The 57,671-nt window shown below is 41.1% G+C and carries 48 protein-coding genes and 2 pseudogenes (2 of these 50 only partly in view); 15 read left to right on the forward strand and 35 right to left on the reverse strand.

Going from position 1 to position 57,671, the window contains the following annotated elements; translation table 11 throughout:
- Positions 1–900: the 3' end of a TonB-dependent receptor gene (locus AC3KVK_RS20010; RefSeq protein ID WP_490310617.1), read on the forward strand. 1,623 nt of this gene lie to the left of the window's left edge; the window shows 900 of its 2,523 coding nt (coding positions 1,624–2,523); the start codon falls outside the window, past its left edge; its stop codon occupies positions 898–900.
- Between the two features lie 96 nt (positions 901–996).
- The gene (locus AC3KVK_RS20015) at positions 997–3,297 is read left to right on the forward strand and encodes a beta-N-acetylhexosaminidase (protein ID WP_490310616.1); all 2,301 of its coding nucleotides are present in this window, start codon (positions 997–999) and stop codon (positions 3,295–3,297) included.
- Positions 3,298–3,681: 384 nt separating this feature from the next.
- On the opposite strand, the gene AC3KVK_RS20020 is transcribed toward AC3KVK_RS20015, so the two are convergent.
- The 13 genes and pseudogenes from AC3KVK_RS20020 to AC3KVK_RS20080 all read right to left on the reverse strand — a co-directional run bounded on the left by AC3KVK_RS20020 (position 3,682) and on the right by AC3KVK_RS20080 (position 12,273).
- Complete coding sequence (locus AC3KVK_RS20020; protein WP_490310615.1) at positions 3,682–4,320, reverse strand: glutathione S-transferase family protein; 639 nt, start codon at positions 4,318–4,320, stop codon at positions 3,682–3,684.
- 60 nt (positions 4,321–4,380) lie between these two features.
- A complete protein-coding gene (locus AC3KVK_RS20025) occupies positions 4,381–4,953 on the reverse strand; it encodes an AAA family ATPase (RefSeq protein ID WP_490310614.1) in 573 nt (190 codons plus the stop codon).
- Positions 4,954–5,367: 414 nt separating this feature from the next.
- Positions 5,368–5,535, reverse strand: coding sequence for a hypothetical protein (locus tag AC3KVK_RS20030; protein ID WP_490310613.1), 168 nt, complete (start codon positions 5,533–5,535; stop codon positions 5,368–5,370).
- 236 nt (positions 5,536–5,771) lie between these two features.
- The gene (locus AC3KVK_RS20035) at positions 5,772–6,038 is read right to left on the reverse strand and encodes a hypothetical protein (RefSeq protein WP_490310612.1); all 267 of its coding nucleotides are present in this window, start codon (positions 6,036–6,038) and stop codon (positions 5,772–5,774) included.
- Between the two features lie 97 nt (positions 6,039–6,135).
- Positions 6,136–6,480, reverse strand: coding sequence for a hypothetical protein (locus tag AC3KVK_RS20040; RefSeq protein ID WP_490310611.1), 345 nt, complete (start codon positions 6,478–6,480; stop codon positions 6,136–6,138).
- 1 nt (position 6,481) lies between these two features.
- Complete coding sequence (locus tag AC3KVK_RS20045; RefSeq protein ID WP_490310610.1) at positions 6,482–7,258, reverse strand: hypothetical protein; 777 nt, start codon at positions 7,256–7,258, stop codon at positions 6,482–6,484.
- A 16-nt stretch (positions 7,259–7,274) separates the two neighbouring features.
- Entirely contained in the window at positions 7,275–7,541 is a 267-nt protein-coding gene (locus AC3KVK_RS20050; protein ID WP_490310609.1) for a hypothetical protein, read from the reverse strand.
- A 141-nt stretch (positions 7,542–7,682) separates the two neighbouring features.
- Entirely contained in the window at positions 7,683–8,027 is a 345-nt protein-coding gene (locus tag AC3KVK_RS20055) for a hypothetical protein (RefSeq protein WP_490310608.1), read from the reverse strand.
- 115 nt (positions 8,028–8,142) lie between these two features.
- Positions 8,143–8,496, reverse strand: coding sequence for a hypothetical protein (locus AC3KVK_RS20060; RefSeq protein ID WP_490310607.1), 354 nt, complete (start codon positions 8,494–8,496; stop codon positions 8,143–8,145).
- 2 nt (positions 8,497–8,498) lie between these two features.
- Positions 8,499–9,566, reverse strand: coding sequence for a hypothetical protein (locus tag AC3KVK_RS20065; protein WP_490310606.1), 1,068 nt, complete (start codon positions 9,564–9,566; stop codon positions 8,499–8,501).
- 252 nt (positions 9,567–9,818) lie between these two features.
- Positions 9,819–9,965, reverse strand: a complete 147-nt coding sequence (locus tag AC3KVK_RS20070; protein WP_490310605.1) for a hypothetical protein — start codon at positions 9,963–9,965, stop codon at positions 9,819–9,821.
- Positions 9,966–10,072: 107 nt separating this feature from the next.
- Positions 10,073–10,435, reverse strand: coding sequence for a hypothetical protein (locus AC3KVK_RS20075; protein ID WP_490310604.1), 363 nt, complete (start codon positions 10,433–10,435; stop codon positions 10,073–10,075).
- Positions 10,436–11,234: 799 nt separating this feature from the next.
- Positions 11,235–12,273, reverse strand: a pseudogene (locus AC3KVK_RS20080) (alpha-amylase family glycosyl hydrolase).
- A 228-nt stretch (positions 12,274–12,501) separates the two neighbouring features.
- Here AC3KVK_RS20080 and AC3KVK_RS20085 point away from each other — a divergent pair.
- From AC3KVK_RS20085 to AC3KVK_RS20095, 3 genes and pseudogenes are all read left to right on the forward strand, one after another.
- A pseudogene (locus AC3KVK_RS20085) lies at positions 12,502–13,378 on the forward strand (IS110 family RNA-guided transposase); the annotation flags it as partial.
- Positions 13,379–14,021: 643 nt separating this feature from the next.
- Entirely contained in the window at positions 14,022–16,931 is a 2,910-nt protein-coding gene (locus AC3KVK_RS20090; RefSeq protein WP_490310603.1) for a choice-of-anchor Q domain-containing protein, read from the forward strand.
- A gap of 543 nt (positions 16,932–17,474) precedes the next feature.
- Positions 17,475–17,675 carry a hypothetical protein gene (locus AC3KVK_RS20095; RefSeq protein ID WP_490310602.1) on the forward strand — a complete coding sequence of 67 codons (201 nt, stop codon included), beginning with the start codon at positions 17,475–17,477 and terminating at the stop codon, positions 17,673–17,675.
- A 157-nt stretch (positions 17,676–17,832) separates the two neighbouring features.
- Here the strand turns inward: AC3KVK_RS20095 and AC3KVK_RS20100 are convergent, their stop codons facing one another.
- The 4 genes from AC3KVK_RS20100 to AC3KVK_RS20115 all read right to left on the reverse strand — a co-directional run bounded on the left by AC3KVK_RS20100 (position 17,833) and on the right by AC3KVK_RS20115 (position 25,437).
- A complete protein-coding gene (locus AC3KVK_RS20100; protein ID WP_490310601.1) occupies positions 17,833–19,905 on the reverse strand; it encodes a TonB-dependent receptor in 2,073 nt (690 codons plus the stop codon).
- A 161-nt stretch (positions 19,906–20,066) separates the two neighbouring features.
- Entirely contained in the window at positions 20,067–22,109 is a 2,043-nt protein-coding gene (locus AC3KVK_RS20105; protein ID WP_490310600.1) for a glycoside hydrolase family 97 protein, read from the reverse strand.
- Between the two features lie 93 nt (positions 22,110–22,202).
- Positions 22,203–22,934, reverse strand: coding sequence for a substrate-binding periplasmic protein (locus AC3KVK_RS20110; RefSeq protein WP_490310599.1), 732 nt, complete (start codon positions 22,932–22,934; stop codon positions 22,203–22,205).
- 196 nt (positions 22,935–23,130) lie between these two features.
- A complete protein-coding gene (locus tag AC3KVK_RS20115; protein WP_490310598.1) occupies positions 23,131–25,437 on the reverse strand; it encodes a S8 family serine peptidase in 2,307 nt (768 codons plus the stop codon).
- Between the two features lie 454 nt (positions 25,438–25,891).
- On the opposite strand from AC3KVK_RS20115, the gene AC3KVK_RS20120 reads away from it, so the two are divergent.
- Positions 25,892–28,018, forward strand: coding sequence for a TonB-dependent receptor (locus AC3KVK_RS20120; protein WP_490310597.1), 2,127 nt, complete (start codon positions 25,892–25,894; stop codon positions 28,016–28,018).
- Between the two features lie 37 nt (positions 28,019–28,055).
- Here AC3KVK_RS20120 and AC3KVK_RS20125 read toward each other — a convergent pair whose 3' ends face one another.
- The 3 genes from AC3KVK_RS20125 to AC3KVK_RS20135 form a co-directional block, all read right to left on the reverse strand.
- The gene (locus AC3KVK_RS20125) at positions 28,056–28,289 is read right to left on the reverse strand and encodes a hypothetical protein (protein WP_490310596.1); all 234 of its coding nucleotides are present in this window, start codon (positions 28,287–28,289) and stop codon (positions 28,056–28,058) included.
- A 257-nt stretch (positions 28,290–28,546) separates the two neighbouring features.
- Complete coding sequence (locus AC3KVK_RS20130) at positions 28,547–28,777, reverse strand: hypothetical protein (RefSeq protein ID WP_490310595.1); 231 nt, start codon at positions 28,775–28,777, stop codon at positions 28,547–28,549.
- A gap of 126 nt (positions 28,778–28,903) precedes the next feature.
- Positions 28,904–29,551 (reverse strand): glutathione S-transferase family protein, encoded by a 648-nt coding sequence (locus AC3KVK_RS20135; RefSeq protein ID WP_490310594.1) that lies wholly within the window; start codon positions 29,549–29,551, stop codon positions 28,904–28,906.
- A 187-nt stretch (positions 29,552–29,738) separates the two neighbouring features.
- On the opposite strand from AC3KVK_RS20135, the gene AC3KVK_RS20140 reads away from it, so the two are divergent.
- From AC3KVK_RS20140 to AC3KVK_RS20165, 6 genes are all read left to right on the forward strand, one after another.
- Positions 29,739–32,207, forward strand: coding sequence for a M1 family metallopeptidase (locus AC3KVK_RS20140; RefSeq protein WP_490310593.1), 2,469 nt, complete (start codon positions 29,739–29,741; stop codon positions 32,205–32,207).
- Complete coding sequence (locus AC3KVK_RS20145; protein WP_490310678.1) at positions 32,207–32,692, forward strand: DUF6702 family protein; 486 nt, start codon at positions 32,207–32,209, stop codon at positions 32,690–32,692. The genes AC3KVK_RS20140 and AC3KVK_RS20145 overlap by 1 nt, the downstream gene beginning before the upstream one ends.
- Positions 32,693–32,887: 195 nt before the next feature.
- On the forward strand, positions 32,888–33,475 hold the full coding sequence (locus tag AC3KVK_RS20150) for an HAD family hydrolase (protein ID WP_490310592.1): 588 nt from the start codon (positions 32,888–32,890) through the stop codon (positions 33,473–33,475).
- A 78-nt stretch (positions 33,476–33,553) separates the two neighbouring features.
- Entirely contained in the window at positions 33,554–34,603 is a 1,050-nt protein-coding gene (ltaE, locus tag AC3KVK_RS20155) for a low-specificity L-threonine aldolase (RefSeq protein WP_490310591.1), read from the forward strand.
- Between the two features lie 266 nt (positions 34,604–34,869).
- On the forward strand, positions 34,870–35,307 hold the full coding sequence (locus AC3KVK_RS20160) for a hypothetical protein (RefSeq protein WP_490310590.1): 438 nt from the start codon (positions 34,870–34,872) through the stop codon (positions 35,305–35,307).
- A 384-nt stretch (positions 35,308–35,691) separates the two neighbouring features.
- Positions 35,692–36,414: a YebC/PmpR family DNA-binding transcriptional regulator gene (locus AC3KVK_RS20165; RefSeq protein WP_490310589.1), complete on the forward strand. Its 723-nt coding sequence runs from the start codon at positions 35,692–35,694 to the stop codon at positions 36,412–36,414.
- Between the two features lie 429 nt (positions 36,415–36,843).
- Here AC3KVK_RS20165 and AC3KVK_RS20170 read toward each other — a convergent pair whose 3' ends face one another.
- On the reverse strand, positions 36,844–39,051 hold the full coding sequence (locus AC3KVK_RS20170) for a malate synthase G (protein ID WP_490310588.1): 2,208 nt from the start codon (positions 39,049–39,051) through the stop codon (positions 36,844–36,846).
- A 267-nt stretch (positions 39,052–39,318) separates the two neighbouring features.
- On the opposite strand from AC3KVK_RS20170, the gene AC3KVK_RS20175 reads away from it, so the two are divergent.
- Positions 39,319–40,923, forward strand: coding sequence for an isocitrate lyase (locus AC3KVK_RS20175; protein ID WP_490310587.1), 1,605 nt, complete (start codon positions 39,319–39,321; stop codon positions 40,921–40,923).
- A 1,123-nt stretch (positions 40,924–42,046) separates the two neighbouring features.
- Here the strand turns inward: AC3KVK_RS20175 and AC3KVK_RS20180 are convergent.
- From AC3KVK_RS20180 to AC3KVK_RS20195, 4 genes are all read right to left on the reverse strand, one after another.
- Positions 42,047–45,088, reverse strand: coding sequence for a methyl-accepting chemotaxis protein (locus tag AC3KVK_RS20180; protein WP_490310586.1), 3,042 nt, complete (start codon positions 45,086–45,088; stop codon positions 42,047–42,049).
- Positions 45,089–45,228: 140 nt separating this feature from the next.
- Positions 45,229–45,975 (reverse strand): hypothetical protein, encoded by a 747-nt coding sequence (locus AC3KVK_RS20185; RefSeq protein ID WP_490310585.1) that lies wholly within the window; start codon positions 45,973–45,975, stop codon positions 45,229–45,231.
- 112 nt (positions 45,976–46,087) lie between these two features.
- Positions 46,088–47,827, reverse strand: coding sequence for a phosphate ABC transporter substrate-binding/OmpA family protein (locus tag AC3KVK_RS20190; RefSeq protein ID WP_490310584.1), 1,740 nt, complete (start codon positions 47,825–47,827; stop codon positions 46,088–46,090).
- 104 nt (positions 47,828–47,931) lie between these two features.
- The gene (locus AC3KVK_RS20195) at positions 47,932–49,143 is read right to left on the reverse strand and encodes an EAL and HDOD domain-containing protein (protein WP_490310583.1); all 1,212 of its coding nucleotides are present in this window, start codon (positions 49,141–49,143) and stop codon (positions 47,932–47,934) included.
- Between the two features lie 203 nt (positions 49,144–49,346).
- Between AC3KVK_RS20195 and AC3KVK_RS20200 the strand changes: the two genes are divergently transcribed.
- The gene (locus AC3KVK_RS20200; RefSeq protein WP_490310582.1) at positions 49,347–49,733 is read left to right on the forward strand and encodes a DUF2750 domain-containing protein; all 387 of its coding nucleotides are present in this window, start codon (positions 49,347–49,349) and stop codon (positions 49,731–49,733) included.
- 121 nt (positions 49,734–49,854) lie between these two features.
- Here AC3KVK_RS20200 and AC3KVK_RS20205 read toward each other — a convergent pair whose 3' ends face one another.
- From AC3KVK_RS20205 to AC3KVK_RS20245, 9 genes are all read right to left on the reverse strand, one after another.
- On the reverse strand, positions 49,855–50,193 hold the full coding sequence (locus AC3KVK_RS20205; protein ID WP_490310581.1) for a DUF3718 domain-containing protein: 339 nt from the start codon (positions 50,191–50,193) through the stop codon (positions 49,855–49,857).
- A 381-nt stretch (positions 50,194–50,574) separates the two neighbouring features.
- A complete protein-coding gene (locus AC3KVK_RS20210; protein ID WP_518526953.1) occupies positions 50,575–50,898 on the reverse strand; it encodes a DUF3325 family protein in 324 nt (107 codons plus the stop codon).
- Positions 50,888–52,492 (reverse strand): PepSY-associated TM helix domain-containing protein, encoded by a 1,605-nt coding sequence (locus tag AC3KVK_RS20215; RefSeq protein WP_490310580.1) that lies wholly within the window; start codon positions 52,490–52,492, stop codon positions 50,888–50,890. The genes AC3KVK_RS20210 and AC3KVK_RS20215 overlap by 11 nt, the downstream gene beginning before the upstream one ends.
- Positions 52,489–52,863, reverse strand: a complete 375-nt coding sequence (locus AC3KVK_RS20220; protein ID WP_490310579.1) for a hypothetical protein — start codon at positions 52,861–52,863, stop codon at positions 52,489–52,491. Before AC3KVK_RS20220 ends, AC3KVK_RS20215 begins: the two co-directional genes overlap by 4 nt.
- Before the next feature lie 106 nt (positions 52,864–52,969).
- Complete coding sequence (locus AC3KVK_RS20225; protein WP_490310578.1) at positions 52,970–53,179, reverse strand: hypothetical protein; 210 nt, start codon at positions 53,177–53,179, stop codon at positions 52,970–52,972.
- 10 nt (positions 53,180–53,189) lie between these two features.
- Entirely contained in the window at positions 53,190–53,450 is a 261-nt protein-coding gene (locus AC3KVK_RS20230) for a DUF5062 family protein (RefSeq protein WP_490310577.1), read from the reverse strand.
- Between the two features lie 14 nt (positions 53,451–53,464).
- Complete coding sequence (locus tag AC3KVK_RS20235; RefSeq protein WP_490310576.1) at positions 53,465–54,580, reverse strand: DNA alkylation repair protein; 1,116 nt, start codon at positions 54,578–54,580, stop codon at positions 53,465–53,467.
- Between the two features lie 121 nt (positions 54,581–54,701).
- On the reverse strand, positions 54,702–54,926 hold the full coding sequence (locus AC3KVK_RS20240) for an HIT family protein (protein ID WP_490310575.1): 225 nt from the start codon (positions 54,924–54,926) through the stop codon (positions 54,702–54,704).
- On the reverse strand, positions 54,898–56,397 hold the full coding sequence (locus AC3KVK_RS20245) for a DNA recombination protein RmuC (RefSeq protein WP_490310574.1): 1,500 nt from the start codon (positions 56,395–56,397) through the stop codon (positions 54,898–54,900). Before AC3KVK_RS20245 ends, AC3KVK_RS20240 begins: the two co-directional genes overlap by 29 nt.
- A 250-nt stretch (positions 56,398–56,647) precedes the next feature.
- Here AC3KVK_RS20245 and AC3KVK_RS20250 point away from each other — a divergent pair, with 250 nt between their 5' ends.
- The gene (locus AC3KVK_RS20250; RefSeq protein ID WP_490310573.1) at positions 56,648–56,875 is read left to right on the forward strand and encodes a hypothetical protein; all 228 of its coding nucleotides are present in this window, start codon (positions 56,648–56,650) and stop codon (positions 56,873–56,875) included.
- On the opposite strand, the gene AC3KVK_RS20255 is transcribed toward AC3KVK_RS20250, so the two are convergent.
- Positions 56,876–57,671: the 3' portion of a BrxR family helix-turn-helix transcriptional regulator gene (locus AC3KVK_RS20255; RefSeq protein WP_490310572.1), read on the reverse strand. Its footprint extends 32 nt past the window's final position; only the last 796 of its 828 coding nucleotides appear in the window; its start codon lies beyond the right edge, outside the window; it ends in the stop codon at positions 56,876–56,878.

The raw sequence follows: 57,671 nt of genomic DNA on the forward strand, positions 1-57,671 counted from the left end.
GCATCAGGTACGCAATTTGCTGTGCCAATTTTGGGCGCGTTTAATCCCAATGGTGATGACAGCGATAACATCATGGCCAATAACTATGCCGATATGCCATCGAGTAAATTTTATAATCAAACCCGCAACGAAACCGAAGCCGCATGGACAGTCGGGTTTAACTACACCTTTAATAAAGACATGGCGATGTTTGGCCGTTATGCCGACGCCTTTGAAATGCCGCGCTTATTAAGCCATGGCCAAGGGATCCACAGCGGTAAAACGGCCGACTTTAGCGATGTGGTGAATTTGACCTTTAGCGAACTTGGCCTGCGTTATTCTGGTGATACCATTGGGACCTCTGCTACTTTATTTCGTACCAAGTTTAATGATTTAACCGAGCGTAACTTTACATCAAGTAACGGTGCAGTCGCCAATCAAACCATCGATACCATTACCGATGGCATCGAATTTGAAGCCGCATGGCACGCAACCGATGATTTAAAAATTGAGCTAACCGGTGTGGTACAAGATCCCAAAATGTCGGGCTTTGAAGGCGATTTTAAGCATTGGGAAAACAACCAAGTTAAACGCACCCCAAAAATGCAATTGCGCATCACCCCAACCTATTATTTTGATAACGGCGATGTGTATTTAACCATGCATCATTTAGGCGATCGTTTTTCTGATGGCGAAAATAAATTTGAATTGCCCGCCTATACCACATGGGATGCAGGGGTAAATTACCAATTTACCTCAGCCTTGCGCCTACATGTTAAAGCAGCAAACCTAACCGATGAAATTGGTTTAACAGAAGGCAATCCTCGTGCCATTAATGACCAACAAGCAGGTTATGAGTATTACTATGCTCGCCCCATTTTAGGGCGCACCATCAGTGCATCACTCACCTTTGATTTTTAACCTGTATCTTTAAAATTTGTTCAACTTCCCCTTGAACCTAACCAAAAACCCAACGTCTGCCAACGCTTGGGTTTTCTTTTTCTATTGGAGTTCTCGATGTACTGTAAAATTTTGACTGGCATTAGCCTATTAGCCTGTTCTTTTTGGCTGTTTGCCGCTCCTTTAATTACCATAGTGCCACAGCCGCAACACATCACGGTTTCAAGTGGTGTCTTTGCCTTCAATAACCAAACCACAATCAGTTATGACAGTGCAACAAGTCACGCCACTGCCACCCTGTTTTACCAAACCGTTGCCCCCATCACCGGTTACCAACAATCTCTAGTAAAGCGCTCAAAGGTGAGCAACAACCATATTCATTTTCAACTTGATAACAAACTTGATAACAAACTTGATGGTAGCCAAACCACACCAGAAAGCTATCAGTTAACTGTCACGCCACAACAGGTCGTGATCAGCGCCCCTGATAGCGCCGGACTGTTTTATGGCATGCAATCGTTATTACAATTACTTCCACCCGATATTTATGCCACACACCCCATTAATCAACGCAGTTGGGATATTCCTGCAATAGTGATTAACGACAGCCCACGCTTTAGCTATCGCGGAATGCACCTGGATGTTAGCCGTCATTTTTTTGATATTGCCTTCATTAAAAACTACATTGATTGGCTCGCCTTTCATAAACTCAACGTATTTCAGTGGCATTTAACCGATGACCAAGGCTGGCGCATCGAAATTAAGGCTTACCCTAAGCTCACTGAAGTTGGGTCAATCCGCAATCAAACAGTATTGGGCCACACCTATGACTACCAACCCATGTTTGATACCACAGCTGTAAAGGGGCTTTACACGCAAGCACAAATTAAAGAAGTCGTAGCTTATGCGGCAGCAAGGCATGTAATGGTCATTCCTGAAATCGACATTCCAGGCCACAGTACCGCCATTTTAGCTGCCTACCCAGAACTTGGTTGTAGCGGTGAGCGCCCTGAAGTTGAAGATAACTTTGGCATTTTTGAAGCCGTTTTATGCCCAACCGAGCAAACGTTTGCTTTTTTAGAGCAAGTTTATCAAGAAGTCGCAGCGCTTTTTCCTGCCCCTTATATTCATGTTGGGGGCGATGAAGTCATCAAAAAACAATGGCTCGAAAGCCCCTTTGTACAGCAACTAATGCAAGAGCAACAACTTACTAGCGCAGAGCAAGTACAAAGTTATTTTATTGGTCGAGTCAGCAAGATAGTGACTGCATTTGGCAAAAAAATGATCGGTTGGGATGAAATACTAGAAGGTGGCTTGGCCTCAAATGCCTTAGTCACCAGCTGGCGCGGTGAAGACGGTGGCATTGTGGCAGCAAACCTAGGCCATCAAGTGATTATGAGCCCTTACCAATTTGTTTATTTTGATGCTTACCAATCCCTGTCGCAATCTGAGCCAAAAGCAATTCATGGTTTAACCACCCTCAAAAACGTGTATTTATATGAGCCCATTCCTGCGGCACTGCCCGCATCACAGCATCATTTAGTATTAGGTGCACAAGGCGCACTGTGGACTGAGTACATCAAAACACCACAACAAGCCCAATACATGCTTTTTCCTCGTATTGCCGCTTTTGCAGAAGGGGTTTGGAGCCAACCTAAACAACGCAATTGGTCTATGTTCCTGCAAAAATTACCGCAATTATTTGCTCGCTATCAAGCGCAAAACATTCATTTATCACTCAGTCATTTAGTGCCAGACATTACCATTAAGCAAGTCAAGCCGGGGCAATCGCACTTAACAATTACTAGCCAAATTGATGGCCAAATTCTAGTTAAACTCGCCCATGAGACATTGGAGCATTTTTATAGTGAACCTGTGTTAGTTGACAGTTCAAAGCAGATTGTCAGTGTCAGTGCGCGACTATTTGAGCCTAGCTTGTCGCGCTATTCTTTGCCTGTACAAATCAGTTTTGCCCACCATAAAGCGGTTGGTAAATCCATCACCTTAACGCACCCAGCGCAAGAAAATGGGCAACAAAAACTCAACGATGGTCTTTTTGGTTTTGACCAGTTTTACCGAGCAGATAACTTCGCCATTTTTTATGATACCGACCTAGAGGCTATAATCGACCTTGACAATAAAACATCATTTCATCAAATAGTCATGGGCATTGATGCCGGCCGACATCGCCAATTACACCCCCCCATTGCAGTATCTGTGTGGGTATCGAATGACAAGCAACATTGGCAACAAGTAATACAATTAAAGGCAAGTGAAATAAATGGGCCCCTTCTTAGCTTAGAGGTAGGTAAACAGAGCGCACGTTATGTAAAAGTGCATGCTGTTAATGCCAAAAATAGTACCGATCCACAAATCCCAAAACTGCCACTTTATATTGACGAAATTGCGATTTTTTAGATGCTAATGATTGCAATAAACAAAGTCGGTTACACCTTAAATGAGCATGAAACTAACTGTGCACAAAGCACTACGACTTGGATAGTGCCATCTTAAGGTTAACCGATAAATGTCTCGGCTTTGGCTTCCTGCGTCGCTCTACCGCCTAAATCCATTTAGTCGTAGTACCCTGGTATTTCAAAGGAATGAAAAGCATTAGGCTTCGATAAGATAGCACTCAGTGAGCCTCTCTATGTGCTTGCATACTTTTATTAACGGCACGACGACTTGACAGCTAACCGACTGGCGAAGTAGATGAATTGATTTGGATTTGACCGCTTGCGCGGTCAAAAAGATTAATAATGCCTATTGACGAGAGCTCGGCTCATATGTGTTATAAGCAACTTACTGATAATCTGTAAGGTTCAAGTTTTCTTTTTTGCAAACATTAATTATTGCGTCACGTTGAGCCAATTTACGAAGATACCTAGATAAGTTATTAAACGATAAAGGTGGTTTTTTAAATTCATCAGCCCAAACAGCCAGCATAAATAAAAAATAATCACAGGCACTGATAGAGTTACCAATAAGAAAGTCTTTATTTTCAAGCTCACGATCTAGCAGTTCAAACATATCAGTTATTCTGTTTTCTTGTGCTTCTCTAATGCACTCAGCATTATTAGTATCTGTTGTATGTTTCTGAGGATAAAAGTAGACCATAAGTTCCGCCTGGACTGTATTTGTTAAGTACATCAGCCATTGAAAGAATAATGCTCGATTTTTATCTCCAATTTTGGGGATTAAATTTGAAGATGGATGTGATTCAGCTAAATGTACACATATAGCGGGACTCTCGAAAATAGCAAAACCATTATCGACTAAAGTTGGAATCCGACCAGCTGGGTTTAAAGCTAAATAGTCGGCTGATTTTTGTGCATTACTTTTTCGATCTACAGTAATTAATTCGAAATCTACTTTTAGCTCTTCGAGCATTAAGTGGGGAGCCATACTGGCATTTAATGGGAAATAATATAATTGGTACAACGAGCTCTCCTATCGATATTGCAACGCCAGCATAAAGGGCGCATAAATACTTGGCTAAAATTAAGAAAGCCAAGTGTTTTGCGTCCATTCCTTAATGCTCTTGTATGTGACGATTTTACTCTCAATTTCTTTAGCTGATGCCTCAATAGACATTCCTGAGTTATCTATCTGAAGTGTTTTCACATTTGGTATATCAACGGAGAAATTAAACCTTTTTAAATAATCATCAAGGTGTTCTTTTGATTGGATTTTATTTGTATTTTGGCGGCTGGTATTAATAACTCTTTGAACATGCTCATTGTAGTTGCATGTTAAGCGAATAAAGTTTGCATCAATATCAGACTTTTCCAGAAAGTCTATTAGACCTTCAATAAAATAATTACTGAAAGGATTAACATAGCAAAAGGTAAAAACAACACCTTTAGAGTTGTTTTCAAAAAGTGTTCGAAAAGCATCGAGGCAAATTTTTCGCTGATATGCCTCAAAGCCATCATTACCAAAACCGATAACAGCACATGCAACATCAAAAGCTAAATGCTGTGGAAAAATTTGCCAACCATTTCTTTTAGCAAGTTCACGCCCAACACTCTCTTTTCCGATCCCTGATGGGCCATATATCATTGTGAATTTCAATGAACTCTCCCTGAGTCACATAACATTTTAGTATTTATGCGACACGCTGTTTGTGTTGCATAATCGCTTGCTGGACTGAGGCGCTACCCAAAAGACCTGACACTTATAAATATTTCATTGATTTTAAATAATTTGTATTAAAAAACAATACAAAATCTATTTCAAAGGAAGTAATGGATTGAATAACGACTGCTTGAAAGACATATATCTGCGGTTTTATACCTGCAAAACCGCTGGTAAGTATTGAGTGAACATAAATTGACATGAAATATCCGATTTTCAGGCATGGTAAAACTAGGCTGATGCCTAGTTTGGCAGGATTGTTTTCGGGAAAGCATCTATCTGAAGTTGACCTCTACACTCTTATATTTAAGAGGCTGTCGTAACAATACTTATAAACATGCAGTTAAAGAATCACTTCAACAGCCTTGGCCACGGCGACTGAATTAACCCCATAGTTTCTATTTCATCAACTAAAGCAGCCATATTTTCATTATGCTGTGCGGCATGCCTAACAACAGTTAATAATTGAGTGTATTCTTCATGATAAATTTCAGGCGCTATTGCCGAAAGTTCACTCATGGATAAAGATAACAACTATTTTACTTGACTAGTACTTCTTTTACATGACATATATGGACACGACCCACTTTGATCCCACCAAGACGACTCAATACCTTGCTTTAGTAACTCTTTTTCAATGTATTTCATGGAAGTGCGGGTAAAAAGCAACGTACTGAAAAGCCAAGTAACCATAGGAGTCACAGCAAACAAAAAGACATAATCTTCAAGATTCATATTTAAATATACACTGGGGATTATTCCCATCCATTGTCAATAAAAAATGTTAAATCTAAACTTGGAATGATCCCTAAAATAAACAAAATACAAATTAATATTGCTAAACATCTATCGTATAAACGAACATGCTTTAAAATCATTTTATGTTCAAGCAATTGATACTTACCAGGCACCCCTTCAGCTACCAAGGTGATAAAACTTGAAACGCGTAACCCCCAACCTTTTTGATCCCACCAAGGTATATCAACCCCTTCTTTAAGCAACTTCGTCTCAATGTACTTCATTGAAGTCGTGTAAATAAAAGAGTGAAAAAAGCAGCGCTGATAGAACCTGTTGCACTTAATAAACAAGCAACAAAATTACGAAAATCCAAGCTCACCATTACATTTCATATAAAAAATAATGTAAACAAGCAAATAACATAAATAGAATAAAAGAGTAATGAACCACTTTTGCCAGTATGCGATCGTAAGGGCGAACTAGTTTTAGTATTTCTTCATCCGCAAGCACTTGGTGTTTATCGGGTTTACCACGCGCAATTAATGCAGCAAAAAGAACAATTCTAAAACCCCAACCTCTTTGATCCCACCAAGGTGACTCGATACCTTGCTTTAATAACGCTTTTTCAATGTATTTCATTGATGTGCGGGTAAAAAGCAACGTACTGAAAAGCCAAGTAATTGTAGGAAGTAGACCTAAAATAATTATCCATTCTTTAGAAAACATATTAAAACCAGTTTATTGAAGAACTTAAATCATACAAATAGTTTGCAGCAACTTTGCCAAATGAATCGCCTATTTTCCCTGCGGCATAACCCGCACCAATACCCACGCCGATTAAGATCACCCAACCAACGGGAGTGGCAGCTAATGCGATGCCCATTCCAGCTTTAACAGCAAAAGTACCAGCGGCTATTCCTGCCGCTGTACCTGCACCAAACCCTGTGGTTTCAACCACTGCTGTACGTTGCCAGTCTTTACCTGCTTGATAGTCTGTATAAACATTATCCATACGAATGCCTGCGTCCAGTGCGATAATGCCTTTACCAGCAATGTCTGACGCATGCTCTAATGCTTTTATACTGCGAATACCTGATAACGAAGTCAGCTCTAAGCGCGAAGTATTACGCGCCCCTTTCGCAATGTTAATACCACGATTTGGATTTGACCAAACATTACCACGCTTACGTGCTTTAACAGCCCCGCTAAAATTTTTCAGTTCACGGGCAAAATCTTTATTAAGTTCAACATGTGCTTGTTGCACCTTTCGCCCTAGTTGAATCAAAGTGGTTTTATTCGCCTTACTTTTTGCTGCATGATGAACCTCAATTAATGCCTTTTGATACTTGTAAATAGCTTGACCAAACTTACTTAAGCGGTGCTCTTTTGCATTCACTGCTGTTGCACCCGCACCCAGTGCGGTAAGGGAATCAACATGCCCTGCCGTCATTTCACGAGCAGTATTAATATAAGGCTGTATTTCACGCTCATAAACTTGTGCCACAGCATATAGCTGCTCGTCACCAAATCATATGAGCAACATTACGTTGTGTTTGTTGTGACCAATTAATCACAGTGTTTAACGCACAAGAAATATCAGGTCTCGCTGTGACCTTAGACGCTGCATTTGATTGGCTAATTACAAAAGGCGTGCCTGCAGGAATAAAGTTACCCATAATGTGTGGGTTATTTTTTCTAAATGCCCTAACTTGATTAATATCACTGGTATCAACGAGGATTTCTGCGCGGTGTTGATTACTAAAACACAGATCAAAAGCTTGGCTCATAAATAATTCCTTGTAAGTAGACAGTTCCATTAAGCGGCACAAGATAACACACAAGATTTAATAACTCAAAAAGATAGGCTTTTTAGAGTATTTATAACAGTGGATATGAGCGAATAAAATTACGAAAATCCAAGCTCACCATTACATTTCATATAAAACGTAATTAAGCATTGCAAAAACCATGCAAATAATAAAAGAATAATGAACCACTTTTGCCAGTATGCGATCGTAAGGGCGAACTAGTTTTAGTATTTCTTCATCCGCAAGCACTTGGTGTTTACTGGGTTTACCACGTGCAATTAATGCAGCAAAAAGCACAATTCGAAAGCCCCAACCTCTTTGATCCCACCAAGGTGACTCGATACCTTGCTTTAATAACGCTTTTTCAATGTATTTCATTGATGTGCGTGTAAAAAGCAAAGTACTTACCAACCATGCTATGGTAAATACACCAAAAAAGACAATGATGAGTGTCTCAGTATCCATTATTTAAAACCAGCTCCAAGAAGAGCTTGCATCATGCTGTTGCTCTGGTCGATTTATAATGAGTTCCATCTATTTTTAAACTCTCATATATTGAATTGGTTGGGGGATTAATTGTTTAAGGGCTATACAAAAAATAATACAAAAAGCCAAAAATCATAAACAAAATGAATGAATAATGAACCACTTTTGCCAGTATGCGATCGTAAGGGCGAACTAGTTTTAGTATTTCTTCATCCGCAAGCACTTGGGGTTTACTGGGTTTACTGGGTTTACCGCGCGCAATTAATGCAGCAAAAAGCACAATTCGAAAGCCCCACCCTCTTTGATCCCACCTAGGAGTACCGATACCTTGCTTTAATAACGCTTTTTCAATGTATTTCATGGAAGTGCGGGTAAAAAGCAACATACTGAAAAGCCAAGTAACCATAGGAGACACAGCAAACAAAAAGACATAATTTTCAAAATTCATATTTAAAACCAACTTATTGATTTACTTGTATCATATACGCTACCAGCAAAATTTTTCCCTAAGAAATCGCCCATTTTCCCTGCGGCATAACCAGCACCAATACCGACACCGATTAAAATCACCCAACCAACAGGGGTGGCAGCTAATGCGATGCCTATTCCAGCTTCAACAGCAAAAGTACCAGCGGCTATTCCAGCCATAGTTCCCAAACCAAACCCTGTGGTTTCAACCACTGCTGTACGTTGCCAGTCTTTACCTGCTTGATAGTCTGTATAAACATTATCCATACGAATGCCTGCGTCCAGTGCGATAATGCCTTTACCAGCAATGTCCGACGCATGCTCTAACGCTTTGATACTGCGAATACCTGATAACGAAGTCAGCTCTAAACGCGAAGTATTACGCGCCCCTTTCGCAATGTTAATACCACGATTTGGGTTTGACCAAACATTACCACGCTTACGTGCTTTAACAGCCCCGCTAAAATTTTTCAGTTCACGGGCAAAATCTTTATTAAGTTCAACATGTGCTTGTTGCACCTTTCGCCCTAGTTGGATCAAAGTGGTTTTATTCGCCTTACCTTTTGCTGCATGATGAACCTCAATTAATGCTTTTTGATACTTATAAATAGCTTGACCAAACTTACTTAATTTCTTTTCTTTTGCATTCACTGCTGTTGCACCCGCACCCAGTGCGGTAAGGGAATCAACATGCCCTGCCGTCATTTCACGAGCAGTATTAATATAAGGCTGTATTTCACGCTCATAAACTTGTGCCACAGCATATAGCTGCTCGTCACCAAACACTTGGTTCATATGAGCAACATTACGTTGTGTTTGTTGTGACCAATTAATCACAGTGTTTAACGCACAAGAAATATCAGGTCTCGCTGTGACCTTAGACGCTGCATTTGATTGGCTAATTACAAAAGGCGTGCCTGCAGGAATAAAGTTACCCATAATGTGTGGGTTATTTTTTCTAAATACCCTAACTTGATTAATATCACTGGTATCAACGGGGATTTCTGCGCGGTGTTGATTACTAAAACACAGATCAAAAGCTTGGCTCATAAATAATTCCTTGTAAGTAGACAGTTCCATTAAGCGGCACAAGATAACACACAAGATTTAATAACTCAAAAAGATAGGCTTTTTAGAGTATTTATAACAGTGGATATGAGCGAATAAAATTACGAAAATCCAAGCTCACCATTACATTTCATATAAAACGTAATTAAGCACTGCAAAAACCATGCAAATAATAAAAGAATAATGAACCACTTTAGCCAGTATGCGATCGTAAGGGCGCACGAGCTTTAGTATTTATTCATCCGCAAGCACTTGGTGTTTACTGGGTTTACCGCGCGCAATTAATGAAGCAAAAAGCACAATTCGAAAGCCCCACCCTCTTTGATCCCACCAAGGTGACTCGATACCTTGCTTTAATAATGCTTTTTCAATGTATTTCATGGAAGTGCGTGTAAAAAGCAACGTACTGAAAAGCCAAGTAACCATAGGGGTCACAGCAAACAAAAAGAAGTAATCATCAAAATTCATATTTAAATATACACTGGGGATTATTCCCATCCATTATCAATAAAAAATGTTAAATACAAACCTGGAATGATCCCTAAAATAAACAAAATACAAATTAATATTGCTAAATATCTATCGTATAAACGAACATGCTTTAAAATCATTTTATCTTCAAGCAATTGATACTTACTAGGCTTCCCTTTAGCTACCAAAGTGATAAAACTAGAAACGCGTAACCCCCAACCTTTTTGATCCCACCAAGGTATATCAACCCCTTCTTTAAGCAACTTCTTCTCAATGTACTTCATTGAAGTGCGTGTAAATAAAAGAGTGAAAAAAGCAGTGCTGATAGAGCCTGTTGCACTTAACAAACGAAGCACTTCTAACGTATTTTCAGCAAACATAAATTAAAACCAAATAGTTAATTTATTTGCGCATATGGGATACTTGCCAACTTTTTGCACCACCTTTCCCACACACTCCTAATTATCTGATATCAAATATAAATATCCACCAGGTAGCACTATAAGGGAAAAGGAACATATAACCATTTTTGCCAATATGCGATCGTAAGGGCGTACAAGTTTTAAAATTTCTTCATCCGCAAGTACTTGATGTTTAGCAGCCTTACCACGAGCGACCAAGGTAACCATCGTCGAAATACGAAAGCCCCAACCTCTTTGATCCCACCAAGGTGACTCGATACCTTGTTATAATAACGCTTTTTCAATGTATTTCATTGATGTTTGTGTAAATAATAAAGTTGCGGGTAACAATATAAGAACATTAATAATCATTATCAGCTTTAACAAAGCTAAATAACTAATACCTAACAACATTAAAATTTCAATCCTCTATCATAAATAGCCGAAGCAGTTTCCTTACCAGTCCAATCGAAAAATTTACCTGTGCCATACCCTGCAGCAATACCAGTGTCCATCTCATCACTCATAAATATCTCATTGATTTTAAATAATTTGTATTAAAAAACAATACAAAATCTATTTCAAAGGGAGTAATGGATTGAATAACGACTGCTTGAAAGACATATATATTGCGATTTTATACCAGCAAAACCGCTAGTGAGTATTGAGTAAATATAAATTGATATGAAATATCCGGTTTTCAGGCATAGTAAAACTAGGCCGATACCTCATTTACTTAAATACAGATTAAAGATTGTGACTAGCCAACCCCGCGATATCAACTTTGTTGATGTTGATGTTGATGTTGATGGGCGCATTGTCGAAGGGCGCTGGGTTGGCCTGCAAAGTTACTGTATTGCCGCCGGAAATTTTGTACGGTTTCAAGCCACACAGCAGTTTCTATTCCCAATTCGACCAGTATTTTAGGTTGAGTTTTACTGATAGCCCCGCGCTTTTTTGGGTCTATGTGTCGACCACTCCAATCAGCGAGTTCTAGCCTGTTAGTATAAAAGAGGCCAATAACTTAAAGGGAATGGTTTGATTGTTTTGGTTACTGCCAAAGGCCATCTGTTGCTTTGGTTGCTGGGTAGTGTGTTCGATGTTTTCTGATGTGGTCTGTTTTTTATAATGAACTATGCGCTCTTGAATTGATGTAAAGTCGCTACCTTGTAAGTTTTTCGCCATTTTGGCTCTGATTGGGTTTAAATCGACGTACATCATGCAACTGAGTACGGCTTGCTCGTCTTGTAAAGCTTAAGATTGCTCTTAATTTAAAAGGAAGCGCCCTTCCCAAAAATTCATCTAGAATGAATTTTAATGCCGCTAGGCAACCCGAAGGTGAGCGCCATGGAGGGCTGCGACTATAATCGGCCTGTGCAGTTATCTTCTTTATTGGCTTCTCTGGCAATGAACTCGTTAAGGTTACGCATATACCAACTGATGTCGTATAAACGATTTCGCCAAACTTCGACCGTTTTATCAACGCTGTACATATAGGCTTCATCGAGTTTTTCACCTTTACGCCTGCTATCCCTAAGAAAGGGTCAACTAAAATTGTGCCGTGATACAACTGATACCAGCGTTCTATCACTTCATCTTTTGACCAGTTTAATGCCCTACTTCTATCGACTCTATGCACCAAATGGTAATGATTCGACATCACCGCATAGGCCGCAATATCAATGGTAAAGACTTCATTCGCTGGATAAATTTAACAACTTAAATCGCTCAACCAGCCACGCACGCCGGTGTTCAAAGTTTTGACCGGAATACTTATCAAATCTCGCTAAAAATGCGCGGCGAACACAGCGACTAATACAGTGCTTTTGTTAAATGAGAATAGAAGGTGTGGAATCTAAATCAATTAACGAACGTCTTGCTTGTGCCATCTGAGCCACCAAAACAGGAAGTAATTAAAATTAGACCCACTATTGTGATTTTTCAATGAGATATTTGTGGGTGATGAGATGGACACTCCCAAAACGGCGTCTATGCGCCAAACTGGTAGTGCAACTCAGTTCATTTAGGAGCATCCATCATGAAGAGTTGTGATGGAAGCTTGTTATTCATCGCACTACTGGGGGGCGAGAATTAACGCAATTAGGCCATACCGTCCGCCTCATTCCTGCTCAACATGTGACGCCTTTTGTGCGAGGGAATAAAAATGACCGCAATGATGCTTTAGCCATTGTTGAAGCGAGTCAACGGCCTAACATTCAATGTGTGCCGATAAAAACGCAAGCGCAACAAGAAGTCATGGCGTTGCATCGTATTCGCGAACGATTAATTAAAAACAAAACCGCATTAACAAATCAAGCACATGGTTTATTAAGTGATTTTGGTATCATTTTCAGTCCAGGAGAGCGCTGCTTTTCTGTCATGGCGCATATCGTCGCTGCAAGTTCACAAGTGAGCCAAAATATAAAATCTCTGGTTGCCATGTTGCATGAAGAGTTTTTAGCGCTGAAAGCTAAGTTAAAAGTAATTGAAGCCAAATTAAAACAAAACTTAACGCAGTTTCCTCAAGCAGACATACTCCTCAGCGTACCTGGGATTGGTTACATCATCGCTTCAGCTTTAATTGCCTGCATTGATAAAGGGCAAGCATTTCAAAGTGCCAAAGATTTTGCTGTCTGGTTGGGCATAACACCGCGGCAGTATGCATCAGGGGCACATAGCTACATGGGAAAAATATCGAAACGAGGCAATCGTTATTTACGAAAGCAGCTCATTCATGGTGCCCGAGCGGTACTCAATCGCTATAAAAACGACCAAGATGCACTCAAAGTATGGGGCGAAACGGTCGCACATCGACGCGGTTTTAATAAAGCGGTGGTTGCAATCGCCCACAAACTTGTACGTATTGTCTGGCACTTGTTGCAAAAAGATGTGGTGTACCAACCTCAACCTATCAAGGCCTAACATGAAAATTTTATACGAACGCGTTATTTATAAATGGTTGCTTATTCAGCCATTACCAAAATAGCAATGGATTGTTCATACCCGTGTTAGCTAACAAATGTTGATGAGTAAACGGTTTTCCCGCTTGAAAACAACTAGGTTTAGACAAGGATTTATAATCCGTGTGGGTGTTTAGGTGTTTCAAGTACGGAGTTCATCAGAGGCCGGCGGGAGTTAACTCCCGCCACTCTTTTCTTGATAATCTGAGGAAAGAACAGAGCCTGTATATATGTCAGTGCTGATATTTTTTAATATCTATTAATTAGAAAACCACATGAGCAGATGTTAACGACCAAAAAGAATAAACAATTTATTTTGTATTTTTTACAAGATAAAAACTACTCATGCTTGCAAAGTGGGTCGTGTCCATATATGTCTAGTATTTTTAGTAATGCAATAAAATAAATCATTTAATTTCATAGATATAAGTGAGTTTTATTTTTAAAGGGTGCTGCATACATGTTAAAAGCAAAACTTTATCAGTCTCCAAATTGAATACTTTAAAATAGCAGGGTATGATCTGGGCTCACAAAAAGACTCAGAGACTTATATATTTTCAATTCAATAAGCGCTCAAATAACAATCATAAAAGGACGTTTATTATATGAATCGTATAATACTAATCTGCTGTTTTAGTTTACTTTCAGCCTGCGGAGGCGGCTCTGATAGTGCTCCCGACACATCACCTCAACAGCCAAGCACAGACCCATTAAGTCAATATATCAATGTAAAAGAAGCTTATACTGGAAACTCTGCACCCGCGGCGCTAAATAATGCAACATTAGGCCAAGTGTATGCATACATTGCCTTACTCGCACCAGAATTACTTCCCGATTATAACGATGACCATGGTAGTGTAGGGGCTACTTGTAGCGGTGGAGGCAATTTAAGCATTGCAGATGGCAGTTCTGATAACGAAAAACAAGTTAGCTTTAATAACTGCTCTGAAGATGGCATGCTCACAAATGGTAAAGCAACTATCAGAGCAAATAAATTTTCAGCAAATGGTGAACTCATTGATAGCACGATTATCTTTGAAAATATTCAAGTCAAAAGCTTATTAGACACAGATTTAATAAGTGAAAGAGTACTCAGTGGCACATCACAATTCAAAGAGCTGGGTGAGGATTGTGCAAAAACTGAAGAGCTCCATAACTTGTTATTTACCGACCCGCAAACTAAGCATCAACTGCTCTATTCTAATTTTAAAACCTACCGCGTTGGCGGTCCAAGTGGTTGGTGTAGCCATAATAATAGTTTTTATGTTAGAGGCGATATATACGACTCTGATTTAGGGTACTGGCAAGTTCGTACTACCGAGCTTTTTATGCTTGAAACCCTAGGCTCGGCACTTGAAGAACAAGGTAGCCTTACCATTAAAGGCGCGAACGACAGTTCTTCAACACTTGCGGTAGAGTTTTATAGTGAACAACGAGGTAATCTTACCTCAAACTACCCTTATTATCGAATAACGCATTTAAATGCATCTAACGCCACGGCAACACAAACAGAATACATTTTTTTACACGAATACTTTAATGCTTCAATGTTGTTTGACTTCGCTGATGACGATGGCGACGGGATGATAAATGGCTGGGAAGTCGCATTTGGATTTAACCCCTTAGATGCCACCGATGCAGCTCTCGATTTTGATGGTGATGGCTATAGCAACTTAGATGAGTATCACTATTGGGGTCACCCGACTAATATTAAAATTCTCCCTAAGATAGCAGATATCAGTATATCGCTCACTCATGAGCCTAAAAGTTATGGTGCGACTATTGAAGTAGATGCCTTAATATCAAGCAATGTTGATTCTAGCCAAACTGCGACTGCCAATGTTAACTACACAACTCAAGCACCCACTCAATTTGATAGCAAAACATACCAATCACATCGCCTTTGTACCTTATCAGAGGACCTTTTACAGCTATCTTGTCAAATTAATCATTTAAAACCGGGGGGTAGCCAAAACCATAAAGTGTATTTAACCGCAGACAAAAATAACACTTTGGCAGTTACCAGCTCGCTTTTAGCCAAAGTCACCTACTTAGGGCATGATTTTGATACCACAAATGATAATGCGACAATCGAGATAGCCAGGCTTCCCATTGATGCTCAATTTGGTTTTAACGTGCCTACAGATCAACTTAATATGGTAATGTTAGTGGGTAACCAAAAAGAAGCTGAATTTAGTTTTATACAAAAAGAAACAGCTTCAGGTACTATTGATCCGTTGAATCATTTTAAAGTTCAACTTCAACTGCCTGAATTTGCAACCTTATTATCAGCCCAGTGTTATGAACAAGCTACCTATACGTGGTATAACTGCTTGGAAAATGACCATCTGATTTTTACTGACAATAGTGGGTATAGTAATGCATATAATAAATTTAAATTAACCATTTCTGGTTATACTCAAGGTCAAGGGCATATCAGTTTTACAGCCAAAAGTGATACCACTAACGAGCAAGTGATTGGGTTTGCAAAATTTCCGCTAGTCGTAGGGCAGCCAACTCAAGGGATCCAGCAACAGATAGACACAGCCTCAAGCATGAGCACAATCACAGTACCAAATGGAATTTATTTGGGGCCGCTCGACTTAAGTAATAAGCAAATACAACTTCAAGCTGAATCACAAAACGCCACACTGTACTTCAATCCCGATGGCGACCCTTTTTTTAACGAAGCCACAATTAAACTTGGCCAAAGTAGCCAACTCATTGGTTTTACGTTGGCAAGCCACTACATTACGGTTGACGAAGGCCATTCGCAAATAAACAATAACCTGTTCGATGGAACACAATACCATTTACCTTCGACGACTATCATGAACAATAGCACACTGACTTTAGCGCAAAATCGCTTCATAGGTTCAGCTTTAGATACAGGGTATCTTTATGATTATATTCGCGACCGCTACCATTGCCCCTCTATTAAAACTAGCGATTATTATACAGATGCAAAAGCTACAACAATTAATGCAATAAATAATGTGTATTCAGGCAACTTACTAACCCACCCCGATATTTACTTCGCCTGCGATTTTATTCGTGCTTATCCTGAAGCTAAAATAACCATGAATAATAATACTTTTCAAGGTATTGGCAGAGTATTAGAGTTAGTCTATAGATCTGGTGTAACACCTCATTATGAGGTCAATATGACCAATAATATTATATCTAACTCAAGGTTTATTATAGAAAATGGCTCTTACAGTAGTACCTTAAAAGACTTCTCTGCCGCATCTACTTTTAACCTCCTTAACAACCTTATTTTTGACGTTGAGACTCCTTTTTTCAATATGCTGAATAAGCAAAAAGAGACAGGCAGTGTGCTTGCGGATCCACTCATTAATTATCTAGGTTATCAACAAGCTAACTCACCGAGTATCGATTCAGGTGCCGACATAACACTTTCTGTTGATATTAATGGAACTGAAAGACCTTTAGATGGTGATAATAACGGCTCTAAGTTGATTGATATTGGTGCGTTCGAGTTTCAAATAAACTAATGCTTATTGATTAAGTTTAATGATTATAATCGCGAGACTGATGTGATAGATAATAACGCATTACCTATCACAACCAGCTCCCTTAAATTAATACGCAGTTTTAAACTTGATAAACCGACATAAAAATCAACAGATGTGCAGAGCGAAACAGCACTTTAAATTTTTCATTTATAGAATAACGGGGTTATAGAACAACGGCGAAACCAATATCAGGACAGATCTTACATTGTACAGTCCTAGGCACAAAACCACCCTCCCCTGTAGCACATGCATTTCTAACGCTCATCCATAATAGAAAAAAAAGGAGTCAAACATTGGCTCCACATAACCAATTCAAAGCATACCCATTAGTATAGATACCTTGTCGCGACGTAAAGTCGCTGCTACAAAACAACCTCAATTTACTCTGAGGTAAAGGTTCATTGTCTGCCCATGCCCGCGCGACAATGGTGTCAATTTGAAAAGCAACTCCTAAATTCACACCGTTGCCAATTCCCCCGTGATCACGCCCTAAAAATAATCGATTGATGAGTCATGTATTTCATGGATGAAATACAAGGTGAAGCTTGGCCATGGATGGCCTATCTTCGCCGTTGGCGTTCACATCAATTGATTATTTGTAGGATTAAGCGTGATGTCAGGGCGCTGGGTGAGTCCAGAGAGGGGTCAGCGCCAGCCCCTCTTTGGCTGCCGTCGCCAGCGCGACAACAATGCCAATTTGAAAAGCAGATCTTTGATTATTAAAGCGAATGTTGATTTAACAACAACGAATGCTTTGCTGAGGCTGTTGGACTAACGCCCAACCTACACTTTACACATCAAACAAGTCGAGATGTAAAATCTTTTCTACTTAACACGCCACACCGATGCCTGCACGGCAACGGTGTAACTTGAAAGCCAATTACCAGTTATATTGCAGCGTCATCGCTAAGTTGCGCGGTTTGCCTGGAAAGTACCGATCGCCGCTAAAGCTGGTGTAATCAGCACGGTCGGCATAAGCGGTATCGGTCAGGTTGTTAATACGCAATCCGATATTTAGCGCAGCAGTGGGTTGCCAATTGGCGCGCACATTCAGTAATTGGTGCCCCTCGTACTGATGGCGATTTTCAGCATCGGTGAAATAACGGCTAACATGATGCCACTCCAAAGAGGTATTAATGGAGTCGCTGGGTTGCCAATTGAGCTGCACATTGGCGATATTACGCGGTGCGGTGTCCATTGTATTGCCTTTGATATTAATCTCACCCAGCTGTTGGTCAGACTCATAGTGGTGTTTGGCATGTGTGCCAGCAACGCGTAGTCGCCACTGTGGATTAATCGAATAATCAAACTCAAGTTCAATCCCTCGATGAGATGACTGACCATCACTAATAGTGAAAAAGTCGCTGTCGCGGAATATCACGTTGTCTTTATCCATCGCATACGCAGAGAATACATAATTTAAAGGGCGCTCCCCACGATTGATCACCCCTTTGAAGCCTAATTCGAAGTTATCGGCGCGTTCGACCGCTAAATCTGCCACAGTTTGTTGTCGTTGCAGTTGATAGAGTTCTGCAGCTTGCGGTGCGCGATAGCCCTGTGACAAGTTGCCATACAGCACGTGGTTATCGCCAAGAGCCATGTTGAGCCCTAATTTTGGCGACCAGGTGCTAAAACTGTTTTCAGTACTTGGGGGGCGACTATAACGGCAGCCTCCCATAGCGCACGGTGTGCCATCATCACGGTTGCGCCCTGCTTGCATATTGTTATCGTAATCATAATTTAAGTGCTCATAGCGCGCTCCGGCTTTGATGCTCAGTGCTTGCCATTGCCAATGTAAATTAAAAAAGGGCGCATAGACGGTACTGCTTACATCATAATCATAATGTTTACCTTGCGGTACTGTGGCCACTAAAAACGCCGAGCCTTGTGTTGGATTTTGCTGGTATTGCAACATGCTGGCTTGGGTGTATTCACTATCGAAACCGAGCTCAACTTGCATGGTTTCAAGCCCTTGATAACGCCATAATGATTGTATCCCCGCCCCGGTTTGGGCGTTTTCTTCAAGGGGAGTACCGGGCAAAAAGTGCTTAAAAAAGGTCATTTTTTGGTCCCGAAAATACGGGGTGAATACGAATGTGCTGCGCTCGTCTTGCCTCGTAAATTGCGACCAAGCCCGCAGCGCCTGTGCTTTACGAAACGCATCAGGGTAAACATTGCTTTGTGCTATGTCTGGGTATTTATAACTTTCAAATCCTTCAATAAAGCCTGCGGTTTGTTGATCAAGATGAGTAAATGTCAGCCCCGACATCACCGAGCTCTCATCAGTTTCAAGGCGATATCTGAGGCTCAGTTTTTCTTGTTCGACACTTTCATCGTTGCGGTAACCGTTATCGCGTGTCACACTGGTACTGATACCAAGCCCTGAGTCACCCATGTCATAGCCCTGTTGAATCTTAGCCCGTTTATAACCAAACGAACCTAAATCAAGCCCTGCAAAGCCGCGATCTTGTGTGCTGTCGGGTGTGATGACATTAATGACCCCATGCACGGCATTCGAGCCATACAAGGCAGAGCCCGGCCCTTTGAGTACTTCAATGCGCTCGGCCATTTCGGTATGCGCTTCAAAGAGTTCGTTAATATTACAAAATCCTGCTGCACGAAGAGCAATGCCATCTTCGGCAGTTAAAATTCCGCCACACGCCCCCGCCCCGGAAAGAACTGGAGAGCGCAATGCAGGTAAATATTCTTGGCCATTACCGTGTTGAACATTCGCCCCAGCTACTTGTTTCAGTACCTGTTCAATATGAGTAGGGGCAATTAACGTAAGCTGATGTTGTGACACAGTGCTGATCACAAAAGGCAACGCTGTGGCCATGCCCACACTGCGGGTCGCAGTCGTCGTGATACGTTCGATATCTGCTAATTCATCAGCCATCACAGCCGTGGGAGTGAATGCCAAACAAACAAGTAAAGAAACGCGGCGCAGTGTCATAAGGTGTCCAATAAAAATAAGGCGAACTGAACCGTTATACTAATGACTTTTAACGTACAGCTCAGCCAATCGCGATAAACTACCGATAAATACGATAAATGCAAAAAAGCCCTGCTGAATTAACCACAGGGCTTTGGACAAGTAACTGTTTTAATGAAAAATTAAAGCGCTTTAAAGCGAATAGCAGTACCGCCACTGGAGGCTAGTTTTAGCGTTAATGTGTCTTTGGCCGTAACAATACGTTTTTCGATTACTAAATCGTAAGGGTTATTTTTCCACTCAGCCTGATCGCCATCGCGGTATATTTGTGCTTCGTACTGGCGCTTGGCATCTAAAAAGTCGAGTTTAACGCTAATGTCGCGCGCGTGTTCATCGCTAACCGCACCTAAAAACCAATCATCCCCATTATAGCGTGGTGTCGCTTTTGCTTGGCGAGCAAACACTACGTAATCGCCAACTTCACCAGCCAACGCTATGCTTTGTTGCCAATCGGTCGGCACATCTTGAATAAACTGAAACGCCTCGGGTTTGGCTAGGTAATTTTTGGGTAAATCAGCCGCCATTTGAATTGGGCTGTAGAGCACCACATACAAGGCTAACTGTTTGGCTAGGGTTGTTTGTGGGCGATTAGTTTTATCGCCTAAGCCATTAAAGCCCATATCAAAAATACCCGGGGTAAAGTCCATCGGACCTGCCAACATACGGGTGAATGCCAACATCGGTACATGCTCTGGTGGATTAGGCGGTGTACCCCACGCATTAAATTCTTGGCCTCGTGCGCCTTCACGGCTGATCCAATTTGGATAAGTGCGGCGTAGCCCCGTGTCTTTTATCGGTTCATGAGTGTTGATGCTCAGTTTATGTTTAGCCGCTAATTCAACGTTATACAGGTATTCATTTACCATAAACTGGCCATCGTGCCACTCTTTACGAGCAATACCTTGCTCGTCAATGCGTTTGATATTACCGCCATCGGCGACATATCCGGTTTTAATTTGCTCGACTCCTGTTTGGTTGTATAGCGCGAAAGCGGCGGGCATCTGGTCTCGATAGTTAGTCACACTCCCGGATGTTTCGTGATGGCCAATTAACTTCACCCCCAGCTTTTTTCCGTAATCACTCACTGTATTGATATCAAAATCAGGATAAGCTTGGTCAAACTTAAAGACGTCGCCGTTAAAAAACCAGTCGCCATCCCAGCCGATATTCCATCCTTCTACAAGCACGCCATCAAAGCCATATTTTGCGGCAAAGTCCATATATTCAAGGGTATTTTTAGTCGTGGCACCGTGTTTGTCGCCACTGCCCCAGGTTTGTTCATTAATGTGCATGCCCCACCAAATCCCAACGTATTTACCTGGGTTAACCCACGACACATCACCCAGTTTATTCGGCTCATTCAGGTTGAGAATTAAATGAGAATTCAGCAGGCCTGTTGCTTGTTTGGCCACTTGAATGGTGCGCCAAGGTGTTGTGAAGCCACCTTGTTTTTTTACTTTAATGCCATCAGACCAAGGCGTTAAATCGGCCTTAAACGTACCCGGACGACGCTGATTGAGAGTCATCGCCGCATAATCGACCAGCGCCGCTTCATGAATGCTGACATGGACATTATTTTTGGTTTTAAAAGTAAACGGGGTATGAACATGGGCTGCTTGTTCAAGTGGCGTGGTCTGATACACATATTCATAACGGTTCCAGCCCCGTGCGGGGATCCACCATGCAGTACTTTGGTTGGCATTAGCAATGGCAAATTCTGTCAGCTCATCTGTTATCTCACTGCGCTCAAAGCCTTTTTGTGCGGGTACTTCATAGCGAAAGCCAATGCCATCATTGAAGACTTTAAAGGTGACAGCATAACGACCGTACTGGTTATCGTCACTTTGGAGCATCAACGTCAAGGCATTATGATGATCACGAATATTTTGCTGCTCTCCCCAGGGCTGTTGCCATGTAGTGTCTTGTTCTGTTCGGCTCACTTTGTTGATTTTAAACCCTTCAGCAAACGCTGCTTGATGTTTAAATGCCATGCCTAAATTAGAAGGCGCAATAATAATTTGGCCAGCTAAAGATACTTGATACTGCACAAGCGCATGATCGTCGTTGATGCTGACAGCCAATTGACCATCAGGCGAACTAACTGTCACAGTCTGAGCCTGCGAGGCAGCACTCAAACCTAATAACGCTAAGCTAATTAGTCGCATTGTAAAATTCTTATTTTATGAGAGGGACTTCAGATTACCTTGAGTTGCAAAAAAAACAGACGTCTTGCATACGTATTCACACGTTAATTCAGTCTATTTTTCGTCGTGCGGGTAAGAAAGTAAAATTGTTTTAACGCGCTCAACCAGATCTTTTGGCGTCTCTAAACTAAACGCTAAACAAGGTGCGCCAAAATCATATTCTTTAATCGCAAATAGTTTTTCGACATGATTGTATTCAAGGTCTAACGCTTTGAGTTGGGTGATCATTGAGTATTCTGTTTGCATTAAGAAATCGAGCCGACCAGCTACAAATTTACGGATAGTCGCGGCAGAATCATTGGTGAGGTCTAAATTTTCTCCTGCTACAAAACCATGGTTAAGCAAATATTTGTGACTGCTGTCATTTTTATTGCTGCCAGTGCGATATTTAGACGCCTCTGCGATGCTTTTAATCTGTACATCAGGGCGGCTACGCAAACGATAAACATAAATTTTCACCGCGGGAATTAATGGACAAACCCATTGAAACCAGTTTTCTCGTTCTGCGTTTTTGTAAATAGAATAGATCATTACATTCGGTTGAGATTGGGCTATATGCATAGCTCTCATCCACGGGTAGCTGTGTAATGTATAGTCAATATTGGCCTGAGCCAGCACTTCCTTTACTACTTTCGTAGAGCGGCCAACAATTTCGCCTTGTTCGTTAGTGTAGTTAAACGGCGGCCACTCTTCTGTTACTACTTGCAACATTACAGGCTCGGATGACACATTCAATGTCATGCATAACATCGAAACTAATCCAAACAAAAACAGCCGTTTAATCATAAAAAATCTTTTAAAAACCAAGGTATCAACAAGTATAGGCAAACACATAAATTCTGCCTTTTATACACATTAATAATGTAAAGGGGCTTTACACCTCTTTGAGGCAACGTATGTTCTAGTTAAAACCACGAAAAAAGGGCAACTTTCGTTGCCCTTTGCTCAAAATATACTTTCTTACGAGTATTTGTTTATCTTATTAATTGGCTTTCACTGACAATGTCATACCCGCTGCCGCGCGGTAACCATAAATATCGATGTACCAAGTACCGGCTGCCGGTGAAGTGAAGCTACATGATTCATTGTTGCCATTTTCATATGGGCGACAATCATAAGCTGTTGATGTTGACTGTGCACCTTGACGGATATACATATCAGCATCACCTGTACCACCCGATAATGCAACATCAAAACTTGAGTAACCTGCTGCTAAGTCAATGGTGTAACGCGTCCATTGTCTTCTTGCTACAGATACATCGCTAATTGTTTCATCGATAACAGGAAGCGTACCGCCACCATTACCGCTCTCAGTGAATGAACCAGTTAAGCTCACACCAGAGAAAGCGCTGTATGCTTTAAGACGAATATAGTAAGTACCGCCCGCTTGAGTCACATCACATGATTCATTATTACCATTTGCATAAGGACGGCAATCGTATGAGTTATCGGTTGGTGCTGAACCAAACTTAACATACATATCGACATCACCTGAGCCACCGGCTGTTGTGAAGTTAATTGCTGACGCACCTGCAGGAACATCCATAGTGAACATAAGTTCAGCACCCGTTGCAGCAGATAAGTCAGCTTTAGCAGTGCCATTAACTAAGACTGTGTCTCCTGTTGGAGGTGGTGGTGTCGTACCGCCGCCATTGCCGTCACACCCGTTTGCAGTGATATAATCAATTGCATCTTTAGTTTGCGCTAGACCAAAACCAAACTTCACATCACGACCTGCAGCACCTAAGTCTTGTGCTGTCGTATTTAGCACGTTACGAATTTCTACGTTGGTACAGCTTGGGTGATGACTCCACACCAATGCCGCAACACCAGCAACATGTGGCGAAGCCATAGAAGTTCCGCTCATGTTACCGTAGTTACCAGTACCAATATTGATGCTTGCAGATAAACCAGCGTTCGCTTTCATTGCAGCGCCATCAGTATCAGAGACTGTCACAGCAGGAATTGTTGTTGCGTTAGTATCGCCTAACGTACCACCAAATGAACCCGCGGCATTGTTATAGATAATCGCACCTACACCACCAGAGTCTTGACAGTTTTTCACTTTGTCATGGAAAGAGATGTTACCACGTTGAATTAAACAAATGCGACCAGATGCACCGTTATCAATGCTCTCACCCGTTGCTAAGTCATACAACGCACCGCTTGCTTGGCCCGAGTTTTCCATTGCGTTAGCGGCATAACCAGCACCTGCCACAGCAACTTCAACAACTGAGCCTGTCCCTTCAGGATAAGTTGAATAGACATCAACACCCGGACCTGAAATTTCTACTTGGCCATTTTTTTGCGAAAAATCTGCCAATGCTTTATTGCTATCGATTGCCGCAACAGACATTACAGAATCGTATGAAGCTGGGAAGCTTTCGATATCCGTTGTACTTGTCGCTACGCCATCGTTACCTGCAGCGGCAATTAGTAACATACCGCTATCGTAAGCAGCTTGAATACCATTACGTTCAGTATTGTTTGAACCAGAACCACCTAAACTCATGTTTACAACATCAGAGCCAGCTGTTTTACATACATTTATCGCGCTAACTAGGTCAGATGAGTAACCCCAACCTGCAGCGTTAAAGACTTTAACAATGTGAAGGTTCGGATTTGAACCAATGACACCACGCACACCCATACCATTATTAAGTGCAGCAATCGTACCTGCTACGTGAGTGCCGTGTGGACCGCCGTGGTTATACCAATTACCAGTGCCACTATCGTTAGTACCCGTTACTGTATCGTTACGCGTTCCCATATCTTCATGTGGTAAATCTAGACCTGAGTCGATAACACAGATTTTTTTACCGCCAAGTGCAGCTGAAGCCACGCTATCATCTACTTGGTCAGCTTGCACCATAGTGATACCGTAGGTTAAGTTTTGCGCCATCAAACGACGCGGTAAATCTTCTTCAACGTATTCAACGTTGCTATCCATGCGGAGTTCAGCAATATCTCGAGCTGTTAATTCAGCCGATAAAAGATTTAGCGCCGGGTGCTCTGTGCGAATTTTCGCGCCTAACGTCGCTAATTTTGACTTCACGTTCATTGCACTGGCAGTTGCTTGGTTATCAACACCAAACTCAGCCGCCATATTGTTTTTATATTTAACAATGTAACGTTTCGGTAAAGGAGAATTTTGCTTAACTAAAGTTGAATCATCAGAAATTTGCACACCCTGTGGCTGCGCTGCATATAGCGCGGTAGACACCGCCATTGATAATGTACTTGCGGTGATCAGTAACTTCGTTACTTTTTTACTATTTTTGTTTTGCATAAGATGTTTCCCGTGATGAATATCATTTTGTCCCTAAAGGACTGAACAAACGATAACACCATCAACAAAAACTTAACACAAAGTTAACACTTGATTTGTTAACGAATGTAAACAGGGACAAAAGACCAAACCTAGACAATTGAAATTAATACAAATTAAAATTACACGTTAAATTTTAAAGAACAAAAAAACACCTGTTAGATGCTATTTCACTCAATAAAAACGCAACAAAACACATGAAAGTGGAACTATTTGCCAAAAAACCAACTAAAAATGTAACAAAAATACCCTATCAATCGCGACAAATATTTAATTGCTATTTACGCAACATAAAAACAGCCAAATACAAATACAAATACATCTAGCTAACAAAGGTAAAGATTAAAACTTTCGTTGATATTGATAATAATTCTCAATACCATTACCGCTAATTTTTTTGCCATGGAATGTAGTAATGCTAAACACCCCTTTACCTTTCACCCTCCTTGCATTGTCTTCGACACTCTTTACGCCTCACGCCTTTTCAAACGAACAGCAAGATATCGAGCGTATGGTGGTAACAGGAAGCCGAGTTATTGAAAGTATTGATGAGATTCCAGCATCAATCACCATCATTAGCCAACAAGAAATCCAAGAGCAGCTCAAAATCACACCAGAGCTACAAAACATGCTTGCGCAATTAGTACCAGGTATGGCTCCATCCACTGGCACATCCAGTAACTCATCACAAACGCTTCGTGGTCGAGCGCCATTAGTCATGATCGATGGCGTGCCACAATCGACCCCGCTTCGTAATGGTTCATTAGGGATTAAATCTCTCGATCCAAGTGCAATTGAGCGCATTGAAGTCATTAAAGGAGCAACCAGTATTTACGGCAATGGTGCCGCTGGCGGAATCATCAACTACATCACTAAAAAAGCAGCGACAGATAAAGCCTTGGCTGGGTCGGTCAGCCTTTCGACCCGTTTCAGTGCAGTTAAAATTGAAGATACAGCAGGTATGCGTTACCAAGCTGAAATAAGTGGCCGACGCGATCAATTTAGCTACGTTGTCACGGGGTCATACGAAGAAAATGGCTTACAACGCGACGCTGAAGGTGATGTGCTCGGATTAGTCTATGGTCTCTCCGAGAGTGAAACTCAGAACCTATTTACCAAACTCACGTACGAATTTGATCAAGATAAGTCGTTAAAATTCACTTACAACTATTATGAATCACAGCAAGATTCAGATTTAATCGATATTAGTGGCAGTGTTAATTCAGGCGTTAAAACTTACGCAGTAAAAGCGCCGAGTCGCAATCATAAAATCGGTGCACCGCAAGGCCCTCGTGGCAATCACAATGCGATGATCAATTATACCGATCACGCCTTACTGGATAACACCCAGCTCAGTATCGATTTATATAAACAAACAATCGAAAATGTCTTTTTCTTTTCAACCAATTTAGCCAATCCAGATCTTGGGCTAACGGGTGGCCAATCAATGATTAAATCTGACAAAGCAGGTCTTCGCATCACTGCGAATACTCAAGTCGATTTCAATAACGTTGAAAGCACCTTTATTTATGGGATTGATGCATTAAGCGACGCATCCTCGCAGCCTTTACTCGATGGACGGATGTGGGTGCCAGAAATGGAGATGGATAACCTCGCAGGGTTCTTGCAAACAAAGTGGGTTATTCAAGATGATTGGGTGGTTAAAGCGGGATTACGGAAAGAAGAGATCGATCTCTTCGTCGATGACTACCAAACCCTAAAGTTATGCCGAAATGAGCAGCAATGTTCTGTCGCAATGGATGTGAAAGGCGATACCCTCAATTATAACGCCACAACCTATAACCTTGCCCTAAAATACAACGCTATAGCTGAGTTCAGCCCATTTGTTAGTTTTTCACAGGGCGCAGATATTTCTGACACCGGACGATTACTTCGCTCTGCAACTGTCAATGACATTGCCGACATTCATACGCAAGCGTCGATTATCGATAACATAGAAGTCGGGTTTAACTCAGAGTTTGAACGAGTGAGATTTGAATTTGCGGCCTATCGCAGTACGTCTGAATTTGGTACCGGAAGCAAATTTAACGAGCAAACAGGCATTCATGAGCCAATCAGGGCACCACAAAAGATTTGGGGTTATGAAGGCTTAGTTAATTACCAATTGAGTCACTCTCTATCGGTCAATGCCACTTATAGCTGGGTAGAAGGGAAAGACACCGATAAAGATACCTATTTAGGTGCCAGACAAATCTCCGCACCAAAAGGGACCATCAATGTACGTTGGCAAGCCCTCGACAACGCCTCTGTGACAATGAACTATCTGTATGTGGGTGATAGAAAGCGTTTTGAGAAAAATGCAAAAGGTTTATGGGTGGGTGATCAGGGACCGATTGAAAGTTACCATGTGTTTAATTTAAGCGGCCAATACAGCTTTGATAATTTCCAACTGTATGGTGGAATTGAAAACTTATTCAATCAAGATTACTATTCTGCCCGCTCACAGGCATACACCTACAACGGGTACAACAGTAAAAGCTTAGGCACAACCGTAAACTTAGGTGTGCGAGTTGCTTTCTAGCGCAAATCAATCAACCAATAAAGCAAAGTAATTTGCTTTATTGGTTTAACCAAATAATCACAGCCACAAACACCGTGACAAACACCGCAGCCGCAGGCCACTTTATTACTTTCAATTTTTGATTTTTTAATTTGTTAATGGCTGCCGCTTCTGTACAGGCTGCAATTTTATCAACATAGCTATAACCAGAATCTAAATAGTTCTTGCAAACAACTTCATCAGCGGGAATAGCTGTCAGTTCGTTATTTTTCTTTAGGACATAAAAATCCATCTGCGCACCATTTATTTTATTATTTGATAGTTTTAAGTTGCTAAGCACCAAGCGATTAACAAAATTACTTCAGTATTATTGCAATTTGCACTGCAAAAAAGTGGGCCGAATTTAATTACAATTAGTGACCAATTACAACCCTTTTTATCAAATATTTCGTTCTAAGCTTAGGTGAAAATCAACCATATAGAGCTAACAGCCTAAAAATGGCTGTAAAGCCCCTTTACAACATGTCAAAACACTCACTAGACAAAGGTCTAAAGCATGTAAAAGAACCCTAAAACAATTAAGCAGCAGGTAAATAAAATATGCGGAGAACTCGTCACTTGCTCACTTTGTTTTTTAAAGCTTTGCAAGGCTGTTTTTTCGCTCCATGCACTCATTTTTGCAACAAACGCATAACCCGAATCCAGATATTGCTGGTACACAGTATGCTCAGCGGCAATGGCTGTTAACTGCTGCTCTTTTTCTAAAATATAAAAATGCATAATTTAAAAACCTCTTATATTTTGGTCTTAGCATTACCTTAGAACTCGCTGGCTGAACAGGTACTGAATTATTTTTTCGTAACAAAAAAGACTGGCTTCGCCAGTCTTTTATCACAACTAAAATGCTTAGGCTGATGGTAATTGCTTTTGTTGCTCAGCAGCTTCAATTTCCTTTTTCAGCGCTGCACGCATCGCCGGACGTGCCGACATTTTCTGGTGAAAACGCAGTAAGTTGTCGGGTAGCACACAGTCACTTTTCAAAGCCCACCCGAGAGTGTGCGCCAATAGAATATCGGCAACCGTTATTTTATCACCACAGCAATATGGCGAATCCGCAAGCAACATTGCGGCTGTTTGAGCTGCTTTATTAAATTCCCAGCGGGCCGTGTCGGCTATTTGTGGGCAACGCTGTGGTTCGGGGAGCGCAAACTTATGTTTTGCAAGCGTCCATAGGCCTTGTTCAAGCTCACTGACAATAAAACTACACCACTGCCAATGCTTCGCACTTAAGGCACTTGCCCGCACAGGTAACCATTGTTCTTGCCCGTATTTTTCAGCTAAATAAATACAAATAGCCATCGATTCCATAAGGGTGGTACTGCCATCAACCAGCACAGGAATTTTTCCTTCTGGACTTAAAGCGCGAAATGGGGCCCCGTGCTGTGCGCCTTGTCCAAAGTCTATAAATCGATATTGCCAATCGAGAGCTAACTCTTCGAGTAACCACGACACACGTAACGAACGAGATCGGGGGGTGCCATAAAGCTCAATCATATTTGCCTCTTTATATTTATCTAAAAAATCACCGTATTAGCATCAAGTATTCACCCTTCAGTCATCGTGAAAATATGGGACTAATCGCGAATACATTGATAAACCCTACGCATTCTGAAAAGGTCAATGTCTAAAGGGTAACTCACCTTTGAACAAACGAAAAAACAATTATAATACAGGAACCTCGATGAACTTTAAGCTATCAAAAGCTGCAGCGCTCGTACTGCCTCTCACTTTGTGCTGTGTCGCGAATGCCAGTGCCGTTCAGCAAACAAAAGGCCACTATGTGGATAAGTTTCGTCAACTCGATGAAATACTTCCGACTCCAAACGTGTACCGTAATGCGGCCGGTGAACCGGGGCATCAATACTGGCAACAACAAGTCGATTACGATATTGACGTTGAGCTTGATGAAAAAAAACGTCGCTTAAGCGGCAAACAAACGGTACGGTACCAAAACAACTCACCCGACACATTAAAGTACCTCTGGTTGCAACTCGATCAGAATATCTATCAAGCCGATTCAATTGCTGAAACCACGCGTACTTTTTCGAGCAGCTTGCAAAGCGGGCCGAGTTCAAAACCCGCTAAACTGAGCTTAAACCAGTTACGCCGCCAACAATTTTTAGCTGATAACGAAATGGGTTATACCATCAGCAATATCAGCGATGGTTCAGGTAAAGAACTCAAAGCCACAGTCGTAGGTACGCTGATGCGGATTGACTTAAATCGCCCCCTCAAACCGGGTAAAGACACCGAATTCACACTCGATTTTGCGTTTAACATTGCCGAAGAAGATGCCATAGGCACCCGTTATGGTTATGAGCATTTTGAAGAAGATGGCAACGATATTTTCCTGCTTGCCCAGTGGTTCCCGCGCTTAGCCGCTTATACCGATTACGAAGCATGGACCAATAAAGAATTCTTAGGCAGTGGTGAATTCACCTTAGAGTTTGGTGACTATGACGTAGACATTACGGTGCCAGCCGATCACTTAGTCTCTGCGACTGGTGAGTTAACCAACGCTAAAAAAGTACTGACCAAAACACAGCTTAAACGCTTAAAAGAAGCAGAAACAGCTAAACGCCCTGTCTTTGTGGTCACTGAAGAAGAAGCAATTGAAAACGAAAAAGAAGGCACCGACACACTCAAAACATGGCGTTTTTCAGCTAAAAATGTCCGTGACTTTGCATTTGCTTCGTCGCGTAAATTTATGTGGGATGCACGAGGCTACCAGCAAGGTGGCAAAGAGCAACCGCTGGTGATGGCGATGTCTTTTTACCCCAAAGAAGGCGGCGACCTATGGAAAAAGTATTCGACCGAATCTGTGATCCATACCATGGAAGTCTATTCGCGCTTCTCGTTTGATTACCCTTACCCTGTTGCTCAATCAGTAAATGGTCCTGTCGGTGGCATGGAATACCCGATGATTACCTTCAATGGACCACGTACTGAGCTACAAAAAGATGGCACTCGTACCTATACACAAGCCGAAAAACGCTTTTTGATTGGCGTTGTTATTCACGAAGTCGGTCACATTTACTTTCCAATGATCGTCAATTCAGATGAACGTCAATGGACCTGGATGGATGAAGGATTAAATAGCTTCCTCGATGGTGTCGCTGGTCGCGAATGGGATCCAATGATCCCTTGGGGCGTGGAGCCACGCGATATTGTTGATTATATGAAGTCACAAAACCAAGTACCGATCATGACCCAATCTGATAGTGTGTTACGTTTAGGCCCCAATGCGTATACAAAACCGGCAGCTGCATTGAATATTTTGCGTGAAGTGATTTTAGGGCGCGAGCTGTTTGATTTTGCTTTTAAAGAATATGCTCAGCGCTGGAAATACAAACGCCCGACCCCATCGGATTTTTTCCGCACCATGGAAGAAGCATCGGGTGTTGATTTAGATTGGTTCTGGCATGGTTGGTTTTACACCACAGATCACGTCGATTTATCTATCGATAAAGTCTACAAATTACGTTTAGATACCAAAAATCCCGATATCGACTTTGCCCGATTACGTGAAGAAGAACTCAACAAACCTTTATCTTTGCACGTAAAGCGCAATCGTGAAGAAGGCAAAGAGCTTTGGGTCGACAAAAACAAAGACATCACAGATTTTTATGATGACAACGACCGTTTCACTGTCACCAATAAAGAACGTAATGCCTACCAAAAATTCCTAAAAGGGCTCAAACCTTGGGAAAAGAAAACACTCGAACGCGCCCTTAAAGAAGACAAAAATTACTATGTGATGGAGTTTTCAAATCATGGAGGCTTAGTCATGCCAATTTTACTGCAATTGACTTATACCGACGGTACGACTGAAGACCAGTACATTCCTGCTGAAATTTGGCGTCGTAATGACAAAAAAGTCCAAAAACTGATTGTCACAGATAAAAACAAAGCGCTTAAAGACGTCACTGTCGATCCGAGTTGGGAAACCGCCGATGTCGATATTGAAAATAACCATTATCCACGTCGAATTATTCCATCGCGTATTGAAGTCTTTAAAGCTAAAAAACGTACTGGTAAAGTCAACCGAGACATTATGCAAGACATTAAAACTGAACTGAAAAGAGACGAGGCTAAAAAGGAGTCACAAGACAACAATGAGCCTGATACAACACAAGAGCCACAAACATGATTAAGTCCATACTAGCCTTGTCTTGTATCTTGATGAGCAACTGTGTAAATGCTCATCAGCTCAAGTCAGCCATTACCACCGTATTATTTAATGAGCGCACTCATAATTTAGAGGTCATGCATCGGTTTTATTTGCATGACAGCGAGCACGCAGTGCAGCAACTTTACAATAAAAGTGCCGACTTACATAAAGACACACAGACTCAGCAACAATTCGCTGATTACGTGAAAACACAATTCAAGTTAAAAAGTTTGGCAGACAGCCCGTTACTTCTTGAAAGTGTCGGGCATCAAATCGATGGAAAGTTTTTTTGGGTCTACCAAGAAATGCAAATACCGCAAGAGGTAAAAGGACTCAAAATGTCTCATGGCGCCTTAAGGGACTTATGGCCAGCTCAAGTTAATATGGTCAACATTGAAGGCAAAGGGGAGATTAAAACCCTCACTTTTACTGGCAATGACCAATGGTTAAGCACTATTTTTTGACTTAAACAGCAAGGCTTCTGGGCCATTTCACTCTCGTGAAATGGCTTTTTTATACCGTAAACCCCCTTTACAGATAAAATGTAAACCCCCTTTACATTCACGCGCTTGATTTGCTCAAAAGAACCTATCTTGGCAGCAAACTATTTGCCATACTTTATCGTATAGCCACACAAATCTTAAAAACGATATCCATACATGATAGACATTACTAAAATTCGCGGCTTCATATTCGATTTAGATGGCACGTTAGTCAGTTCCAAGCTCGATTTTGCGCTGATCCGCAAGCAAATAAATTGCCCTGCCGACCAAGATTTACTAACGTTTATTACCAATATTAAATGCCAACAGCAGCAAGCCACCGCATTGGCTAATGTTCATCGACACGAACTTGAAGATGCCCATGATGCAGTTTTACTTCCAGGAGTGTTTGAATTATTGACATCACTAGAGCAAAAAAAGATCCCTACCGCGATTGTGACCCGCAATTACCGCGAAGCTGCGCAAATAAAAATGCGTAACAATCAAATCAATATAGACACACTGATTACGCGTGATGATGCTCCGGCAAAACCCGACCCTAGCGCTTTATTGCAACTGACTTCACAATGGCAAATTCCCAGCCAAGAACTGATTTATATTGGGGATTACCTGTATGATATTGATGCTGCGATTAATGCGAATATGCGCAGTTGTTTATATGTTGAAGGCGACCTTCCTCATTACGCAGACAAAGCCGACATGGTTATCTATCATTTTGATCAACTGACTGAAAAGTTGCGTTAAATTACCGATTTTAACCGATTGTATCAACGCGGCTATCTGGCATAATCAAGAACCTTGATGATTTTGGAACCCTTGATTATGATAGATTTTCGTTCAGATACCGTGACCCGCCCCAGTGAAAAAATGCGAGCAGCCATAGCCTCGGCATTGGTTGGTGACGATGTGTATGGCGACGACCCAACGGTGAATCATCTAGAACAATTTGCTGCACAGCGCCATGGTTTTGAAGCTGCAATTTTTTGCAGCTCAGGCACTCAAGCTAATTTACTTGCTTTAATGGCGCACTGTGAGCGTGGCGATGAATATTTATGTGGCCAACAAGCGCATAACTATAAATTTGAAGGTGGCGGTGCAGCGGTACTTGGCTCAATTCAACCCCAACCAATCGAAAACGAACCTGATGGCACCCTCGATTTTATAAAACTTGCTGCCGCTATCAAACCAAACGACCCTCATTTTGCCCAAACCAAATTACTCAGTTTAGAAAATACCATTAATGGTAAAGTGTTACCGCTTGAGTATTTAGCGGCTGCTCGAGAATTTGTTAACCAACATAACCTTAAGCTACACCTTGATGGTGCCCGTGTTTATAATGCCGCGATAGCACAAAATGTTGATATTACTGCTATCACCCAGCACTTTGACTCAGTCAGTATTTGTTTATCAAAAGGGCTCGGGGCGCCAATTGGCTCTTTATTATTAGGTGATGAACAGCTGATAGCTAAAGCCCGACGCTGGCGTAAAGTACTGGGCGGCGGTATGCGCCAAGCCGGTTTACTCGCCGCAGCCGGGCATATTGCATTGACTGAAAACGTATCTCGCTTAGCTGATGATCATGCCAATGCTCGCTATCTCGGTGAGTGCCTAAATAAATTAAGTGGTTTTGAAGTCAAGCTTGATCACATCGAAACCAATATGCTATTTGTAAAAGTTGATCCCGCGATTGATATCAACACGCTAGCAATTCATTTAAAAGCACAGGGGATTTTAATAACGCCAAGCCACCTAATGCGTTTGGTATTGCATTTAGACATTAATAGAAGTGACATTGAACAGTTTATTCAATATGTGACCTCTATCTTGCATTCAGTTTCCAAACACAATAAAAACATGATTGGAATAGATTAAGCAGCATGTAAATCACAAAAACTAGCATAAACGATAAATACATTAAACTATCACTCAATAAGTGATTGTTATTGGCCTAAAATAAACATTTTTTATTTTCAATAGTTTTGTAACTATTAAGGTAAAAGGTGATAAACAACCATTGACCCAATAAAGGAACTGATGTGCTTTTTTTGGCACAAGTAGTATAAAGGAAGATGAAAAAGTCGTTTAATTCAGGTTGGGGTAACGCATGTTAGCTTCGTTATTCCACCACTTGGAGTTTTATGAAAAAATATACAAATCTTGCTTATTTTATTACAGGAATATTTGTCGGTTGTATCATCACTAGCAATATAGATTTAAACGATACCAATCTTAAGCAAATACAAACAGCCACACCTAATGATTTAAAAAAAGCACAAGTAATACCTAAGCAGCATGAAATAAACCAGGCTCCCCTCCCACAAGAATACTCAACTGAGGTAAATCGCTTTACAACTCAGACCACTAAAGCTGACAATCACCATACAGAAAGAGCTGATGCTGAAGATAAGCAATTAGCAGGATCTGCAGAACCCCATCAGCAAACCTACATACCCTTTGCAGATCAAAACTATGACTTTGAATGGGCTCCAGTACAAGAAGCTATATTGACTGATCTTTTTTATTCTCATGAAGTGTTAGCCTCATTTAATCCAGAGTCTTTGATTGCAAAGAGATAACATGCCTAATTCGCATACCTTCATCTGCCGTAACTAGCTTTAATTATGGAGTTAAAATAGGTCAAACACTCGAAGAACTGGGCTATTCTGATAAAGCTTATTCTTTCAGCACTGTAGAAAAAGATGGGCATTATGAAATTTTATTGGGTCGTTCCAAGCATAGTCTCGATGGTTGGTTAGACTCAAAATCCAATACAGACAAACACTAACCAACAACTATTTTACATCCCGCGAATCATCCACTCTATACATTATGTTAAATAGACGTTTTTTAACATTTCTGTGTAAATAACTGTCCAGAAATTTATTAACCTACTAGCCCTGATTTAAATCACTTGGTAAAATCGGGGCAATTTAATTTTCCCAACATGAAGAGTGATTAAGATGGGCAGAGCATTTGAAGTTCGTAAAGGTTCAATGATGAAAACGGCGGCCGCTAAGACCAAAGTTAATTCAAAGTACGGTAAAGAAATCTACGTAGCAGCAAAAAGTGGTGGCCCTGATCCTGATACCAACCTGACTCTTCGTCGTTTAATTGATAAAGCTAAAAAAGACCAAGTCCCTACTCATGTTATCGAAAAAGCCATTGAGAAAAGCCAAGGGGTAGGGGGCGAAGATTATTCACCTGCGCGTTATGAAGGGTTCGGCCCAGGTAGCTGCATGGTGATTGTTGACTGTTTAACTGATAATCCAAACCGTACGATTAAAGATGTACGCTTAGCCTTTACAAAAACGGAATCTAAGATTGGTAGCCCAGGCACAGCTGCTCATTCATTCGATCATTTGGCTATTTTAGGCTTTAAAGGCGATGATGAAGATGCCGTACTTGAAGCCCTGATGATGGCAGATGTCGATGTGACTGACGTTGAGCAAGACGACGATATGATTTCGGTACTTGCTCCGCATACTGAGTATTTCAAAACCAAAACAGCCTTGCTTGAAGCGTTTCCTGATACAACGTTTGAAATCGATGAAATTACTTTTGTACCGCAGGTAAGCACTGAAATTTCAGGCGACGATATTCCGGTATTTGAAAAATTTATGGCGATGCTTGAAGATTGTGATGACGTACAAAACGTTTACCACAATGCGATTATTAAAGACTAATAATTCACCTTATAGAGAGCCGAGTTTTTTACTCGGCTTTTTTTGGATCACGATTTAACTAGCTAAAGAACATAAAGATCAGACTTTTACTAAGTGAACACTCTCAATTAATTTCCCTATTTTAAAATCCATTTTATGTCTTTTTAGTTCAAAAAACGTGCAAAAATTATCTCAATAAATCAAATTAGTCTTCATTTTCTCCTTAAGGCTATTAATTTTTGTATCACAATCCAAAAAAATACTAACTCACTGTTTTTTAGATCATGCTTTTATCAACTCTTCTCAATAATTAGGCAGATTCAGATCATTTTTTTACTAGCTAATTGCACATTTCAGAAACTGTAAACCCCCTTTACAAAATTATTACAACAAGCATGAAAAAAGCCATGCTATTACTAGTCATGGCTTTAAACATCAAATAAATAGGGCTTAATGATTAATTATTTGTTTCAATTTACGACGAGAACGATGCAAAACAGGCTCAGTGTACCCATTAGGTTGATTCACTCCTGCTAACACTAACTCTAAAGCCGCTTGAAAAGCGATATTGTTAGTAAAATTCTGATCTGAACCAGCCATGTTAGTATAATTCTGATCCTGTGCATTTTGTTGATCGACGATTTTGGCCATACGCTTCATGGTCTCGATGACTTGCTGTTCAGAACAAACTCCGTGACGTAGCCAGTTAGCCATGTGTTGGCTCGAAATTCGCAACGTGGCGCGGTCTTCCATCAATCCTATATTATTAATATCGGGCACTTTTGAACAGCCAATTCCTTGATCAATCCAGCGGACAACATAACCAAGGATCCCTTGCGCATTATTATCGAGTTCAGCTTGAATGACCTCAGGCGTAAGAGAGTTGACATCTGCACAAAGGGGAGGGGTCAAAATATCATCCAAAGACGCTAAAGGGCGCTGCATAATTTTATCTTGCTCTCGAAACACGTCAACGTGATGGTAGTGCATTGCGTGCAATGTGGCGGCAGTAGGGGAGGGCACCCAAGCCGTATTGGCACCCGATTGTGGGTGAGCTATTTTTTGTTGCATCATCGCAGCCATATGATCAGGGATCGGCCACATCCCTTTGCCAATTTGTGCTTTATGACTCAGTCCAGCGCGCAAACCTACATCCACATTCCAATTTTCGTATGCTTGAATCCATTTAGCCGCTTTGATATTTGCTTTAGGCTCAACCACACCCGCTTCCATCGAGGTATGAATTTCATCACCGGTACGATCTAAAAAGCCAGTATTAATAAACACAACACGCTCTTTAGCCTGATAAATACATTGAGGAAGGTTCACTGTCGTGCGGCGTTCTTCATCCATGATGCCCATTTTTAAAGTGAATCGGGGCAGCCCAAGGGCATCTTCGACTTTACTAAATAGTGTATGGCTAAATGCCACTTCGTCTGGACCATGCATTTTTGGTTTAACGATATTAATACTTGCTGCAGTGGAGTTTTTAAACTGGCTTAATCCATTCAGATCATGCATCGCGGCAACAGAAGTGATCATAGCGTCCATTATCCCTTCGAACACTTCTTCCCCCGATGCATCTAAAATAGCCGGGTTGGTCATTAAATGGCCCACATTTCGGACAAACATCATGCTGCGACCTTTTAACGAGAAAGTTTCGCCAGTCAAGTTAGTATAAACATGATCTGGCGCTAATTGACGCTCAATAGTTTGACCATTTTTTTCGAGTTTTTCTGTCAGCGTGCCTTTCATCAAACCTAACCAATTGCGGTAAACTTGTACTTTATCCTCTGCATCGACAGCCGCCACTGAGTCTTCGCAGTCCATAATCGTTGTTAGCGCAGCTTCAAGCACGATATCTTTAATCCCTGCCGGATCAGAGCCGCCGATGGCACTGGCATGATCGAGATGAATTTCGAAATGCAGTCCATTATTTTTGAATAATAAAGTGCTGGGGTTTTGTGACTGCCCAACAAAGCCACATAACTTATCGGGTTCAGCCAATGATATTTGGCGGCTATCTTCAAGAGTTACTAATAATTGGTTGTTATTAATAGAATAATTGGTGCTATCGCAATGTGAGCCAGTAGACAGAGGCAGAGCAGTATCTAAAAACTCACGGCCATAACGGATCACTTTTTTACCACGTACAGGGTTATACATCCCTGACTTTTCTGCGCCATCTTCTTCGCTAATAGCATCCGTGCCATACAGCGCATCGTAGAGCGAACCCCAGCGCGCATTTGCAGCATTAAGCGCAAATCTAGCATTGCTAACGGGCACGACAAGCTGAGGACCCGCGAGAGAGGCAATTTCGGGCTCAACATTAGCAGTGGTGATTTCAAAAGGGGTCACTGCAGGGGCTAGATAACCAATATCCGTTAAAAACTGACGATAATGTTCGGCATTCAAACTCGGATTGTGCTGATGGTAGGTATCAATGAGCGATTGAAGTTGGTCGCGCTTAGCTAATAAACCCCGATTAATTGGCGTTAACTCATTGATGATTTGTGCAAATCCATGCCAAAAATCATCTGCTGACAACGATAGTCCTGCTAAGGCTTCTTGGTTAATAAATTGGTATAAAGTGGGATCAATGCGCAATCCTGCATGCTCAATACGCTTAGAGAGGGAAGTGTCTTGTGTGCCATTCATAAATCGCTACCTTTCAATCTTGCTGTGAGAGATCACACCCAACTCCATTTACCATTGAGTGCTTTTTATGGTTTTAATCTAACGCGTATAAACTAAAAAAGCTCGAATTTGCCCCATAAAAACCATTCACCAGCGAAATACTGATGATAACAAGTATAAATTAACTAAATCACCTCAAAACAGCCTAGTGTTGATTTAACACCCAAGTTAAGCGCCTCTCACTTATGCGCTGAAAAAATAATACTACCCGTTTGAAGGAAATAAATTATGTCTAACTATCAACAAGAAATTGATCACATCAGTACCTTATGCCAAATCCAAGGTTCAGCATGGAATGCTATAAACCCTGAATATGCCAGCCGTATGCGCTTACAAAACCGCTTTCGTACGGGTTTGGATATTGCTAAATACACCGCAAAAATTATGCGTGAAGATATGGCTGATTATGATCAAGATCACAGCAATTACACCCAATCTCTTGGCTGTTGGCATGGTTTTACAGCACAACAAATGATGATGGCCGTAAAGCGCCACCAAAAAACCACCAAGAAAAGCTACGTGTATTTAAGTGGCTGGATGGTCGCCGCATTACGCTCTGACTTTGGCCCACTTCCTGACCAAAGCATGCATGAAAAAACAGCGGTTGCGAATTTAATAGAAGAAATCTATACCTTTTTGAGACAAGCCGACGCGCGTGAATTAGACCACCTTTACAAAGAATTAGATCAAACTCGCGCCAACGGCGGAGATGTGAATGCGGTGATCAATAAGATTGATAATTTCGAAACTCACATCGTGCCTATTATTGCAGACATCGATGCCGGTTTTGGCAATGAAGAAGCCACGTATTTACTGGCTAAAAAAATGATTGAAGCCGGTGCCTGCTGTATCCAAATCGAAAACCAAGTGTCTGATGCAAAACAGTGTGGCCATCAAGCAGGTAAAGTAACCGTGCCACATGAAGACTTTTTGGCGAAGATTAACGCCGTCCGTTATGCATTTTTAGAACTCGGTGTCGATGATGGAGTGATTGTTGCTCGTACGGACTCTTTAGGTGCAAGCCTGACGCAAAAAATTCCAGTCTCTCGTACTCCTGGTGATTTAGCGAGTCAGTACAATAGCTTCCTTGAAACAAGCCCAGTAAATGGCCCTGAAGACCTTAATGAAGGTGATATGACCATCAAACTAAATGGTCAATTAGTCAAACCTGTGCGATTAGATAATGGCTTATATCAATTCAGAGAGGGAACCGAAAAACAACGCGTGGTTCTCGACTGTATCACTAGCCTACAATCAGGAGCGGATTTACTATGGATAGAAACGGAAAAGCCGCATGTTAAACAAATAGCTGAATTAGTGAATGAAATTAAGCAAACAGTCCCCAATGCAAAATTAGTCTATAACAACTCGCCTTCATTTAACTGGACGCTTAAATTCCGTGAACAAGTGTACCAGCAATGGCAAGATGCCGGTAAAGACGTAAGTGGTTACCCTGATCCAAGCCTTGATGCTAAAGCACTAATGACCAGTGAAATGGACAGTACAGAACTCGCTAAAGAAGCCGATGTATTAGTCCAAAACTTCCAACGTGATGGCGCAATGGAAGCGGGAATTTTCCATCACTTAATCACACTGCCGACTTACCATACAGCTGCATTAAGCACGGATATTTTAGCTGAAGGCTACTTTGGTGACTTAGGCATGTTAGCTTATGTTCGTGATGTACAGCGTCAAGAAATTCGTCGTGAACAAGCTTCTGTTAAACATCAAGACTTAGCGGGGTCAAACATCGGTGACACGCACAAAGAGTACTTCTCAGGTGAGAATGCCCTAAAAGCCGGTGGTGAAGCGAATACAATGAATCAATTCTAATTGATGTAAAAGCTGTTATTTCCTAACTGTGTTCAAAAGGCTGGCAACAGCCTTTTTTTATACCTGATGATTACTCAGATCATATTTTTACTAACATCAAAATTAGGATGCAGCATAATGTATTCACTCAATGATTTAGCAGCTAAAAATTGAATATTCACAGATCTACGCGCTTAAAAACCTTTCTCCTGCCTTTATCATCAGCAAATAACTCCATTAGTAGTCTAGAAACCTGAATATAAAGGAAAAAACTGAAACACACTGATATTTAAGATCATTATATTACTAACTGCGAGACCGTTCAGATCACAATTTTACTAACAAACAGACTTACAAGATCACGATTTTACTAACATTGCGTGTAGATAGAGTAAGATCGCCTAGATCAGTTTTTTACTCACTGATTTACTCAGACAAAGCATTAAAATGAAGATCATCACCGACTAGTTAACAGTTGCTTTACATTTTATGACTCATTATGGCGTAACAAGGATTATAGGGATCATATTTTTACTAACTAGGCCGAGCAATCTACAAAATGATGCTATTTTTGGAGAGATTTACTGGGCGCATTTGTGAAATCAGATCATATTTTAACTAAGTGAATTAACCACGCTCACCACAGAGATCAATATTTTACTAAGAAAAGCGCCCCAATATCCCAACAGATTCGAGCGCAAGCAAAGTAAGTAGCCAATATTACACAAGCTTAATCAACTTCAGCACACGATTATCAACCATTTATCCAGTTCTGAGATTAATCATCGCAACAGGCCAACCAGACAATCGAGAATATTTTCTAAAATGTAGAGCCCGTATCCGAAACAGTTAGTAAAAAATCGGTTTGGATGACACGCTTTAAAGAAAAGCGTTTAACCATTCATGAGAAAAATGGTTAACATTAACACCAAACATGGCATTTATAATAAATACAAACAATGAGGTTTTATGAGCCAGATAAACACTCAGTAACACTGTTTATGTGAGTTTTTTGTTTTAAACAATATGCCTGCAGGGTTTAAATCAGCCACAGAATAAAGCTAAAGGGTTAGTAAAAAAATGCTTTGTAAAGGGGTGAGTAAAGCCCGTTATTACACGGGCTATTTGATTTAACTTACTGATTTCACGCCACGACAAATTGACCCATAAGTTTTTTCATCTGTAATGCTTGCTGCTCTAACTCAGAGCTTGAAGCACCGGCATTTTCAACCAGCTCATTATTTTGATAGGTCATTTTTTCAATTAATTTGATGGCATCATTTATTTGACTAATTCCATTAGATTGCTCTTTGCTAGCTGATGCGATGTTATTCATCAACCGACTCAATTCTTGGACAGCACCTAAAATGCCTTTGAGCGTCACGCCAGAATCGTCAACCAATTCCATGCCATGCTTCACTTTAGCGACACTGTCATTAATCAATTGACCAATACTTTTTGATGCTTGCGCACTGCGCTGTGCAAGCTGACGAACTTCTGCTGCAACCACCGCAAAGCCACGACCTTTATCACCAGCACGAGCTGCTTCGACGGCCGCATTTAGTGCTAATAAGTTCGTTTGAAAAGCTATTTCATTAATAACCTGAATGATCTTTGATATTTCGTCTGAGCTATGGCTAATAGCCTGCATTGCAGATACGGTTTTATTTAATAACGCTTCTCCATGTTGAGTTCGGGTGTTCGCTTGCGTCGCTAATTGACTCGCATTCTCTGCATTACTGGCATTTAAATTCACGGTTGCTGTCAATTCGCTAACCGAGGCCGTTGTTTGTTCAATTGAGCTCGCTTGTGATTCTGTCCGATGGCTCAGTTCAGTGACCCCTTGATAAATCTGCGTTGAAGATAACGTGATTTTTACCGCAGTCTGGTCAATTTGTCCGACTAATGCAGCCAAGTTTGCCACACTTGAGTTAACACTTTCTTGAAGCTCTTTAAATTGACCTCGATATACCCCATCAACCCGCATCATCAAGTTCCCTTGTGCAAGGGCGCCAATCACTTGCTGACACTCATTCAAAGGCTGGGTAATCGCATCGAGAGTGGCGTTAAACCCTGTAATGATATTTGCAAATTCACCCAAGTGTTGCTGGTGATCGGCTCTGACAGCCAAGTCTCCAGCAGCCGCGGCATCGGCTAGCAAAGAAGAGTCCGAAAGCAGTTGCTGCACAGCAGAAGTACAACGAACTAAACTTTTGCGTACCTGAACAAACTCTCCTTCAAACTGATCGCTAATTTGCTCTGGTATGATCCCTTGTGAAATTTCATTTAAATAATTCGCAGTAAGATTAATCGGTTGGACTATTGCATCTAAGGTATGATTAATACCTTGAACAATACTTGCAAAATCACCTTGATGTTGGCTGCTATCAACTCGCTCATTAAGCTGTCCTTTAATCGCCGAATCAGCCAGGTATTGGGTATCACTGATCAAGGCATTAATCGCCCGTGCACACTCAGTGAGGCTGTCTTTGACTTGAATAAAATCGCCTTGATAATCATCACTCATTTTTGAAGGTATATGCCCCTGTGCAATTTGATTTAAATAATGACTAGTGGTTTCAATCGGTTTAACGATGGCATCTAATGTTTGATTAAAGCCTGCGATAATTGTTTTATAATCGCCTTTATGCAACTCGGCTTTAGCTCGTTGCTTTAGCAACCCCTTACTTGAGGCTTCGACCAACATATTGGTATCAGCGATCAATAGGCCAATGGCATCTGTACAAGTTAAAAAGCTATTTCTAATTTGATTAAAATCACCATGGTAATCGGTGGAAATATTCTTAGGTATATCGCCTTGTGCTATTTGGTCAATATAACTTGCAGTCAACTGAATAGGCGCGACAATCGCATCGAGCATTTCATTGATGCCTTGCGCTAATACCACCATAAAACCATCAAGCCGACTGGTATCAAGGCGTGTCGAAAGCTCTCCTTTTTTTGCCGCATTAATGATGGTCGAAACCTGAAGTTCCGCTTCTCGCTGTTCTGTCAAATCATCCCACTCCCAAACCACCCCTATTATGTGCTCATCCTTATCTTTAACAGGGCTCGCAACGAGATTAAAAATACGCTTAGCCACAGTAATTTCGACTTCTATAGATTGTTGGGCTGCGGATAATAATAGGGAGTGTTGTGTTTGCTGAGCAAAAATACTATTGAGTGACGTCCCTAACAATTGCTGAGCATTAAATTGCCCTAGCAATAAGGTTAATTCACTTTCCATTTCGTTAAACACTTGGCACATTGCCTGATTGGCATAGATAACGGTATAACTAGGATCGGTCACCATGACATTAGCCGAGACATTATCAAGCGCCTGCTTAATTCGACCTGACTCTATTGCTTTGTGTTTTTGTTGCTCCATTTGAACAGTTAAGTCCGCTTGAATCTCGCGGATATTGGTTTGCATACTGTCTAAAGCAACAAATAAACTGCCTATTTCATCATTTGTTTTTACGGTAATCGTATTATGTAAATTTCCTTGAGCAATTTGCTTGGCAACATCAGAGGCACGCTTAACCGGAGAAGTAACAAACCGCTGGATATAAAATATCACCACCGACGTGGTAAACAGTAATAAAATCAACACCGCCATGATGGTGTAATACACCAATTGTTGAGCTTTCGCTTCTATATACATGACTTCTTCATCTGCTTGAATGGCGATTTGTTCACTGAGAGTATTAAGCAAAGTCGCCGATGCGCGATCAATGCCTTTCACCGCACTGTCGCCAGCTTGTGTATTAAACTGTGCCTGTTTGAATTCTTTAAGGCCTTCACGGTAAAGACCGCCAAGCTTCGCGTGTTCATGCTTAAACTCTTTTAACATCTCTAAACTGGAAGCAGATAAATAAGGTCTCGCAAGCAAATTATCGATTTGCAGCTGAATTGACTCTTCATTTTTTATAAAGCGGTTGAGGTATTTGTCAAATTGGGCGGCGTCATGGCCACGGATCAAGACGTTTTTCCACTCTTGCACCTGCGTTTTAAATTCGCTTAGTACTTTATTAGTGTGATTTCGCGCATCAAGCTGCTGCTTAATAACCAAATCAAAATCGAGGATTAACAGATGAAAATTGTACACGGCTAGCGAGCCCGCAGCCACAATCGTAAATAAACCGCCTAAAACGACGCTAAGGAGTTTCGCTTTAATAGAGCCCATATCCACATCCTAATTGTGCTAAACATAACGATGATGCACATTAAATTACACATAGGAATAAAGACTAGTCGATTTAATAAAAATAGCGTAATAGCACGCAGTTAAGTCACTTTTATAGCACAATAAATTGAATTAATCACTCAGCATGCTAATGAGTTATCTAATGCCTCTTGCTGTGAAGTCGTCTCGTTACTGTCGCATAGCTCTGCGGTTGGTTTCACCAAACTCAGCTCACAAGCCGCTTTAATCGGTGTTACATTCGAGCTTAACTTTGGATCCGCTAACGCAGATCCTAACAATGCTTTTTTACGTGCTATTGCTTGTTGATCGATCTGGCTGTTTAGTTTTACTTTGGCAGCTGCGACTTGTTGTTGCAATGACAAAGCACTTAAATCTTGTTGTAATGCTTGGCCTAACAGTGACTTTGTTTGTGCCAGTTTACTATTTGATACGGTCGCTTGCGGCGCTGAATTTTTAACACCCAATTTATGAAGTGATAGTCCTTCTTTTTCCATTTCAGTCAATAAGCTTTCCGAAGGCAATTTTAAGTGAGGCAACATTGCAGTTAAAATATCACGTATCACCATCGCTTGCTTGATGCTTAAGTTTGAAACAACCTCATTCAAATGAGCAAAATCGAGAAAAAGGGGTTTTAAATGACTGCGTAACACAGAGTCAGCACTGTGCTGATCATTCCGTTTTGGCTGTAAATCAAAGTCATCAAGTGACAGACCTTCAGCTTGCATTTTTGCCAATAACGCTTCAGAAGGAATGTTTAAGTTTGCCAGTACCTTTTGTACGTTATATTTAACTTCTAACGCCTGCGTCACTGAGTAAGATTGAAAAACAGCCACAATATTATTTTTGTCAGAAATTACGTTAAACATCACTCTTGCTCCTTAAACTTGATGGCTGCATTCTAAGCGTTCTCTATGACAAAAAAATGAAAAAAGGGCACTACCGTCCCTTTTTTATCAATAAGCGAATCCGCCTAGAGCCTTACAGTAACCAGACTTCTACGCGACGGTTTCGCTCACGGCCCACTTCGTTGTCATTATTGGCAACAGGCAATGCTTCACCAAGTCCTTCAACTGCCATCACCGGGATCCCGCGAGCTTCGAGTTCTTTTTCTACTGCTTTGGCACGATTAAGTGATAACTGAGTATTTTTGATTTTGGCACCAATGCTGTCTGAATAACCCATTAATACAAGTCTGCGGCCTTGATTTTGTTCCATAAACTCTATTAAACGCTCCAAATCACGTTTGCCTTTGTTGTCGAGGTCTTGGTCACCATAATTAAAACGAAAGTTTAACGACAAGCGCTTTCCTATATCCGCATAACGATTATAAACCGCAGGTGCTTCTTCCATCGGGTATACATTTTCGACTTTAATATTTTGAGAAATAAGACCCGTTTGTTCAACAATCGCCTGACCTTCTGTCGAAATGGCAAATTGTGCAAACTCCTTAACTTGATTACTGGCAATGGTAGGAGTATATAAATACAGCCGCCGCGCTAGCGCATAATCTTCTGTGCCTATGGTAAAACGTGTTGGAAAGATAGCACTAGTGCCTGCACCTTCAGAAATTGCTAACGCTTTATTGTACTGAATATAATTGAGCCCAATAAAGCCAATTGCACCTTCGTCTTGCGATACTAAGGTAGAGAGCTCCGTACTCGATTCTAAACGTGTTGCGGTGTCAGCTAATGATAAATCAAACTTCTTCAGCACTAAATTTTTAAAAGTATCCCAAGTCCCCGACTTTAAATCGCGAGCAAAGAGGTTAATCGCCAGATCGGGGCCACCAATTTGCGACCAATTCGTAATCGAACCCGCAAATATTTTCGCTAAAGTGTCGGTCGATATCTTACTAATTGGATTGTTTTGGTTAACGATCACCGCTAGTCCATCAAGACCAATGATATGTTCATTACCCACTTTACTTAAGTCTCCCAGCGCCACTTTCAATGAGTCCACTTCTGATGATTTCACGCGACGCGAGGCCATTCCAATATCTGCAGCGCCAGCTGCCAGCCCTTTAAATGCAGTCGTCGAGCCGTGTGCTTGTAGGTTAATCTGTAAAACTTCGCCATTTAGACTGTACTGTACTGAGCGCTCAACCGCATTGTCACCTTGTTTCCAAATTAAGTTTTTAGCGCCTTGCGTGGCTAAATACGCTTCGATTAAAGCTGGTGCAAGTTTTTCACCTATCGTATTTGAGCCATGTAAAGTAAACGCTGTTTTAGCTGCGCGGGTAGGTAAAGCCACAACGGGTAAAGACTGCTGAGATACAGGAGCTGTTTGCTCAATGGTTGAGAGCATAGCTGGCGGCGTAATCGCTGGTGCATTTTCTGTTGCAGTGCCCGGCTCAGAAAAAAAGAAGTAAAACATCACCATAATCAATAATAACACCACGCCTGTGGCCATCATTAAAATTGACTTTCTATCAACGTTTGATTGTTTAGTCATCACTTCTTGCGCTGCAGTATGCATCACCGCCTCAGTGTTGATTTGATTATACAGTGAACGACATCGATCAATAATTAAGGTAAATTCAGGGTGATTGAGTTCATATAACTCTGTAAAAACTAAGTTGCGATATTCATCATCGACTAACATTTTGTCACTTGAAATCGTAATTTCAAATTGATTATGTGATAGTTGTTGTAATGATTTAAATAAACTCAGCAACTCGACTTCATGCTCTGATACATGTGCGTTATTTTGATTATCCACCCAATTGGCCCTCGTTCCTAAAAGTTAGGCCGCATAGTAAAAAAATATAATGGCATTTTTATGACACTGTAAAGGGGGTTTACAGTTATGCGCACAATCAAATACTAATTTTGCTTATACGCATCAGCCCACGAGATTGCTTGCTCATAAAATTTCGGCAGTACATCCTCATCCAGACGAGCTTGTTGGCAGGCTTTTTTACTAGCCCACCAACTTCCTGATTCATAAGCTTTAATTAAATTAAGCAAGACCGACATTAATCCGGGCTTTTCTAAGAGGCCCGCTTTGACTTCTTCATTAATCGGCAAAGAATGTAAAATATCATCCATCGACTTATCCAAAATTGCATCGATTAACGAAAAAAGGCCTAATAAAAACGCGCTGCCGCTGCTAGCTGGAGCAATTTTAAGTGCCACCAATTCACAAAAACGAGCTCGAATAATCGATAACTCGGTCAGTTCAGATGGCTTGTCTTGGGCTAGATGAGCTGTGAGTATCATGCAAACAAACTTTTTAACTTGTTCTTCACCTAAATAAATGAGCGCTTGTTTTAATGAATCAATTGGATCACGTAAAGGAAAAAGTCCACTGTTTATAAAACGGAGTAATTTATAAGCTAAGGCCGTATCATGCTCAAAATACCCCGATAAAGTGCAGTAATTGATATCTGTTTTTAATACTTCATTATAAAGCGCTAAAATAGTCGCACGATTATTATCAACATCATTTTGTTCAACTATTTCAGGTTTGCAAAAAAAGTAACCTTGGAAAAAATCAAACCCCATCGCTTTTGCTTGTTCAAACTCTTCGTGAGTTTCGACTTTTTCAGCCAGAATTTTCATTTTTGGCAAAGCCTTAAGCTTCGTTATTAATGGTGCAATGGTATTAAGTGGGGTGGCCATAATATCAATCTTAACCAGACGACAGATTTTTAGAAAAGGTTGCCAACCTCGTTGATATTCAAAATCATCTAAAGCGAGTTTATAGCCTTGTTGGAATAGTGATAAACAAGCCTGATACACTTCATCAGATGGACGGACATCTTCTAAAATTTCAATAATGACTAAATCAGCAGGAAGCAAGCTAGGTAAAAGATCTAATAAAGCTTGCTCCGGAAAATTAATGAGGGCTTTTTTTCCTGAAGTGATGGCTTTTAGCCCCTGATTAAACTGGCTATCTAACATCAACTTTGCAGTTGCTTGATTGCTTTCGACATTTGGAAACGCATTTTTATGGCCATCGCGAAATAATAATTCATACGCCACAACTTGCTGTTTACGATTAAAAATTGCTTGGCGAGCCGTATACACTTTCACGCATTCTTCCTTGCAAAAAAAACAGATAAATCAAAGATTAAAAATAGCCGCTTCGCCGCTTTTTTGCGAATCTATATTCACAACTTACCGCGGAAAAACGTGACGTTTACATGAAAACCCCTTACAACCCTGTTATCAATTTCAAATGTGATTTATGCTCAGTTTAGTGCCAACATAATGAGGGCTTAATGATGGATACACCAATGGACAAAAAACGCATGGTCTCTATTTTGAGTAACGACAATGCACAACGTTATAAGTATTTATTAAAAGAGGTGGTCAATCTTGGCGAAATTTGGATTTTAACCGATGAGCAAGGCTGTGTGATGCTCAGCACAGAGGAGGAAGATTGCGTCCCAATTTGGCCCAATAAAGAGTTTGCAGAGCTTTGGGCCACTGGTGACTGGCAAGACTGCGTTCCACAGGCCATATCTCTCAAAAAATGGCACAGCAAATGGACTGACGGGTTAGCAGATGATGAACTCGCCATTGCGGTTTTTCCTGTACCTGAGCAAGATGGTTTAGTGGTCTACCCTGATGAATTTGATTATGAGTTAACAGCTTTAGGACGCAAAAAATTAGCTGGATGAGTAGCATAAAAATGGGCTCATTATATTATGAGCCCTTATATTTCAGATAAAAACGGGTTAAACGTTATTTTCATATAATGCACTCTTCGAAAATGAACGAGTCATTCTTACATAGGCTAGGTTAGTTTATCCATACTGAATAAGTAGGCTGTGTCACACTGGCCATCTCAGAAATAGAAACACTCCCTTTATTAATCATTCCTGCAGTCCGGTTTGCATTATGGGTCAATGCAAACTGATACACAGACTCACCATTGCACATTAATTTGTCACGAATGGTATCGATTTTTAAACGATACTCTTTTAACTCTGTACGCAGTTTAAGGGGCTTGTTGCTTTTAACTGCGATGCAAGTTTCTACTAGCGCTTGGTGAAGGTGGGTGTCCATTTTAGCGTGACTAATGGACAAAGGTGCAGCAATCGCTACCAGTGTAATAATTGAACGAGTGATAAATTTCATACATCCTCCTGCGACTGTTCAAAGTGAACATACTTACTTTAGTCAAAGATAAAAAATGCGTATCAACAGAACGTCAGCAAAGTGTCAACGATAAGATCTCGAGTGTAATAAAGTGTGTTTACTATTTAAAAACAAGCAACTAGAAGTATGAAATAACCAAGAAAAAAGTAAAAAATAGACCTCTTTTTTTATCGCAAAGTGCCAAAGATAAAAAACTAACCATTTGAAAAATGAAAATCTGACGATGCATAACGGCTGTTTACTAAAGTGCAGTGACATAGGGATTTATCTAACGCATTACCCGATAAATAGAAAACACATTTTTACTAACTGAAACAAAAAGTGGGGATGTTTGATAATCCCCACGCTAAAAAAAACGCACTAATATAAAATGAATACCAATATGAAAAATACTGAAATAGGCACTAACCATTTGATATAAAGGGGCTTAACAGCCAAAAGAAAACTTATAATCAAAATAGACACGGCCATAAAACCACACCAGAGCAAAGCGCCATATCCAGCATAAAAATGAATACTCAAGCAAAATGTTAGTAAAAGTATGATCCAACCACTACAGGTTAATAAAAAACTGATCCGTTGGGTTGGCCGCACCGCAAACACCTCACGATAAGGCGTATTTTTTGCTAACGCAAAGCTAATAAAACTCAATAAAGTTAAAGCAAAAATAAGGCTATCCATCATGCTGTACTCTCGGTTTGTTGCTAACAGACTGCTTAGAAACGCTGTTTCGCGCCAAACTTGTATGTTTGAGATAATACGCGTGATAACAACATAATGCAGCCGTCACCCAGCATATAACATCAAAGCCAAACAACACCCAATGCTGATCGCGCAAATAACTATATGTATGCCCGGGTACAGTCAATGCATTTACAACAGGTAAAATAAACCAAGTCGCCGCGTTGATAACGGCTAACTGATACCACGCTTTTCTATCACGCCAAAACAGTGTCACGACAGCAATCAACCCCCATAATAAGAAAAATACCGCAACTTCCTTATTTGCGCGATCAGCCAACCCTAAAGGCAATAATCGATTAGCATAAAAATAGCCGGCTGTTGCCAGAGGCAACCCCATCAGAGTCGCTAAATTGAGCCCTTCAACTAACTGTAATCCGAATGAAGCGTGAACCGACTGTTTATTCCTTTCTCGAATACGTTTAGCCCACATGACACAACCGGATCCAATCATCACGCAACCGGCCACGCCACATAAAAAATACAACCAACGGAGTACGGGTGATGCCAAACGACCTGTATGCAGGGCTGTCATCGAATCATATACTGTTTCACTGGCTGAAAGTTCAGGGTGGCTGCGTGCAAGTAGTTCACCAGAGATCGCGCTATAAACTAACGTTGGCGCATCATCCCGAACTGTTGTCGCAGTGTTTAAACGGAAGATGTATTGCGCGGAGCTATCATTTGGGTGTTCGATGGTTACACTCGAAAGCAGTCCATCGGGCCATTGTTGCTGCACATTAGGCCAGACCGATGACATATTCAGCATTTGAGCGGTTTCACCGGTACGCTCAGCATGAATTCGAGTTGGACTTTGTTCTTGTGAAAAAGCCTGAAAATCACCATTGTAGGCTGTCAAAATAGGGTAGGGAAAATACATAAAAATCAGTGTCACTATCCCAGTGTATGTAATCATGATATGAAAGGGCAGCGCAACCACTGAACTTAAATTATGGGCATCAAGCCAAGTCCGACTGCCTTTTCCCTGCCTGAAGCTAAACATATCTTTAAAAATACGTTTATGGATCACCACCCCTGAAATTAACGCTATAAGCATAAATAAACTGGCAAAACCGACAATCCAGCGGGCAATCCCTCGATCAATATAATGCAAATCAAAATGTAAACGATAAAAGAAGTTCCCCCCTTTAGTATCGCGCATTCCTTCAATTACAGAGAAATTGTCCGCATCAAAGTATTCACTTGTCCTCGCTCCACGTTTATTGTCATCACGCAAAGCTTGATAGGTGAGTGCTAGCGCTGGTTTTCGCTCGGTAGGGAAGGTAATACGCCAGTTATCCGCTACAGGGGCAACGGCTGAAAAGCGCTCGAGTGCAAATTCAAGCTGCTCAACTTGAGTTTGATGAGTTGCTTCTTTGCTAGAAAGTGCATGAAAAGCAGGTTGCTGCCACAACGAAATTTCATGCCGAAAAAAGCTCAACGTACCGGCAAAAAAAACTAAAAACAATAACCAGCAAACGGTCAAACCGACCCAGGTGTGTAACCAAGTCATACTTCGGAAAAAGCTCTCTTTCATAATGTCTCTCGAAGTATCAAAATCAACCCAAACATCACAGCTGATAAGCTAAGTAACACCATCCAAACACGTTTCACTGAACGTACATAAAAGGACCAGATAAAAGTGAGGCTGTAAATAAGCACAGACAAAGACAATGAAAGCAACACTGCATCTGTTTTTTTCAGAGGTAAAATTAACGGAGCGAGCCCGGTGAAACAGGCTGTAACTAAATAGCCCGCGACAATAGCCGCTGTAAATCGACTTAAAACAGCGAGTCGATAAGCGAGATTATAACGAATGTAAAACGACGCTTTATTTGCACTTTCAGCACCATGCTGCGCAGAAAGAGAAGAGTTAATTGGTAATGAGCCTTGATGTGCTGACATCATACTCCCTTAAAATTAATCAGAAGATTGGACTAAGGTCAGTATTATATACAGCACAAATGCAAATGAAAGTAATTATCAGTTATGTTTATTTGATCATCTGATACGGCTATTTTAAGTCGTCATTTTTTGCAGCGATTCTAAACGCCCAAACCACAACAATCACAAGAATTAGAGGTAACGCGGCCAAACTATACTCGACCCAAGCAACATCAGTTAAAGATGGTTGCATGAGCCAATGCCCGCCCACAGGCACTAAGATTGCGACTAATAACAAAGGCAGTAGTAGTAACTCTTTTTTACTATTGTGTTTTTTCATCGTGATTAGATTACTTTAATAAAGGGTGATCAGCAGGGAGCTGCTTGGCGATCCACAAGGCAAGTTTATGCTTCATGTGGGGCTGATCTTCATCCGTTACCGATAGAGGCTGGATCAATTTATCATTCACTAATAATCGATATAAGCTTTCTACTTTTTGCTTGGCTGACACTGTACCTGAAAAACCTTGATAACCGCGATTTAAGGCATACTTTTCACCAATTTCCAGTGCTTTTTTAAATAACTCATTCTCATTTTTGATCTTTTTCATTTTACATCCTGTGTTTATTGCGTTTGCGTAAGCATAAATGATTGTGAAGCCACATTGATACCATTAACGAGAATACTTAATCTATGCTCTCCTGGATAATACCGTCGGGTAGTAATTGCTTTAAAAGAAAATATCTTTGAGAGAACATGAGATTCAGCCGGATCTAAGCTGATATTTCTCAATTTGAACACTTTTGCGCGAGTTTGACCATTAGCTTTAACAAAGTCAATTTGGTAATCAACCACACACTTTTGCTCGATTGCGGCCGATGAAACAAGCTCACATTCAAACTCAAGGGGTTGCCCCATCGCAACATTGGGTGTTGCTAAGCTCAATAAAACACGAGCTAAATCCACTTTTTGACTATATCCGAGCAATTGAAAAACAGCAGGGTGACCTTGTTTAACCAATGTTCGTGTTGCATGCTTGATCACCCAATCGGTAAGCGGGCTGTTATTTTTTTGCCACAACAAACACAGTTCAATCACCCATTCTGGATGATCTTTTGCAATATCATTGAGATGATTAGCCACAGAACGACGGACATACAGACAGTTATCAGCGCTTAAAGCCGTTAAAAAAACGCGATGAGCACTTGGATCATCAATGTAAGGTTGAAGCTTTTTACCCCACGGTAGGCGCGGCCGTGTTCCTTCCGACACTAAGCGTCTGACATGTTCACTGTCATCAAGAACCCACGAAGTAAAACATTTATGGCACAGTGCTGGATAATTTAAAATGAAAGGTCGAATAGCAAATTCAGCAGAAAATAAATGCGTGAGTGATTTAAGCACGTTCAATGATAATTCGGGGTGTTCTAAACCGTAACAAGCCACATAATCAATCACAGGCCAAGCAGCAAAACCACGCAAGGGATCCTGACTACATCCAAAATCCCAATACTCGGGCAAGGCCAGTAATCCCTGCGCGACCGTTTCAAATGACTCAGGTAGGTAGCGATGCATTAATCGGATTAATGTATCAACTCGTTGTTTAAGCGCTAAATTGACCACAGCGTGCTGTGCTTCATTTATAAAGGCATCACCCGTGAAATCAGGAAACACACCTTGTAAGCCTGATGCGATTCGCTCAATCGCGGCGGTATCAAGCCCATCTTTCATTAAAGCCATTACTGTACCTTTGGTTCACCCATATTGATATGAAAATGCTTGGAGCCATGATATTGGCCTAAATTAGACAATATGCGCGCGGCACCCTGCTCGGTTCTGCAACAAAAGCCTGTAAAAGCGGTCATTCGTGCACAGAAAAATCAACTAACTCAGCCAATGAAGAAACATACTTTTTTGGAGTAACAACAATGTGAACAGGCCAACAACGCCGGGGAGCCAAACACAGCTCACCTTCTTTAACTTTGCTGACACTCACTTTGCCAAATAACACACCATCACAACAAACATCGTACCCTGATAATCCACACCATCGTTCCTTATTGGCTTTGAGATGGATTTGGAACAAAGTCTAACTCCAAATGGGCTAAATCGGTGAGGTCTTCAGGCAGCTCTTTTTGAACCGACACCCCTAAATCACGAAATTCCGCAGCCTGCTTAATTAAGTTACCTCGGCCACTGTATAGTTGAGAAAACGCTTTATCATAGCTTTCTTTTGCTTTATCAAGTTGTTTGCCAACACCTTGCATACTGGCCAAAAAGCCATTGAGTTTATTATAAAAACGCTCAGCTCTGCTGGCGAGTTCAGCTGTGTGTTTGCTCTGATCTTCAAAGCGCCATAACTGTTTTACAATATTTAAACTGGTTAGCAAGGTGGTAGGGGTCGCGACAAGAATATTCCGTTCAATGGCTTTTTGATATAAATCGGGTTGAAACTTTAATGCTTCTACATAAGCCGATTCAATCGGAACAAACAATACAACCACATCTGGCGAGTTTAACCCAGGTAATTTGAAATAGTCTTTATTGGCTAGCTCATTAATCCGATCGCTAATCGCCAATGCATGCTGTTTAAGCGCAATTTGTGCATCTAAATCACTCTGTGCATTAACAAAACGCGTATATGCATTAAGCGATGTTTTCGCATCAACTACGATATGACGGTTTTGAGGTAAGTAAACAATCACATCAGGGCGAAGTTTCCCCTCATGAGTGTTAAAGTTCACTTCACGTTTATAGTCAATGCCAAGGCGAAGTCCAGCGCTATCCAGCACATTTTCGAGCATCAATTCCCCCCAGTTACCCTGAACTTTCTTTTGCCCTTGTAGTGCATTGGTAAGGCTTTGTGCTTGATGAGTAATATCTTGATTTAGCTTTTGAAGATTGACCAGCTCAGTTCTGAGCTCGCTCCGCTGTTTAAGCTCTTCGGTATGAATGGCTTCGACTTTTTCACGAAAACCTTTCATTTCGGCTTGCATGGGTTTCAATAAGCTTTGCACACTTTCTTGATTAAGTGCCTTAAATGCATCGCCTTTTTCGCTCAATACGCGATTCGCTAAGTTCTCAAACTCCTTTGTGAGTATGCGCTTACTGTCTTCTATTTGTTTTAATTGCGTGACGAAGCTCTGCTCTTTTTCAACTATTGCGCTTTCTAATGCAGCTAATTTTGCATGTGTCTGTTCAAAACGAGTCTGAACAGCTTTAAGTTGCTGCTGCCCCTGTTGGTACTGCTGAAGCAGCTCTGAACTACGAGTTTTGAAGTGCTGCATTTGCTCTTTGGCGCTTGTGATATCAACCTGAAGTTGCTGATTTTTATGTTGCTCAGCGTTGTGCGCATCTTTAAAAAAATCGAGCTGCTGCACGCAACTTTGATACTGCACAATGTCGATACGATTTTGCGATAGCTCTGCTTGTAGGGCATCCAATTGCTTTTTACGGCGCACGTATAATGGAAGAAACAACACACAACATGCCAATATGGTCAGGCTGCTAGTAATTAAATAAGGCTTGAGCAGAGAAAAAGACAGTTCAATGATCATAGTAAACGCCGAGTTATTGATTTTATAATTGTGATTATACCGAGTAGGGCGGATCACAACAGAGGCAAAAAAAAAATTTGTATTATGTGTAAACAATCTTTACACATCTCCCTGCATATTTACTAGATTATGCCTATCATCACCGCCAACTTGTAAAGGTCTTTTACATAGCCAAAAGTAGGGGGCTTTTCAAAGTATAAACACTGGGTTTAAATCAGCTCATCGGTACATTAAACGGATAACCAACAAGATGACAACGACTAGACACACAGAGTTAGCACAACTACAACAGGCCTATAAAGCTGCCAATCCGCGCTGGGTTGAACAACATAAAATAGACTGCCTAGCAAATAAAATAGCGTTATTAAAAGCGCAAAAACAACGCCAAACTCGCAGTGCAGTTATCGAATCAATAGAAGGACTTGCCTGCGCATGCGCAATCTTTGTTTTACCTTGGTTTACAACTTTTTTGTTTTAATTACCGGTGATTCAAATAAGCCTGTAGGATTTTACGACATTGTGGCTCTAGGATGATTTGCTGAGACTCAGCATCAGCTTGGTAAATATCGACGCGTAATCGTTGTAATAAGTAGTTCAATAAAGCGGCTCGGGTTCGGATCACTTTTTTACCATCAACCATCTGATAATCATATTCAATACATTGGCGCTGTTTTAAGCCTAAGCGTTGATCAGGACAGATCACCACTTCAAGCCAGGTTTGCCAATCCTTATCATCCTTGATGGCATGAGATGCTGCGCCTTCAAATGCAAACTCTCCGTTAAAACGCGATAAGACAAAATCGCGAAAATCCTGATTTTTTTCACAGAAGCCACGAACATGATAACGAAAGCCGTCAAAGACAATACTATGAGGCTGAATAATACGATCTTCAAAGTCTGGACTCGACAAGGATAAATAGCCGATATCAAGCCTCAAACGCTGCTTAATCGCTTGTAAAATAGGGCGAACAAGTTCGGGCGTCACATTTCGTAGCGGTACTGGCAATAATTCGATAGCACTGTCCATGGTTTTATCACAGAGCTGACGCTCAGCAAAGACCTGTTGGTAATGCGCAAAGTCAGTTGAAATAAAAAGAGGCTCAAAGCCTGCAACAGCAACATGGCCTTTTTCAGTGTTACTACGAGTAAACCCTACTGGGTTGAGCTCTTTGTACTCAGAGATACTTTTTTGCGCCGAGGGGCGACTGATTGAGAAATAATCCATTAAATGGCGTGCGGTTAAACGTCCTTCCCACAGTAATATGACTTCGATT

It is taken from the genome of Pseudoalteromonas sp. J2K-J979 (assembly GCF_058169715.2).

Coding starts and splice junctions, on each gene's coding strand:
- AC3KVK_RS20015 (WP_490310616.1), top strand. CDS start 997: ATGTACTGTAAAATTTTGACTGGCATTAGCCTATTAGCCTGTTCTTTT.
- AC3KVK_RS20030 (WP_490310613.1), bottom strand. CDS start 5,535: ATGAGTGAACTTTCGGCAATAGCGCCTGAAATTTATCATGAAGAATAC.
- AC3KVK_RS20035 (WP_490310612.1), bottom strand. CDS start 6,038: ATGAAGTACATTGAGACGAAGTTGCTTAAAGAAGGGGTTGATATACCT.
- AC3KVK_RS20040 (WP_490310611.1), bottom strand. CDS start 6,480: ATGTTTTCTAAAGAATGGATAATTATTTTAGGTCTACTTCCTACAATT.
- AC3KVK_RS20050 (WP_490310609.1), bottom strand. CDS start 7,541: ATGAGCCAAGCTTTTGATCTGTGTTTTAGTAATCAACACCGCGCAGAA.
- AC3KVK_RS20055 (WP_490310608.1), bottom strand. CDS start 8,027: ATGGATACTGAGACACTCATCATTGTCTTTTTTGGTGTATTTACCATA.
- AC3KVK_RS20060 (WP_490310607.1), bottom strand. CDS start 8,496: ATGAATTTTGAAAATTATGTCTTTTTGTTTGCTGTGTCTCCTATGGTT.
- AC3KVK_RS20065 (WP_490310606.1), bottom strand. CDS start 9,566: ATGAGCCAAGCTTTTGATCTGTGTTTTAGTAATCAACACCGCGCAGAA.
- AC3KVK_RS20070 (WP_490310605.1), bottom strand. CDS start 9,965: ATGAAATACATTGAAAAAGCATTATTAAAGCAAGGTATCGAGTCACCT.
- AC3KVK_RS20075 (WP_490310604.1), bottom strand. CDS start 10,435: ATGTTTGCTGAAAATACGTTAGAAGTGCTTCGTTTGTTAAGTGCAACA.
- AC3KVK_RS20090 (WP_490310603.1), top strand. CDS start 14,022: ATGAATCGTATAATACTAATCTGCTGTTTTAGTTTACTTTCAGCCTGC.
- AC3KVK_RS20095 (WP_490310602.1), top strand. CDS start 17,475: ATGGATGAAATACAAGGTGAAGCTTGGCCATGGATGGCCTATCTTCGC.
- AC3KVK_RS20100 (WP_490310601.1), bottom strand. CDS start 19,905: ATGACACTGCGCCGCGTTTCTTTACTTGTTTGTTTGGCATTCACTCCC.
- AC3KVK_RS20105 (WP_490310600.1), bottom strand. CDS start 22,109: ATGCGACTAATTAGCTTAGCGTTATTAGGTTTGAGTGCTGCCTCGCAG.
- AC3KVK_RS20110 (WP_490310599.1), bottom strand. CDS start 22,934: ATGATTAAACGGCTGTTTTTGTTTGGATTAGTTTCGATGTTATGCATG.
- AC3KVK_RS20115 (WP_490310598.1), bottom strand. CDS start 25,437: ATGCAAAACAAAAATAGTAAAAAAGTAACGAAGTTACTGATCACCGCA.
- AC3KVK_RS20120 (WP_490310597.1), top strand. CDS start 25,892: ATGCTAAACACCCCTTTACCTTTCACCCTCCTTGCATTGTCTTCGACA.
- AC3KVK_RS20125 (WP_490310596.1), bottom strand. CDS start 28,289: ATGGATTTTTATGTCCTAAAGAAAAATAACGAACTGACAGCTATTCCC.
- AC3KVK_RS20130 (WP_490310595.1), bottom strand. CDS start 28,777: ATGCATTTTTATATTTTAGAAAAAGAGCAGCAGTTAACAGCCATTGCC.
- AC3KVK_RS20135 (WP_490310594.1), bottom strand. CDS start 29,551: ATGATTGAGCTTTATGGCACCCCCCGATCTCGTTCGTTACGTGTGTCG.
- AC3KVK_RS20140 (WP_490310593.1), top strand. CDS start 29,739: ATGAACTTTAAGCTATCAAAAGCTGCAGCGCTCGTACTGCCTCTCACT.
- AC3KVK_RS20150 (WP_490310592.1), top strand. CDS start 32,888: ATGATAGACATTACTAAAATTCGCGGCTTCATATTCGATTTAGATGGC.
- ltaE (WP_490310591.1), top strand. CDS start 33,554: ATGATAGATTTTCGTTCAGATACCGTGACCCGCCCCAGTGAAAAAATG.
- AC3KVK_RS20160 (WP_490310590.1), top strand. CDS start 34,870: ATGAAAAAATATACAAATCTTGCTTATTTTATTACAGGAATATTTGTC.
- AC3KVK_RS20165 (WP_490310589.1), top strand. CDS start 35,692: ATGGGCAGAGCATTTGAAGTTCGTAAAGGTTCAATGATGAAAACGGCG.
- AC3KVK_RS20170 (WP_490310588.1), bottom strand. CDS start 39,051: ATGAATGGCACACAAGACACTTCCCTCTCTAAGCGTATTGAGCATGCA.
- AC3KVK_RS20175 (WP_490310587.1), top strand. CDS start 39,319: ATGTCTAACTATCAACAAGAAATTGATCACATCAGTACCTTATGCCAA.
- AC3KVK_RS20180 (WP_490310586.1), bottom strand. CDS start 45,088: ATGGGCTCTATTAAAGCGAAACTCCTTAGCGTCGTTTTAGGCGGTTTA.
- AC3KVK_RS20185 (WP_490310585.1), bottom strand. CDS start 45,975: ATGTTTAACGTAATTTCTGACAAAAATAATATTGTGGCTGTTTTTCAA.
- AC3KVK_RS20200 (WP_490310582.1), top strand. CDS start 49,347: ATGGACAAAAAACGCATGGTCTCTATTTTGAGTAACGACAATGCACAA.
- AC3KVK_RS20205 (WP_490310581.1), bottom strand. CDS start 50,193: ATGAAATTTATCACTCGTTCAATTATTACACTGGTAGCGATTGCTGCA.
- AC3KVK_RS20210 (WP_518526953.1), bottom strand. CDS start 50,898: ATGATGGATAGCCTTATTTTTGCTTTAACTTTATTGAGTTTTATTAGC.
- AC3KVK_RS20215 (WP_490310580.1), bottom strand. CDS start 52,492: ATGAAAGAGAGCTTTTTCCGAAGTATGACTTGGTTACACACCTGGGTC.
- AC3KVK_RS20220 (WP_490310579.1), bottom strand. CDS start 52,863: ATGATGTCAGCACATCAAGGCTCATTACCAATTAACTCTTCTCTTTCT.
- AC3KVK_RS20225 (WP_490310578.1), bottom strand. CDS start 53,179: ATGAAAAAACACAATAGTAAAAAAGAGTTACTACTACTGCCTTTGTTA.
- AC3KVK_RS20230 (WP_490310577.1), bottom strand. CDS start 53,450: ATGAAAAAGATCAAAAATGAGAATGAGTTATTTAAAAAAGCACTGGAA.
- AC3KVK_RS20235 (WP_490310576.1), bottom strand. CDS start 54,580: ATGGCTTTAATGAAAGATGGGCTTGATACCGCCGCGATTGAGCGAATC.
- AC3KVK_RS20245 (WP_490310574.1), bottom strand. CDS start 56,397: ATGATCATTGAACTGTCTTTTTCTCTGCTCAAGCCTTATTTAATTACT.
- AC3KVK_RS20250 (WP_490310573.1), top strand. CDS start 56,648: ATGACAACGACTAGACACACAGAGTTAGCACAACTACAACAGGCCTAT.